We start from the raw sequence: 56,845 nt of genomic DNA, 5'->3' as shown, positions 1-56,845 counted from the left end.
AACCTGCATTATATCCCGGTCCACACGCAACCTTATTACGCAGCAATGGGCTTCAAGCCTGAAGACTTCCCAGTAGCGCAAACCTACTACCGTGAAGCTATTAGCATCCCGATGTTCCAGACCATGAGCAATGAACAGCAGGATCAAGTAGTGGCAGCTGTTGCCAAGGCCCTGCAAGCATGAGGTTGGCGGTCATTCCTGCCCGGGGTGGCAGCAAGCGTATTCCGCGGAAAAACATCAAGATGTTTTGCGGTAAGCCAATGATTGCTTGGTCGATTGAGGCAGCATTACAAAGTGGTTGTTTTGATAAGATCATCGTTTCCACGGACGATGACGAGATTGCTGAAGTCGCCCGTCAATACGGGGCCAGTGTTCCGTTCATGCGGCCTGTGGAGTTGTCTGATGATTACACCGGAACCCTTCCGGTGATTCAGCACGCTATCGAATGGTGCAGGGCTGATGGGTTTGATGCCCACCAAGTGTGCTGTTTGTATGCAACCGCACCTTTTGTTCGCCCGGAAGACTTGAGTCGTGGCTTGGGTACCCTTGAGCAGACGGGAAGCCACTACGCATTTTCGGTGACCACTTACGCCTTTCCAATACAGCGGGCGATTCGATTGACCGGAGCCGGACGTGTAGAAATGTTCAATTCTGAGCATTTCAATACCCGCTCTCAGGACCTTGAAGAGAGCTATCACGACGCTGGGCAATTCTACTGGGGGTTGGCCAGTGCCTGGCTGCAAGGGGGAATGATCTTCAGCCCTGAGTCCAGTGCGGTCATGTTGCCGCGCCACCGTGTGCAGGACATCGATACACCTGAAGACTGGGTTCGTGCGGAGTGGTTATACAAAGCTTTTCAAGCTGAGTCGAACCCGAAGTGAAAGCGATGAAGGTCGTATTCCGAGCCGACGCCTCGCTACAAATAGGTAGTGGACACGTCATGCGCTGCCTGACGTTGGCCGATGCGCTGAGAGCGGAAGGTGCTGAATGTCATTTTATTTGTCGAGAACATCCAGGCAATTTGCAAGAAGTTATTTGTAACAGAGGCTTTGACGTTCATTTAATGGCTTTCAAGGATGATGATGCGGGCCAAACTTTTGCTCACCAATCTTATTTGTGTTGGCTCGGGACTTCTCAAGAACTCGATGCCGAGGAGTGCTCGGTGTTATTGGATGTATTGAGACCTGACTGGCTGATTGTCGATCATTATGCGCTTGATGTAATCTGGGAGTCGAGGCTAAAAAATAATGACCGTAAGCTTATGGTTATAGACGATTTGGCTAATCGGCAGCATATTAGCGATATTCTGCTTGATCAGACGTTTGGTCGGAACGCTGCCGATTACCTACCGCTGGTACCAGTAAAATGTGTTCTGCTCTGCGGTTCTGAGTATGCGTTACTTCGGCCTGCCTTCGTAAACCTTCGATCTTATAGCTTAACTCGAAGGGCCGAGTATAAGTTTGCGAAACTGTTAATTACTTTGGGCGGAGTTGATAAGGATAACGTAACGCGAAAAGTATTAGAGTGCCTTAAGCATACCGCGTTGCCTAAAACTTGCCATATCATTGTGGTGATGGGGGCCGCAGCTCCATGGCTTGAAGATATCCAACATCTAGCAAGCACATTGCCGTGGCATACTGAGGTCAAGGTGAATGTTAATGATATGGCACAGTTGATGTCCGATAGTGACTTCGCTATTGGTTCTGCTGGCTCTACCTCTTGGGAACGTTGTTGTTTAGGACTACCCACAGCTATGGTTGTGTTGGCAGATAACCAGAAATTTGCAGCAGGTTTGCTGGAACAGGCTAAAGCTGTCGTGAGTTTTTCAGGAGGCAAAAATCTTTTCTTAGAGCTGGCACATGTCATTGATGAGGCACTTCAAAGTCCAGGTTTTCTAAAGACTATGAGTGAGCAAGCTAGGACGGTCGTTACAGGTGCTGGCTGTGAGCAGGTCTTGAAAACGTTAATCAAATTAAGCTCCATTGACGGGTAAAAAGTGACGATGCTTGGTCTCCTACGTAGTATTGGTGAGAATGAACTGGAAATGATGCTTGCCTGGCGTAATGCACCTAATGTTCGATCGAATATGTATACGAGGCATGAAATAAGCCTTCAGGAGCATTTGAAATGGTGGGAGCGTATAAGTCTTCGAGAAGATCAACAGTATTTTATGTATGAGTTTGATGGTAAGCCTACGGGAATTGTTGGCTTCACTGATGTAGATACAAATAACTCTATATCCTCTTGGGTATTTTATGCAGCTCCGGATGCGCCTAAAGGTACAGGGAGCCGAATGGAGTTTCTCGCTTTGGATTACGCATTTAACAATCTCCACGTCCATAAGTTAGCTTGCGAAGTTCTCGCATTTAATGCGGCTGTAATAAAATTACATAAAAAATTTGGTTTTGAGGTTGAAGGTGTTCTGCGAGAGCATCATTTGGTTGATGGTGAGTATGTGGATATTTATAAGCTAGGGGTTCTTTCTCGCGAGTGGGAATTTCATAGAACCTCTATGTCTGAGAAGTTACTAAAACTGTCCAAGGGCTAAGTATGAATCCCGTAATTTCGATCGCTGGACGCAAAATTGGAGCTGAATATGCTCCGTATGTTATTGCCGAACTTTCGGCCAATCACAATGGAAAGTTAGAAACTGCACTCAGGCTGATTGAGGTTGCAAAAGAGTCAGGTGCTGATGCGGTAAAATTACAAACCTATACTGCCGATACAATTACACTTAACTCCGATGCCCCTGAATTTAGGATTCAGGGTGGGTTATGGGGTGGTAAGTCTTTATATGAGCTTTATCTTGAGGCGCAAATGCCTTGGGAGTGGCATGCTCCATTATTTGAATATGCACGTAAGCTAGGGATTACCATTTTTAGTTCTCCTTTTGATAATACCGCTGTTGATTTGTTGGAAAGCCTAAAAACCCCGGCCTATAAAATTGCTTCTTTTGAAGCGATCGATCTACCACTTATTAAATATGTTGCTAGCACGGGTAAGCCGCTGATCATTTCTACCGGGATGGCTAATGCTGAGGAAATTGAAGAAGCTATTAATGCTGCTCGTGAAGGTGGATGTAAAGAGTTAGCAATTCTTCATTGTGTCAGTGGTTACCCAGCACCTGCAGAAGACTATAATCTGCGAACAATTCCAGATATGATTCGGCGAACTAATTTAGTTACCGGGCTCTCCGACCATACGCTAGATAACACTACTGCAATTACTAGTGTTGCGCTTGGCGCCTCTATCATTGAAAAACACTTTACTCTTGATCGAACCGGCGGCGGGCCTGATGACAGTTTTTCGCTTGAGCCTAAAGAGCTTGCAGCCCTATGTAGGGACAGCAAAACTGCTTGGGCTGCATTGGGGAAAGTAGATTACGGTAGAAAGTCTAGTGAAGAAGGTAATGTGCAGTTTCGGAGATCTTTATATTTTGTGAAAGATCTAAAGGCAGGTGAGTTAATTACTCCAGACTCAGTTCGGAGTGTTAGGCCGGGATATGGTCTTCCTCCAAAAAAGTATTCGGAAATTTGTGGGAAAACTGTTTTACTTGATGTTAAAAAGAATACTGCCGTAATGAGCGGTCATATTGGTAAATGACTATTTTTTAGGTTGTCAGTTCGCGTGTCAAATTTTGAAAGGTCTACCCTTTCGAGTAAGTTGGATGCCAAGGTTTTTTCACATCTGAGTTTTTATATGAGTGATGCTTAAGAGATTTATATGAAATATATTGTTTGTGTGACTAATTTTCATATTCTTGTTGCTAAGGCTATATGTCAAGAGTGGTGCCCTAATACTTATAGGATCGTTGATCTGAGACGTAAGGGGCATATTGGCGAGTGGCGAACTTGGTTTAAAGCGCATTGCAATGGGGTTGTAAAGCTAGCACAATGCGTATTTGATCGTAAATCTCATGCTATTGTTGCGCATCCATATAATTTTTGGTTTTCTATTTTTATTCGGGCCGGAAGAAAATCTTCCATCTATGATGATGGGGTCGCTTACTATAATAACTCAAGAGTTCCCTCTAGTTTTAGGGCAAATGTTTATTCTTTTCTGTCTGGAAAGGTAATTCCATTATTGAGTAAGGGGTCGCAAGAATTTGGTTATGTGGATATTTTGAAGTCCGCAAAAATTGAGCGGTATTATTGCTTGTATCCTGAGCTTTTTTCAGAAGAAAAATTTTTGTTTTTTTATAAAATAAAGCGTATAAAACTAGTCGGTTCTGAAGGTGCGAAAGGTGTAAGTTTAGAATCAATGCCTCTTAGTAGCGGTGTTGCTGTTTTTCTAGATAGTGTTCCTGGGGTGGTGGCGCGATATGATTCGATAGCGATATTTAAATACCTGGAGTCTAAATATTCAACTTCGAGTGTGAAGTTTTATTATAAGCCCCATCCTTCAAGGCCCACATCGCTTTCAGTTTTATTTTCTAATGCCGACTGGGCTTCTAATATTGTCGGGGGGTTTGAGGAGTTTGCTGCTAGAAGGGACGTACTAGATCTTTACTCTTTTTACTCGTCAGCCTCTATAATTGCAAGAGTCTACTCAAAAAGAACAAATATTTATTGTTTTTCTAATGCTAATACAGCCGCCCTTTTTGTAGGAGTAGTACCATTGATGAGGGCTCTAGGTGCAGAGGTGTTGTGTGTTGATAGTTAATAAAAAATTGATCAAAGCCATTTTTTTTTCTTGGTTTGTATTTTTCGCAGCACTTTGCTCTCCTCTTATTTCGGCTGATTACGAAAACGTTACTTTTGGATTTTTTTTGTATTTTTTTATCTCGTACGCGGTTTTCTATTTGATGCTGCTGTTTGTTGATATGCTGGGTACTGGACGTGCAGTTGTTTTGTCAGAAAAAAATACGTTTTTCTTTAGGTTGTTTATATTGTTTTTAGTGCTAACATTTTTTTTTAGAGTACTTGACCGTTTTTATTTTCGACCTGTGGAAGATTATTTTTCTATCGAGAGTTACAGGGAGGCGCGAAAATCCAGCACTAATTTGTTTTCTTTTCTGGGGTCTTTTTTACTTCCTTTCTTCTTTGTTAGTATGGATGCCTGTTTGCAGCGGTCTGCCTCGCTCAATAAAAGAAAGATTACACTCATTCCTTTGGCTATGGTTGTGCTTATCTTTATTGATCTTCTAGCGTCGGGTTCGCGAGGTGTGGTATTGGTCGCGTCGGTGATGCTGTTAGGCCGTTACTTTAATTTTCAAAGAATGCTCTTAGCGCTTCCTGTATTAGTAGCGTTGTCAGGGGGGTTCTTTGTCTATAGGTTTATATCACTAGCTGGTGCCGATATAGATATCCAGTCAATGCTGGTCTCGGTTAGTTCTCTAGGGTATGCTCTTTTCGTGCCTTATTCGGATTTCATTGGTGGTTTGGCGAGCGAAGGTAATGCTCTCTTGGCTGTATTTCCCTTTCTTCAAGCTAATCAATATTTGGCCCATGGTTTCTTTGAGTTTGCTTACATCTTTCTCAATATCGATGGTTGGTATTTTGACTTGGTTTTAGTGCTTCCGCATTTTGCGAAACTCATTGATCAAAGCCAAGAGGTGCTTAGGCCAGGGATGTACTACACAATGGCAGGTACTGCCTATAATGCATTTGGGTTCGCCTCGATATTCTTTATGGGTATTTTAGGTTTGCTCTACGGCGTGATATTGAAGTCTGCTAGGTTTTTAGGGGAGGGGTCGGTGTTGGTCGTTTTGCTTTCTGTCTTTTTACTTCCCTTTGTTAATAGTTTTGGCGGCTTTGATTTTTATCTTTATTTTATAGCTATATTAGTGCTTAGATTTTTTGCAAGTTTAAATTTTATTGGAGGCTCTGGCGCTTCAAAAATGGAGGGAGTATGAAAGTCCTGGTTACTGGAGGGGCAGGATATATTGGGTCGCACTTTGTGCTTGAGCTCCTAGTTTTGGGGTATGAAGTTGTAGTTTTGGAAAACTATTCTAATAGTTCTCCCGAAGCAATAGAGAGAGTGAGTAAGCTATCTGGTAAAGTTCCGACGATTGTGGTTGGTGATATACGTGATCCAATATTGTTGGAGCGTGTTTTTTTAGAGAATAAGATTGACAAGGTTGTCCATTTTGCAGGCTTGAAGGCAGTTGGCGAAAGCGTGTGTGATCCTATTCGCTATTATGAAAATAATGTGCTTGGAAGTTTAACGCTGTTTCGTGCGATGTCTAAGGCTAACGTATTTGATATTGTTTTTAGCTCCTCGGCAACAGTTTATGGAGAACCAAAAAAAATGCCTGTTTCCGAATCGTCATCTTCGGGGGAGGGCAGTAATCCCTATGGTCGATCTAAGTCAGTTGTAGAGAGCATCCTAAAGGATATGGCTGCTTCGGATAGTAGATGGGCGATTGCCATACTTCGATATTTTAATCCTATAGGTGCACATGAAAGTGGTCGTATCGGTGAAGATCCTAATGGGATACCTAATAACCTTCTACCGTATTTAAGCCAGGTTGCGATTGGTAAGTTGGATAGGCTATCTATTTATGGAGACGATTATCCAACTAGTGATGGTAGTGGGGTTCGTGACTATGTTCATGTCGTCGACCTTGTGAAGGGGCATCTTGCGGCGCTGAACTATTTGAATAGTAACTTAGGTTGTCATATTTGGAATCTTGGTTCAGGTGTGGGTTATTCTGTATTTCAAGTGGTGAAAGCTTTTGAGAGCGTGGTTGGTCGAAGTATATCTCTTGAGGTAAAACCTCGGCGTCCAGGTGATATCGCTATTTGTTGGGCGGATACAACTAAAGCGAGAATGGATTTAGGGTGGATAGCCGAGTTTGGACTAGAACGAATGGTTGAGGATACTTGGCGTTGGCAGGTTAACAATCCAGATGGATACAAGAGGTAAACCTCCGGTGAGAATTGTCTATGTTATTACCCGCTCTGATACCATGGGCGGGGCTAGCGTGCATTTACTTGATCTTGCCAGTGGTGCACAAAAAGCTGGTCATGAGGTTGTTATCTTGGTCGGTGGTGAGGGCGTGTTCTTGAAACATGCTTCGGCGCGGGGTATTCGTGTTGTCTCTTTAAAATTTGTTGTCAGAGAAATTGATTTTTTTAAAGATATGCTTGCTCTGTTTGAGTTGCGGAAATATATAAAGGAAATTAACCCTGACCTTATCCATCTCCATTCGTCAAAGGTAGGTATCCTAGGACGGGTGACGGCAAAATTATTGCGGATACCAGTTGTTTTTACTGCGCACGGCTGGGCATTTACTGAGGGGGTGTCGCCTAGATCGCGGGCGGTGTACAAAGTGGTAGAGCGGGTAATGGCGCGGTTCGCCAGTCGAATTGTTACAGTTTCAGACTACGATAGGAATATTGCTCTCCGCGCAGGTATCGGCAATGATAAGCTTATTTCTACTGTCCACAATGGGATGCCGGCACTGGATAAGGAATTTTCTATTTTTCAGGATACAGCATTGCCGAAAATGATTATGGTCGCTCGGTTTGATGAGCAAAAAGACCAACTTTGTTTAATTAGGGCGCTCGAATCTTTGAAGGATATGCAATGGGAGTTGGAATTTGTTGGAGATGGACCTTCTATTTTTTATGTTAGGCAGTTAGTAAAAGAGATAGGACTGGAAGGCCGTGTGCAGTTTTCAGGAGCCTGCGATGACGTTCCTCGGAGATTGGCCGATGCGCAATTATTTTTGTTGATCACAAATTGGGAGGGGCTTCCGCTGACTATCCTCGAAGCAATGCGGGCTGGTTTACCTGTTATAGCATCAGATGTAGGTGGCGTTTCCGAAGCTGTTGAAAATGAGCAAACGGGTTTTTTAGTTGGTAGAAATGATGTGGATACACTATCTGCCACTATAAGAACTATGCTCAGTTCTGCAAAATTAAGATCAGAAATGGGCGATGCGGGGCGTAAGAAGTTTGAGCGGGATTTTCGTTTTGATATGATGTTAGAAAAAACACTTTCCGTTTATCATGCTGCACGGCTGAATTAAGATGTAAGTTCGGATGACGGAAAATAAAAGTTGCATAGAGAAATATCTGTTATCCGCTCTGCTTGAGTCGTACGCGCTCCATGAACACCGCATTTTAAAGATGGGGATCGATGGCTATTTTGGAGTTTGCGACGTGCAGTTCCACGGCAGCAAGGCCTCGAAGTCTTCTACTCTCGAGGCTTGTGATAGACACTCAAGCGCTTGGCGCGCCCACGCATAGGTCTTTTTGGACCATTGGCTTTAACCTTCTCGACCAAACTGTAAAGTCGGGCGCTGCCCTTTGCGCGTGTCGCTGAACAGTCAATTCTCTCGCCCGATAACGAAGGGCCTAATCGCACGCTTGACGGAGTTGTTGTCGATTGGCAATTAATTCGCTTCGGCGTAGCGCACGAGCTTTTTCCAGTTGCTGCTCAGATAACTTTATACGTATGCGCTCCATAAACCCCACCTACCGCATGCCCTAGGATATGGAATCAGGTACCCGAGTTGGAGACATGCTCCGCTTGAGTTCTCGCCTCAAATAGCCGATCGGCTATTTGTCGGCCTCGTTCCATCCCTTCCGGCGTCAACCAGATGGATTTGCTCTTGTTTACCGGATCACGGATGAATCCATGCTCATGCAATCGGTTCGTGATCTCGAAATCGTACCCTTTCCAAGTATTGCCATTATCCGCACTGAAGGTTACCAACAGGGCAAGAACGGCTTCTTCAATCAAGGTTTCGTCGTATTTCATGATCGTTGCTTCACTCGTACTCTTTAACGTCCCGTAAGCCCTGTCAGTCATCAAGATGGATAGCGTATTTAACTACGCGATACCGGCGAACAGTTCCATGGCAGCAAGGCTTCGTAATCCTCAACCGACGAAGCTATCGGCAGACATTCAAGTGCGTGGCGTAGCCACGCATAGGGCTCTTGATCGTTGGCTTTGGCAGTCTCGACCAAGCTGTACAGTTGAGCACTGGCCGTCGCGCCTTTGGGCGTGTCACTGAACAACCAGTTCTTCCTTCCGATCACGAAGGGCCTGACGGCTCGTTCGGCTGAGTTGTTGTCGATCGGCAAGTAGCCCTCCTCGACATACCGCTCAAGTTTGCTCCAGTTATTGGCCAGGTAGGTGATGGCTTTTCCCTGCGCGTTCTGAGCGGTGACCTGAGGCTGCGTCTTTTCGATCCAGCTTTTCAACTGAGCCAGCACCGGCAGGCTGTGTTCGTGCCGGCCAACTTTGCGTTCCGCATCGCCGCTGGTCTTGAAGTCGCGTTCGATACCGTAAAGCTTGTTGATCAGGTTCAGCGCGATATCGGCGCGCCCCGTCTTGCCTTTGGGCTGTACTTTTTGAGCATCGATGAATTTGCGCCGCGCATGTGCCCAGCAGCCTAAACGCTCCACTCCGACCTGAGCGCCTAGCGCGTTGTAACCGGCATAATCATCGGTCATGACATAGCCGCGATAGCCATCGAGCAGGCGTGTCGGCACCTCCTGCGCGCGGCTGGTGGAGTAGTTGAACAGGATCACCGGCTTATCTGGCGGGCCGCCGGTTTGCCCCCACATCCAGGACTGACGACTTGGCTTGCGGTCAGGCTCTTTCAACACCTGCACGCGGGTTTCATCGCAGTGGATGACACGGCTTTCCAGTAACCGGTCGCGCATTAAATTCAGCAGTGGCTGCAAGTGTTCGCCGCATTGGATAACCCAGCGAGCCAATGTCTGGCGCGGGATATCGATGCCGTGGCGACCTAACACTTTTTCAAATCGATGAAGCGGCAAGCCATCAACGTATTTGGTGGTCAGCAGCATCGCCAGCACACTGGGGCTGGCCATGCTCTTCTCGATCAACTGAGCCGGTTTGTCAGCGGTGACCGGTGCGCTTTCACAGTCGCGGCAACCGTAGACCTTGCGAACATGTTTGGTCACGTGGATCTGCATCGGCACGATTTCAAGCTGTTCGCTGACCTCTTCGCCGATGGCATGTTTGCGGCAACCACAGGCACAGGTCAGTTCGTGTTCGGGCAGTTCATGGATGACTTCGATGCGAGGGAGATCAGCGGGCAGCGGCTTGCGCTTGCCGCGCCGCTGGGTTGGCGCAACAACCTCTTCTTCAGCGGCTTCATCAATGGGCTCGACGAGGCTTTCCGCCTCATTGAACAGGGCCAACTGCGGCGTTGCCGGATCAGCCGTTTACTCGGACTTGCGTCCGAACAGGCGCTGACGCAGCAGCGCATTTTCTTCTTCGAGGAAACCGACTCTGGACTGCATCTTCGCAAGCAGCTGCTTGAGCAATTCAGGATCGTCGGGGAGGTTTTCGGGCACGGAAATCATGCCCGGATTATACCGAATCAGGCCACGTATCGAGGCGTCAAAACCTGATGAGGACGATTGCGACAGAGGTCGAAACCGTCCAGTAACCAGTTGAGTTCCTGTGCGGTCAGGATAATTGCCTCGTCCGTGGCATCGGGCGATGTTTTGAATCGCTCGGATTCGAGGCGTTTGAGCCAAAGGCAGAAGCCGTTGCGTTCCCAGTACAAAATCTTCACCCGATTACGGGATTTGTTGAGAAAGACGAAAAGCACCGGATCGAATACCGCCACTTTGATATCCAGTTCGACCAACGCGGCGAGGCCGTCGATGGATTTTCGGAAGTCCACGGGCTTGGGGTAGAGATAGACTTTTTCGACTTTGGCGTCGGGTCGCATCATGGCGGGCTGGCCCCTGAGAGAATCTGGAGCACAGCATCCGGGGTTAGCTTAGTGCTGTGAATGTGGGGTTCATGGAGCGCTTACATTGGTCAAGCGTGGGCAGTCATTGGCAAAGGAGGTTGAAAAGCTCGACGCCATTCTGGAAGGCCTTACTCGACAACATACTCGTCGTTTACTCGAACAATTTGGCGTCGGCCCTCAAGCGGCGCCCGTGCTGCTTTCGACGGCATTCGAACCGGTACCCGAGAAGGGGCAAAGGTCACAGTACGAGGCCCAGCAGATATCAACCGATATGTGGCGTGCTACAACAGCGTGTGGCGCCACAGCTATCACGGCTACTACTCACCGATAGCAGCGCGTGAGAACCGAAAAGCATACCCGGAATTCCTGAGTCAGTTCAAAGCCGGAGTTGAGCGTATAGGATGGTGGGTCGATGTCCCTCTCAAATTCGTGAGCCCAAAAAGTGCAGCTCAAGGCAAGACGGGGTGCGCGGATATCGCGTTGAACCTGATCAATAAGTTTTTATGTATAGCGCGCGACCTCAAGACCGGCAGTGACAAGTAGCGCGTCGGTACTGGTTCATTTGAAAGAGTTGAGTTGAAAAGATGCTGTCATAGTTCATTGCTCAGAATGCCCTGCGCAAAGCTATCAGTTGACTCACAAGCTACCGGAGCAATCTGAAAAGGTTCGTCGAGAAAGGTCTATCTGCCGGTCGATAATCAATAATGCCGCCGAACGAGCGATCCAGCCTCTGGTGATCGGAAGAAAGCACTGGCTGTTCAGCGACACGCACAAAGGGGCAAGAGCCAGCCAGCATCTCTACAGGTTGGTCGAAGCGGCCAAGAGTCCTATGCTTGGCATGCGCCATGCGCTGGAGCGTTTGCCAGTGGGGTCCTAGATTGATGATTGTGAGCCCTGCTGCCATGGAGTTGCTTGCAGGTAGCGTCTGGCTGATTGCATCGGTACGTTGAGGTCGGTAGGTGTTGGTGGGGTATGAAGCACTTAAGTAATATCGGTCGCCAGAACCCTATTAAAGAAGCCTATAGTTTCGGGGGGTATCCCAAATGCTCATGTTTACGTCCTTAAAATAGTGACGAAAATGTGGTGAGTCATGTAGATAGGTTATAAATGATAAGGGAGGTAGGAGCAGGTATTTAAAGCGGGCTTATATGCGGCTTCTGGTGTCTGCTGAAATTAATGTCTGTAAATAGATTTTAATCGTAAATTTAATTGCGTAGCAGGCCGCCTTTCTGTCAGCTCGTATATTCTTCACTAGCCTTTTATTGAAATCACCGCATTAACTATTTTTTGGATTGTTCCATGACCTTGTGTGGTGCTGTAAGATTGATGCGGTTGAGCAAAGATAGGGCTACAGGCTACTAAAAATATCTGATGCTCGCATAATTGCCCAGTTAAGGATTGCAAAGCTGGCTTGAGGCATGTATAGCCAGGTTTGTGTATGCACGGTCGTGTTGGGCGGTAATAGCAGCAGAGGTGGGTCGAGACATGGGGGATTCAGATTTTCAGCATACAGGGCTTAGGCACGGCGACGGCCTCGCCGTTGCGGGCGTCTCCCGAATGTCCGCCTGGTACTTGGTGCAATGCAAACCAAGGCAGGATGGACGTGCCGAGGAGCATCTTACCCGCCAGGGCTATAGCTGTTGTCGCCCCATGTGCGATCGAGAAAAGATCATACGTGGCCGCCGCCAAGTGCTGTCTGAGTCTCTGTTTCCTGGTTATCTGTTCATACAGATAACGGATGACGCAAGCTGGTCTCCCTTGCGTTCTACTCGCGGCGTGAGCCACGTGGTGAAATTCGGTGGAAAGCCGCTTGCAGTCAATGATCGGCTCGTGAGCCAGTTCCAAAATCGCGATGGTGTGTTGTCGCTAGCCTTTCAGGTAGGCGACAAGGTTCGAATCCTGGATGACGGTTTTGCTGGTGTCGAGGCCATTTTCAAGGCTGCAACCGGTGACGAGCGTGTTGTGCTGCTTATAAAGCTACTCAATCGTTCACAGGAACTGACGCTGCCACTCAAAAGCGTCGCTTCATATTGAGGTCGAAGAGGGATGTTGACATCGTAGGCTGTGCGTCCTCGAGGCTATGACGATAAACCTTGGGGCGGTAGCGTGTCTGGTTCATGTGCTCTTTTCTGTTTTTTAATCAAATTTTTCAAGAACGAACTGCAATCACCATGTCAACTGTAACCCTGTCTAATGAAAAGACATTTATCTGTGAACCGGGCGTAACGCTCCTGGACAGTGCGAAAAAGCATGGTGTAGTGCTGGAGTACAGCTGTCGTTCGGGTCGCTGCGGCGTCTGTCGCTCCCACGCTGTCGGGGAAACCCAGGTTATTCATCATGATGAGTCCGTGCTGACGGCGGAAGAGCTGGCGGCCGGCTTTATCCTGACATGCTGTCGGACCGCCGTTGCCGATGTGCGGCTGGATATTGAAGATCTCAGCCTGTTCGCGGACATCCAGTGCAAGACACTGCCTTGTCGAGTCGACGGGGTCAGGCGGCTCGCGGGCGATGTGGTCGAGGTCGTTCTCAGGCTGCCGCCGAACAACCCGCTCAAGTACCTTCCCGGACAGTACGTTGATGTCATCGGCAAAAATGGTGTGAGAAGAAGCTATTCCGTGGCCAATGCTCCTCGTTCGGACGGAAAGCTGGAACTGCAGATTCGGCAAGTCGCCGATGGTGTGATGAGTCAGTATTGGTTTGAAGAAGTTGCTGCGAATGACTTGCTTCGGCTGGAAGGGCCTCAAGGTACGTTTGCACTTCGCAACACATCACCAACCAACCTGATATTCCTGGCTACGGGTACGGGTATCGCACCGGTGAAGGCTATTCTTGAGCAGTTGATTGCAGATCCGGCACAGGTAGAGGGCAAAAGCATACGCATCTACTGGGGTGGTCGTCGTGAGGCTGATCTCTATTGGCAGCCGGAGCTGGGCTCGCTTCCGGCCACGTTTGTCCCGGTGCTGTCGCGTCCGGGCGACGGCTGGAGTGGTCGGGTCGGTTATGTGCAGGATATTGTCGAGAACGATGCTGTCGAACTTGCAGACGCGGTTGTTTATGCTTGCGGCTCAGAAAGCATGATTCATAGCGCCAAAGAGAAACTCCTGGCCCTTGGCCTACCACACAAGAATTTCTACTCCGACGCTTTTGTAAGCTCGAATTAATTAAGGATAAAAGATGAAAGCTGTGATTTTGGCTGGCGGGCTAGGCACAAGATTGAGCGAAGAGACCAGTACCCGGCCCAAGCCCATGGTGGAAATTGGCGGGAAGCCGATCTTGTGGCACATCATGAAAATGTATTCTGCGCACGGTATTAATGACTTCATTATCTGCTGTGGTTACAAAGGCTATGTCATTAAAGAGTACTTTGCCAACTACTTCCTCCATATGTCAGATGTCACTTTTAACATGCGTGACAACACTATGGAAGTTCACGATAAGCGCGCAGAAGCTTGGAGTGTGACGCTGGTCGATACTGGCGATGAGTCGATGACCGGTGGCCGTCTGCGCCGCGTCGCCGAGTATGTGAAAAATGAAGAGTCTTTCTGCTTTACCTACGGTGATGGTGTCGGTGATATCGATATCAGTGGCACGATCGATTTTCACAAAAAACATGGCAAGGCCGCTACGTTGACGGCGACCTATCCACCTGGGCGCTTCGGCGCCCTGGACATTCGCCAAGGGCAGGTTCTCAACTTCAAGGAGAAGCCCAAGGGCGACGGCGCCATGATCAATGGCGGCTTCTTTGTCTTGAAGCCTCAGGTTCTCGACTACATTGGCGACGACAGTTGTGTATGGGAGCAGGAGCCTTTGATGACCCTCGCAGCCGATAATCAACTGATGGCGTACGAGCATCAAGGCTTCTGGCAGCCGATGGATACCCTGCGAGATAAACATTTGCTTGAAGAACTTTGGATATCGGGCAAGGCACCGTGGAAAAGCTGGGAGTGAAAATGAAAGCCTCTGTCACTCCCGCCTTCTGGAAAGGCAAAAAGGTATTCCTGACGGGCCATACTGGTTTCAAGGGAAGTTGGCTTTCCCTGTGGCTGCAAAGCATGGGGGCCAAGGTCAAGGGTTATGCCCTGGCTCCGCCTACCACCCCGGCGCTTTTCGATGAGGCGCGAGTCGAGGGCGGCATGCAGTCGCAAATCGGTGATATCCGGGATCTACAAGTCGTGACTCAGAGCATGGTCAGTTTTGGTCCTGACATCCTGATTCATATGGCCGCGCAACCGCTGGTACGACTGTCTTACAAGCAACCGGTCGAAACCTATGCCACCAACGTGATGGGTACCGTTCATGTACTTGAGGCCGCGCGTCAATGCTCCGGCCTGCGCGCAATCGTCAACGTCACGACAGACAAATGTTACGAGAACCGCGAGTGGGAGTGGGGTTACAGAGAAGATGAGCCTATGGGGGGGCATGATCCCTATAGCAACAGCAAAGGCTGTGTGGAACTCGTAACATCGGCCTATCGCAACTCATTCTTTGGCAATGAACAACCCACCGCCCTTGCGTCTGCGCGGGCCGGCAATGTTATCGGCGGCGGCGATTGGGCCGAAGATCGGTTGATTCCAGATATACTTGCCGCCTTTGAAAAGCAGCAGCCGGTAGTTATTCGCAATCCTCAGGCCACACGACCATGGCAGCATGTGCTGGAGCCACTTAGTGGTTATCTGGTCCTGGCTGAAAATCTGTGGGAGCGTGGTCAGGCCGTGGCTCAGGGCTGGAACTTTGGCCCGAAAGATGAAGATGCCCGGCCGGTTGATTGGATTCTGGACCATATGGTCCAGACGTGGGGAGAGGGGGCCAGTTGGGCCCTGGATCAGAACCCGCAGCCCCATGAAGCACGCTACCTGAAACTTGATGTATCAAAGGCCCGCGCTCACTTGCACTGGTCGCCGACGTGGTCCCTGGAGACAACATTGGCCTACATCGTCAATTGGCATAGAGCCTGGCTGGCCGGGGATGATGTTCACTCCCTGTGTCTGCAGGAAATCGAAGCCTATATGGCCGCCATGTCTTCATGCGGCAAGTAACCCAAATTTTTCAAGCAGGAAACGCCATGACACCCGATATGCTTCGCCAGGAAATCAGTAAACTCGTTGAGCAGTACGCTCAAGCCGCCCTGGCGCCCAAACCTTTTGTTGCCGGTGAAAGCGTTATTCCGCCTTCCGGCAAGGTTATTGGGGCTCGTGAGCTGCAATTAATGGTTGAGGCCTCTCTAGATGGTTGGCTGACCACTGGGCGTTTCAATGCGCAGTTCGAACAGAAACTGGCTGAGTTCCTCGGCGTCAAATATGCCCTGTCGGTCAACTCTGGTTCTTCGGCCAACCTGGTTGCCTTCAGTACGCTGACCTCCCCGAAGTTGGGTGATCGTGCGATCAAGAAAGGTGACGAAGTGATCGGCGTTGCCGCCGGCTTCCCGACCACGGTCAACCCAATCGTGCAGTTCGGGGCGATCCCGGTGTTCGTCGATGTCGATATGGTCACTCACAACATTGATACCAACTTGATTGAAGCGGCTATTACGCCCAAGACCAAGGCCATCATGCTTGCCCACACGTTGGGCAACCCATTTAACCTGGGTGCAGTCAAAGCCATCTGTGATAAGTACAACCTGTGGTTGATCGAAGACTGCTGCGACGCGTTGGGCGCTACGTACGACGGTAAGCTGGTAGGTACCTTTGGTGATATCTGCACGTTGAGCTTCTATCCGGCTCACCACATCACCATGGGCGAGGGCGGTGCAGTTTTCACCAACAGCCCACAGCTGAAAGTGATCGCTGAGTCTTTCCGCGACTGGGGTCGCGATTGCTACTGCGCACCTGGTTGCGACAACACCTGTGGCGACCGCTTCGGTCAGCAATTCGGCAGCCTGCCACAGGGCTACGACCACAAGTACGTGTACGCCCACTTGGGTTACAACCTCAAGATCACCGATATGCAAGCGGCCTGCGGCCTGGCCCAGCTGGACCGAGCGCAAGAGTTCATTGACACGCGCAAGCGCAACTACGTGTTGCTCAAAGAGCGTCTGAGCAGCTTGTCCGACTTCCTGGAAATCGCCGAACCTACGCCAAATAGTGATCCTTCGTGGTTTGGTTTCCCGGTGACACTTAAAGAAAGCTCGGGTGTCCAGCGGGTTGACCTGCTGAAGTTCCTGGATCAGAACAACATCGGCTCACGTCTGCTGTTCGCAGGGAATTTGACCCGCCAGCCGTACTTCCAGGGCATCGAATACCGTGTAGTCGGGGAGCTGACCAACACCGATCGTACGATGAACCAGACTTTCTGGCTGGGGATCTATCCTGGTTTGGGTCAGGCGCAGTTCGATTTTATCGGCGAGAAGCTTGAAGAGTTTTTTGGTATTAACTTCTGAGTAATACCTTTAATACTGCTCGAGGTAAACGGGCATCTTGTGCGAGGCGTATGGATTACCTAAGCGTCGCGCAGGATGCATCAAGTCCGCCAGATAGCTGATAGAGAAGCTAAGAATTGGTCTTAGGCGTCTTCGGATAGCACAGCAGTGGTGGCAGTTATCCTGATATTTCATATGGCGGTAAAATGCATAAGAAAGCTCTAATTACCGGGGTGACTGGGTTCATCGGGGGGGCAGTAGCCCGCTGCCTTCTTGAAAGCGGCTGGTCCGTTGCCTTGATTACACGCGATGAATCGGATACATCCCAGATTTCGGACATTTTACATAAAAGTAAGGTGTATCTTTACGATGGCAGTGGAGAGTCATTAATTACCGCCATGCACGACTCTAAACCTGACGTCGTTTTACACTTGGCGTCACTGGTATTGGTTGAACATCAAACCGCTAAAATTCCATCATTAATTGCATCCAATGTGCTATTTGGTTCGCAGCTTCTTGATGCCATGGTTCAGGCTGGCGTCAAACACATAGTTAGTGCAGGGACAATATGGCAATTTTTCGGAGAGGATGAAGCCCAAGCAGTGAATTTTTATGCTGCAACAAAGCAGGCATTCGAAAAGATTATTGATTTTTATCATGACGCATTTGGTGTGTCGGCAATATCGCTGATTCTGGCGGATACTTACGGAGTTGGAGATAAGCGTCCTAAGCTGATCAATTATTTGATCAGGGCTTTGGGGGAACCTGAAGTATTGAATATGAGTCCGGGCGATCAAGTTATTGATATTTCACATGTTAGAGATGTTGCAATGTCTTTCCGGCTGGCAGCGACTAAATTGATTGAAAGTCCCGATCCCGTACGCATGACTCTAGCCGTTTCGGGGACTCGATTATCCGTAAAGCAATTGGTCGCAGCAGTCGAGAGGGTTGCTCAGCAGACCATAAATGTTCAGTTTGGTGGTCGTCCCTATCGCTTTAGAGAAGTCATGTGTCCCGCCCAAATTTCGGAGTTGGAATCGGACTGGAAAAAAGTCGAGCTCGTAGAGGGTATACAGGAATTATTAGAGGCATCTAGGTCCGCTACGTGATGAAAAAATATTTAGTGAGTGGAATAGGTGTGTCTGACGGCGGCGTCGGGCGATTAATGCGCAAACTAATTGTGCAGGCTGCCGCTGAAGGCTTTAGTGTGATTGTTAGAAGAAATCCTCAGCCGATAGGTCGGATGCTTAAGCATAAGATGTACCTTCGGGTGGCTGCAGAAGTACTTTCTCGCCTTGTTGACAGTGCTCGTTTTGCTTGGAGGGTAAGGAGTATAGATGGTGCAGTTGTTGTATTTGTGCACCCGCAAACTGCAGGATTTTCCCGTTTTATAGATATGGTGCGCAAAAATAAAGTTTATCTGTATGTGATGGATAACAGTTTTTTTTGCATGCGTTCCTATAATTTGCATCCGGAGTTAGAGGCCGAGTGCCTGAAATGTCTTTCAGGACCTCGAAATGCAATGCCGACCTGCCAGCCTTTTCCTGTGAAAGTTAGACGGGAGGAGAATATTGATTTTTTGGAGGAGTTTGAGAGGTTATCTAGCAAGGTGATATTTTTGACGCAGAACTTCAGCCAGGCTCAGCTGATTCGTGCGCGATTTGGTGCCGGTACGCAGACTCGAGTCGTCGGGTTGGATACTGGCGAAATTGCAAGCGTTAAAAATTCTGAATTCGAAGTCGCAGATGTCTTGATGCCCTCCTATGATCTCGTATTCCATGGCGCTCCCCAGTTAGCAAAAGGGATAAGATACTTTGTTGAGTTGGCAGAGTCTCTGAGTGAATTTTCGGCATTTATCCCGTCCTCTAGAGAACAGTGTGAGCTGGCACTTGGGCGAAAAATAGACGCAGCAAACATTACATTCAAAGAGTGCACATGGGAAACCGGATTGAAGTGTGCAATTCAAAAAGGCCATTTGGTAGTCAATCCCAGTCTTTGGTCTGCGCCAATTGAAGGGGCGTTGCAAAAGTCGATGCATTTTGCACAACGGGTTGCAGTGGTCGAGTCTGAGTTCGGATATGAAAAGGAATTTGAGCAAAGTTCCAGTTTTATCAGGCTGCCAAGGGATATTCAGGCGGCTTCGGATCTCCTTAGACAATATTTTCCCGGTGCGGTTTTTGAATCCGTACAGAAAGAAGAAGTTAATATGCCTTCGAGAGAATGTATAAACGTCTTTGAAATGGTCATGAGTAATGAGGTTTAAAGGTTTGAGACTACTGTCAGGAGGGAAGCTGAACGTCTATGCAGTAGAGATGTGGGGGTCTTTGTTTTTTAAAATATTGGCTATTGCATGCTCTTTTATATTGCTGCCTTTGATGCTGAGTTACTTGGGAGGGGCTAAATTCGGTGTGTGGGTGGCGGTTTTCAGTATTGTATCTTGGGTCATATTTTTTGACCTTGGCTTCGGCAGCGGATTGAGAAACAAACTCAGCGAGTCACTTTCTAGAGACGATACAAGTGAATCCGCGATTTTGATCAGTACTGCATACGGAGCGATGGGCGCACTGAGCCTGGTTTTGTATGTGGTTTTTCTCAGTGCTAATTTTTTTATCGATTGGCAAAGTGTATTCAGTACGGAAGATGTGTCGTTATCCGAGTTTCAATGGTCCATGGCGGCAGTTGTTTTTCTTTTTTTAGTTAATTTTACTTTGCTGATTGTTCTACAAGTTCTTCATGCCTCCAAGAAGTCATTTATGACTGTGGCGCATCAGTTTCTCGCGAATTTCATTGCATTATTATCAGTGCTTTTTATTAAGGCGGTTTTCCTTCCGTCGCTGATGGTGATTTGCATAACTTATGGCGTTTCTCAGGTTATAACTACGTTTTTGGTTTCCGCATTTTTCTATAAGGGCAGTCCGGAGCTAAGACCGCGTTTCGGCTTTTTTCGGCGTGATCGGGTAAGAAGTATAGCGATGCTGGGGGGGCAATTCTTTATTATCCAGCTCGCGGTATTGGTTATATTTAGTACTGATAAAATTATTGTGATAAAACTATTTGGTCCGACCTCTTTGGCTGAGTATGAGCTTGTTTTCAAGGCATATAGCGCTATCTTGATTATGAGTACCTTGTTTCTGGCGCCGCTCTGGTCTCGATACACTCATGCGGCAGCAAACAAGGATTATCCATGGATGATAAAGGCTTTGGGCAGGTCTCACTGGGTTTGTGCGGTTCTGTTTGTTCCTGCATTGATATTATGTGCTTTTGGCCATGATATTATTTATCTATGGTCGGGCTATCGCATTGGCTCAGGGTTTAATCTTCTTGTAGCTATGTCAGTGTTTGTACTGCTTAGAGTATGGAGTGACATCTACGCCTATTTTTTGAATGGCGTAGGAATATTAAAAGTTCAGATGTGGCTCGCCGTTGTCCAGGCTATTATCAATGTCCCTTTGTCGGTTGCCCTAGGGCGTGTGTATGGAATGCCAGGAGTGATTTACGGCTCAGTGCTGACGCTATCACTTTCAGCGGTTTTGCTACCGATTTGTGTTTATTGGTATTTGAACTCAGTGCGTAAGATGGCGAATTAGTTAGGTGTTTATCATGAAATGCTCTACTTGTATTGGTTTTGGAGGTTGTGTTGAGTTCTGATATGGGTGGTGTTGACAATTCTTTATGTCTTGAGGGCGGGGCTAGAATGGGAGGTGTTGCCAAAAAGTTGCACTCCGATGCGGAGCCTCTGGTCTCGATTGTTACCGTTGTATTTAATGACGTGGCTAATTTGCAGCGCACCATTGATAGCATTGCCTCTCAAACCTATCAGAATATAGAACATATAGTAATTGATGGTGGCAGTACGGATGGTACGCTCGACATTATTAGGAAAAATCCTTCCATCGATTATTGGGTGAGTGAGAGGGATAGTGGAATATATGACGCAATGAACAAAGGTATCCAGTACGCTTCTGGTACCTGGATTAATTTCATGAATTCGGGAGATATATTTTTCGAGAGTGCTACTGTAGAAAGTGTTTTTTCCAATGCCGTAATTCGCGAGAGTGATTTAATATACGGCGATGTTGAGGTCGACTACGGGGGATTTAAGAAAATAAAAAAAGCAGGGCCTGTAAGTTCGCTAAAAGCGGGTATGCAGTTCAGTCATCAATCTTTATTTGCTCGTTGTTATATTCTGAAAAAGTCTGGATTTGATCTTTCGTATCACACCGCGGCAGATTACAATTTTATATTTTTGTCATGGGTAAAAGGTTATAAATTTGGTGGTGTAAATGTTGTAGTCAGTAGTATAAGTAGTGGCGGCGTTTCTGATGTTAAGCGTTTGATGAGTATTCAGCAGAGAGCGAGAATTATAGAAAGGGCAGTTGGGTTGAGTGCTATTGATAGAATTATTTTCATCAGGGAATATTTAAAGGTCTGGGTGGTTGATCTTGTCAAAAGATTGCTTCCTGGTTCTTGGGTGAGTTTCTTGCAGAAAAAAAAATAGCTATATAACTAGCTGTTTGTGAGTGTGAAAAAATGTCTAGGTTATAGAAGTTTTTTGTTGTTTAGAGTCGCTTTGGTGTGGGGGTCTTAATGTTTTTAAGTCTTAGCTTTGGTTATTTGGTTTTAATATTGACCCTTTTGTTCTTTTTGTGCTGGTTCTATCGGCTACCTTTTTTTAACGCTTTTTCAATTCTCCTATTTACAGTTTTGCCGTTTGAGCTCACCAAGGTTTTGATTGCTCCTTTTTATAATGGATTGAGTGACGATCCTTATTATCTAGAGGCGATTGGCATAAACTTGTTTTTTTTGACTGTAGCGTTTTTTTCATTGACGCTATGGTTGGTTTTCTTTGGAAAAGTAAAATTACCTTTCTTTAGGGTGTACGAGAATGTTGACTTTACGATAACGAAGAAAGGCTTGAGGCGTAGCGCCTATGTCTTTCTGTTCATGTATGTTGTTTTTTTTGTGGCGACCATGGCGCTAGGTGGAGGAGGGTTGAAGTGGATCTTCAATACCCGTGAGGCCTATCAGCTGCATCGTGTGGGTGTGGGGATGTTTTATGCTTTAAGTATCTCGTTTTTATCGTTATCTTTTGGTAGCTATATGTTTTCTTTTGTACGGACGTCATATTGGCTGTACTGGGGGATCATTTTTTATGTTGGCATGGCATATTTTTTTGGCAGCAAGGGAATGATTCTGGATTTTGCCGTATTTGGCCTGGTTGCATTGTGGTTTTATAGGGCAAGGGGTTTTTATCTTTGTTTGATTTTGGTGCCGTCGATAGTTTTTCCTGTGATGATTTATAATTTGTCACAGGCATATGGTGAATTGGATCTTAGTAGAGTGCTTTCATATTTTGACTATTATAATAATAGTGCGATGTTTTATAAGGCGTTTGATGAGGGGGGGTTGAGTTATTATTGGGGTAAAATATTTACAAGTCAGTTTTGGACTTTTGTGCCGCGATTTTTCTATCCGGACAAACCTTTTGTTTATGGTTTTTTGTACGTGAATGAGTACTTTTTTCCTGGGGCAGCGGAGGCGACTAATACCCCGGCGTTCGGTGGGCCGACTGAGTTTTATGCGGATTTTGGTATGCCTGGTGTGATATTTGGTGCGCTATTAAATCCGGCGGTTATTTGCTTTGCTTTTTTGAGCTATAATTTGGTATATCGTTTCAAGTACACTTCTGTCGGTAATGATTCAACAGTTGATGCTAGGGTTTACTTGCTTCTCGTCTTTTTGTTTTTTCCTGACTTTATGTTGTTTTTTAATGCGGCGACTAAGGTGTTGGTGTTCGTTGTTTTGAGCTGTTGTATATACTTTTCGCTACGCAGGGTTGTGCCGTCGGCGATAGGAGTATGAGTTGTGTTTTTGGTGCGGAGTTTTGTGCTCGGTTTTCTGATTTTTTTATTGGTGGCTGTCGTTTTTAACGAAAAGCTTTGATGCTCAATTGTGTTGGCTCGTTTGAGGGGTTTATGATTCTGTACGATGGTATTATTTATTCTCTACAACGTAATGGCGGAATTTCAGTTCTTTATAATGAGCTGCTTTCTCGGCTTTCCGAAGCGTCGTGCAATTACTCTGTGATATCGTATGGTCATTCCGTGGAGTTTCCGGGTAAAAAAAATATAGTTCGTGCTCCGCGGTTGGCTGAGCGATATAGGAGTGTGAATTATGAGCGTGCCGATATATTTCATTCTACATATTATCGGCTCCCAGATTCATCAAGTATCGGCCTGTCAAAAGTAATCACGACCGTGCACGACTATACCTATGAGCGGTATATTGGTGGCCTTAAAAGACAAGTTCATTCTTGGCAGAAAAATAGAGCTATAAATAAGTCCGATAAAATAATTTGTGTTTCGGAAAGCACGAAGAATGATGCTCTAGAGTTTTCAGGCGTCAGCGAGGATCGCATTGAAGTCATTCCTAATGGCGTCTCTGCAGACTATTTTTCAATTCCTGGAATGGTGCTCTCAGATTTGCCGCAGGCAATTTTTGTTGGCGCGAGGCAGGGGTATAAAAACTTTGATTCAGTGGTAAAGGCTGTGTCTTTGTTCAAGGATCTGGTGCTTGTTTGTGTTGGTGGAGGAGGGTTCGACAAAAAGGAACTTGCCTTTCTCGACGAGAACTTGCCTGGCCGGTATAGGCATGCAGGATTTTTGACCAATGCTGAGTTAAATGTCGAATATAATAAGGCGATATGTTTGATTTACCCCTCTCTTTATGAGGGTTTCGGGATTCCAGTCTTGGAAGCCATGAACGCGGGTTGCCCGGTAATTGCTGTTGATGCCTCATCCATACCGGAAGTCGCAGGAGACGCCGCGCATTTGATTGAGCGCGGCACCGTCGAGGAGATCGAAGCAGGCATCAGTGCCTTGATGAGTGACGATTATAGGCAATCACTCATAAGTAAAGGATTTATACAGGCCGAGAAGTTTAGCTGGGATATTACATACAAAAAAACTATGGCATTATACGAGCAAGTTCTCGGAAAAAAATTAGCTTGAAAGACGGAAACAGTATGAAAAAGGCACTTATCACTGGGATTACCGGCCAAGATGGCTCGTACCTTGCAGAATTTCTTCTGGAAAAAGGCTACGAAGTCCACGGCATCAAGCGTCGTGCCTCGTCCTTCAATACCCAGCGCGTGGACCACCTCTACCAGGATCCGCACGTAGGCAACCAGAAATTTGTCTTGCATTACGGCGACCTGACCGATTCGTCCAACCTTACCCGCATCATCCAGGAAGTGCAGCCGGACGAGGTCTACAACCTCGGTGCACAGTCCCACGTTGCCGTAAGCTTCGAATCTCCTGAGTACACGGCTGATGTCGATGCCATGGGTACCTTGCGTATCCTGGAAGCCATTCGTCTGCTGGGCCTTGAGAAAAAGACCAAGTTCTATCAAGCATCGACTTCCGAGTTGTACGGCCTGGTACAGGAAATTCCGCAGAAAGAGACCACACCTTTCTATCCGCGCTCGCCTTATGCCGTTGCAAAAATGTATGCCTACTGGATCACGGTCAATTACCGTGAGGCATACGGCATGTACGCCTGCAACGGTATTCTGTTCAACCACGAATCGCCTCGCCGTGGCGAAACCTTCGTTACCCGCAAGATCACTCGCGCCCTGGCCAACATTTCCCAAGGCCTGGAGAAGTGTGTATTCCTTGGCAACATGGACGCACTGCGTGACTGGGGTCATGCCAAAGACTACGTACGGATGCAGTGGATGATGCTGCAACAGGACGAGCCTGAAGACTTCGTGATTGCCACCGGCGTTCAGTATTCGGTGCGTGAGTTCGTGCGCTGGTCCGCTGCTGAACTGGGTATCAAACTGCGGTTCGAAGGCGCTGGCGTTGACGAGGTTGCGGTCGTCGAGTCCATTGAAGGTGACAAAGCGCCTGCTTTGAACGTGGGTGATGTGGTCGTGCGTGTTGATCCGCGTTACTTCCGTCCTGCCGAAGTGGAAACCTTGCTGGGCGACCCAACCAAAGCCAAGACCAAGCTGGGGTGGACGCCGGAAATTACCGTACAGGAAATGTGCGCCGAAATGGTTCGCGAAGACTTGAAGGTAGCGCAGCGTCATGCCTTGCTTAAGCAGCACGGTCATGAGATTCCTGTAGCAACGGAGAACTGATCGGTGGCGCGCAATCTTAATGAGGCAGTATTGGTCGTAGGGCACCGCGGTATGGTCGGCTCGGCTATTGTACGGCGTTTATCCGGCTTGGGTTATCAGAACATCCTGACCCTGGGCCGGGAGGATGTCGACCTGCTGGACCAGAAAGCGGTGCGAGCGTATTTCGATACGCATCAGGTCGGCCAGGTGTACCTGGCAGCCGCGCGGGTAGGTGGGATTCATGCCAACAACACTTACCCCGCAGACTTCATCTACGACAACCTGATGATCCAGGCCAACGTGATTGAAGCCGCACATCGTGCGGGCGTACAAAAGCTGCTGTTCCTGGGATCTTCATGCATTTATCCGAAGCTCGCCGAGCAGCCGATGAAGGAAGAAGCCCTGCTGACCGGTACGCTTGAGTCGACGAACGAACCCTACGCAATTGCCAAGATTGCGGGCATTAAGTTGTGCGAGAGCTATAACCGCCAACATGGTCGTGACTATCGTAGTGTGATGCCAACCAACCTGTATGGTCCTCACGATAACTACCATCCGGATAACAGCCACGTTATCCCGGCATTGCTGCGCCGTTTCCATGATGCGGTAGAGCAGTCTGTCGAAGAAGTCTCCATTTGGGGTAGCGGCAAGCCAATGCGTGAGTTCCTGCATGTTGACGATATGGCTGCAGCCAGTGTTCACGTGATGGAGCTTGATGGTGAGGTATGTAAAGCCAACACGCAGCCAATGCTCTCCCATGTCAATGTGGGCACAGGGATCGATTGCACGATCCGTGAGCTTGCCGAAACTATCGCCAAGGTTACTGGGTTCAAGGGAACCTTGAGCTTTGATGCGAGTAAGCCGGATGGCACGGCGCGTAAGCTGATGGACGTATCAAGACTCGAGTCCATGGGGTGGAAAGCGAGTATCGAACTCGAAGACGGGTTGCGGGATGCCTATCACTGGTTTGTGGCCAACCGTCTGGATGTTCGGGGCTGAAGGGTTTGAGGGCTGTGTGCTATTAAGGAATATAGCTGCTCCTCGTTTTATTTTTATACAGCACCAGATGAAGGCTTTTTTACTACGGGTGTCGGGTCTACCTTTGCTGATCCCCTTTTATTGAGCAGCAGACGACCTGGCACGAAGCGTATGATGAGCAGCTCCTAGTCTTTCGCCCATTTGTTACAACACCCGCGTGTATCGAACCGCGCTGATTCAGTAAGAATCAAAGGATGATTGAATGTTTCTTCCAATAATCATGGCGGGTGGCTCCGGCACTCGCTTATGGCCTTTGTCTCGTCAGCTTAACCCCAAGCAATTCCAGTCTTTGGTGGATCCAGACTTGACCATGCTCCAGGCGACTATTCAACGTCTTGATGGCCTTGAGCACGCAACTCCACGATTGATTTGCAATGAAAATCATCGTTTTCTTGCCGCTGAACAACTGCGGCAACTGGGCCTGGAAGAGGCCAATATCATCCTTGAGCCAGTGGGTCGTAATACGGCGCCGGCCATTGCCTTGGCTGCCTTGCAGGCCCTGTCCGAGCAGACCGATCCGATCATGCTGGTATTGGCTGCTGACCATCTGATTCAGGATGTGAACGCCTTTCACCAGAGTATCGCCAAAGCATTGGTGCTCGCCGAGTCGGGCAAGCTGGTGACCTTTGCCATCACGCCAACCCACCCTGAAACGGGCTACGGTTACCTTCAAATGGGGGCGGCGGTAGACGAGGGCGGTTTTGAAGTCAGCCGTTTTGTTGAAAAGCCGGATCTGGCTACCGCACAAGACTATCTTGCTCAAGGCAGTTACTTCTGGAACAGCGGCATGTTCATGTTCCGTGCCAGCCGATACATTCAGGAGCTGGAGCGCTTCCAGCCAACGATCGTTTCGGTGTGCCGTGAGGCCTTGGCCAAGGGCGCGCAGGATATGCACTTTACCCGGGTCGACAGCGCTATCTTTTCCAGCAGCCCTGATGATTCGATTGACTACGCGGTGATGGAGAAAACCAGCGACGCGGTGATGGTGCCGTTGAATGCCGGCTGGAGTGATATCGGTTCTTGGTCGGCTATCTGGGATTCGGGTGAGAAAAACGAACAGGGCAACCTGTTCAAGGGTGATGTTCTGTCCGAAAACACTTCAGGCAGTTATGTACACGCAACGCACCGCCTGGTGACCACCGTTGGCGTTGAAAACCTGATCATCGTGGAAACCAAGGATGCGGTACTGGTCGCGCACAAGGACCACGTACAGGACGTGAAGAAGATCGTTGACCAACTCAAGGGCTGCAAGCGTCACGAGCACACCAACCATCGTGAGGTCTACCGGCCGTGGGGTGTCTACGACTCCATCGATAACGGCGAGCGTTATCAGGTCAAGCGCATCACCGTCAAACCTGGCGAGAAGCTTTCGGTACAAATGCATCATCATCGTGCCGAACACTGGATCGTGGTGAGCGGGACTGCACGTGTGACCAATGGTGAGAAAACCTACCTGGTGACCGAGAACCAGTCGACCTATATCCCGATTGGTCAGATTCACGCCCTGGAAAACCCGGGAATGATTCCCCTTGAGTTGATCGAAGTTCAATCGGGGTCTTATCTGGGGGAGGACGATATCGTTCGTTTTGAAGATGTATACGGTCGTGTGAAGGGTTGATGTCTTGAAAATTTCGATTATCACCGTTTGCTACAACAGCGCTTCGACTATTCGCGATACGCTTGAGTCCGTACTGTCTCAGACGTATGGAAATATTGAATACATAGTTGTAGACGGTGCCTCCAAGGATTCTACGCTGGAGATTATTTCGGACTATGAAGGACGTATTTCGACGGTGTTGAGCGAGCCTGACAAGGGCATTTACGATGCAATGAACAAGGGTATCAAGCAGGCGACTGGTGACTATGTTGGTATTCTGAATTCGGACGACGTGTTTTCCAGCACTTCGACTATTCAGGAACTGGTAACGTTTTTGCAGATGAACCCGGATTGTGATGCGTCGTACGCAAATCTGGTATTTGTCCAGCGTGACAATATTGATGTGGTCACGCGAAAATATTCATCCTCCGGTTTTTCAGCATGGAAAATCCGCTTTGGACTCATGTTGCCTCACCCGACGTTCTATGCCCGTAGAGGGCTGTTTGAACAGTATGGTTACTATAAGTTGGGTTATCGTGTATCCGCGGATTTTGAACTAATGGCGCGATTTATTACCCATGACATCAAGCTCGCCCGGCATGACGCGAATATGGTAAAAATGCGCCAGGGCGGTATCAGTACGACCGGATTTTGGTGGAAGATTCACCAGAATATGGAAGTTGTTCGCGCCTGTAGGGAAAATGGTATTTATACCAATATTTTTATGATTGCCATGAAGATACCGTTCAAAGTCGCCAGTTATTTTTTGAAATGAGCATGCTAAATAAGATTCTACTAACGGGTAGCACCGGCTTTGTCGGCTCAGAGCTTTTTGAGCAGTTGTCCTCGCGCGCCAACCATTCGATCTCTGTAGCCAGTCGCTATGAGCTCCCGGCACTTGAGGGCCGGCATCCAGTATTCGCGTTGGGTGATTTTGGTCCACATACGTCATGGCGTGATGCGCTGATTGGCGTGGACTGTGTGATTCATACCGCAGGGCGTGCCCACGTTCTGCAGCAAGAGGCCAATGCGTTGGAATTGTTCAGGGAGGCCAATACCCGGGCGACCCTCAACCTTGCCACCCAGGCCGCCGCCGCTGGAGTTAAGCGGTTTGTGTTTATCAGTTCAATTGGCGTAAACGGTGCCTCTACCGTTGATAAACCTTTCTGCGAAAGTTCTGTTCCCGCTCCCCATGCAGATTATGCGGTCTCTAAGCTAGAGGCTGAAGTCGGATTGCTGCAATTGGCAGAGTCAACGGGCATGGAGGTCGTTATCGTGCGTCCCCCACTGGTCTACGCTGCTCATGCGCCTGGCAACTTTCGGCGCTTGTTGAAGCTCGTCGGTACTGGGCTGCCGTTGCCATTCGGGCGAGTAGAGAACAGGCGCAGCATGGTAGCCCTTGAAAACCTGGTCGATTTGATCATTGTGTGTATTGATCATCCGGCTGCGGCTAACCAAGTGTTTCTTGCATCGGACGGTGAAGATCTTTCCACTTCGCAAATGATCAAGTTCCTGGCCCGAGGGATGGGGCGCCGAGCCATATTGCTTCCGGTCCCTGTCACTCTATTGCGAGTGCTTGCAAAGCTTGCGGGCAAGCAGGGGATTTACACCCAGCTCTGCGGATCCCTGCAGATTGATTCATCCAAGGCTGGCCAGTTGCTTGGATGGACGCCGCCTGTTTCGCCTGAAAAAGCGATGGTATCGGCAGGTAAGAAGTTTATTGATGGGCACGTCGGTTTATAAAGCGTCTGGAGCTTGAGTGATGGTTTGGATTTTTCTGGTTGCCGCTGGCGGTCTTTCTTTATTGCTGACTTCCTACTTGCGGCGTTATGCGCTATCTAAAAGCCTCATGGATATTCCCAACGCCAGGAGCTCTCATACAGTCCCTACGCCTAGGGGGGGCGGTGTTGCAATTGTCTTGAGTTTCCTTCTTCTACTGTTGGTCCTGCCGGTGCTCTCACTGTTGCAGTGGAACTCCGCTTGGGCGTTGATGGGGGCTGGTGCGGGTATTGCGGTGCTGGGTTTTCTGGATGATCACGGGCATATCGCTGCGCGTTGGCGTCTACTGGGGCATTTTGCCGGCGCAATCTGGGCACTGTTCTGGCTAGGTGGCATGCCCCCGATAGCCCTGTTTGGCATGTCCTTGGATATGGGGTGGCTAGGTCTTGTCCTGGCGGCTTTGTATCTGGTCTGGATGCTTAACCTTTACAACTTCATGGACGGCATTGATGGCCTCGCCAGTGTGGAGGCTATCTGTGTCTGCGTAAGTGCCTCGCTGATCTATGCGTTGGCAGGTTTTGGCGTGTTGGCCTGGGCTCCGCTCCTGCTGGCGTTTACGGTTGCCGGGTTCCTCTATTGGAACTTCCCGCCCGCCAAGATCTTCATGGGCGACGCGGGTAGCGGCTTCTTGGGCATCACATTGGGTATTCTTTCATTACAGGCCGCCTGGGTATCGCCGTCACTGTTGTGGGTTTGGCTGATTCTGCTGGGCGTGTTTATAGTTGATGCAACATTCACCCTTATTCGACGCCTGTTGCGCGGAGATAAGGTTTACGAAGCCCACCGCAGCCACGCCTATCAATACGCGTCACGTCAGTTTGGCCGCCACTTGCCCGTTACACTGGTGGTCGGGCTGGTGAATGTATGTTGGCTTCTGCCAATTGCCCTATGTGTTGCGCTGCTGGGGTTGGATGGTGTTGTAGGCATCATACTGGCTTATGTTCCACTAATGATCCTGGCTTGGAAGTTTCATGCGGGCACTGTTGAAAAGACAGTAAGTGCGCAGTAGTTTGTTGATCACTGAAAAAAACGATACGTTCACTGATCCTGGTAGTTGAATTTTTTGTAATGCTGCACCCGTTCGGAGGTTTTATGGAGATGTTGCGGGCCTATTTGTTGGGTTTGCCTCGCCGATACAAAAGATCCATCCAGGTATTGGCCGATATTTTTCTGGTCTGGGTCGCTCTCTGGGCTGCATTTGTAGTGCGTCTTGGCATCGACGAAATGATCAACCCCGTCAGAATGCATTTCTGGATGTTTATCGCGGCACCCATCGTTGCGATTCCCCTGTTCATCCGCTTCGGTATGTATCGTGCTGTGATGCGCTACTTTGGTAACGATGCGCTGATCACCATTATCAAAGCCGTCAGCCTTTCATCGTTGGTACTGGCGGTGGTGGTGTATTGGTATAGCAACCACCAGAACGTTGTGCCCCGCTCGATCATTTTCAACTATTGGTGGTTGAGCATGATCATGATTGGCGGGCTTCGCTTGGCGATGCGCCAGTACTTTCTCGGCGATTGGTTCACTGCCGCACAGCACGTGCCATTTACCAGTCGTGACGATGGCCTGACCAAAGTGGCGATTTACGGTGCCGGGGCCGCTGGCAACCAACTGGTTGCGGCCTTGCGCATGGGGCGGGTAATGCGCCCGGTGGCATTTATCGACGACGATACGAGCATTTCCGATCGCATTATTTCCGGCCTTCAGGTCTACAAGCCCAAACATATCCAGCGCATGATTGACGCAACGGGGGCCGAGGAAATCCTCCTGGCGATCCCGTCGTCCAATCGTGGTCGCCGTCGTGAAATCCTCGGGTTCCTGGAGGGCTATCCACTGCACGTGAGAAGCGTCCCAGGTTTCATGGATCTGGCCAGTGGTCGAGTCAAGGTCGACGATATCCAGGAAGTCGATATCGCCGATCTGCTGGGACGCGATACTGTCCCCGCCCAAGGCGAGCTTCTGGAGCATTGCATCAAGGGGCAGAGTGTCCTGGTGACGGGGGCTGGTGGCTCCATCGGTTCTGAGTTATGCCGGCAGATTCTGTCTCTGCGCCCCACGACACTGCTGTTGTTCGAGCACAGCGAGTTCAACCTTTACAGCATCCTCTCGGAGCTTGAGCAACGGATCGTTCGCGAGTCGCTACCAGTCAAGCTGCTACCTATTCTGGGCTCGGTGCGTAATCAGTCCAAGCTGCTGGATGTGATGCGGACCTGGCATGTAGATACTGTCTACCATGCAGCTGCCTACAAGCATGTCCCGATGGTCGAGCACAATATTGCCGAAGGCGTGTTAAACAATGTGATCGGCACCCTGAACACGGCTCAAGCTGCACTGCAGTCGGGCGTTGCCAACTTTGTCCTGATTTCCACGGACAAAGCTGTGCGTCCCACCAATGTCATGGGCAGCACCAAGCGTTTGGCCGAGTTGACATTGCAAGCCCTGAGTCGTGAGCTGGCGCCGGTATTGTTCGGTGACAACGCCAATATTTCCCGCGTCAACAAAACCCGTTTCACCATGGTGCGCTTCGGTAATGTGTTGGGTTCCTCTGGCTCGGTGATTCCGCTGTTTCACAAGCAAATCAAGTCCGGCGGGCCTCTGACCGTGACCCACCCGAAAATCACGCGTTACTTCATGACCATCCCCGAGGCCGCGCAGTTGGTCATTCAGGCCGGTTCCATGGGGCAGGGCGGTGATGTGTTTGTGCTGGACATGGGCGAACCGGTGAAGATCGTTGAACTGGCCGAGAAAATGATCCACTTGTCCGGCCTTAGCGTACGCTCCGACAAAAATCCCCACGGCGACATTGCCATCGAGTTTTCCGGCTTGCGCCCTGGCGAGAAACTCTACGAAGAGTTGCTCATTGGTGACAATGTTGTCGCGACCCAGCACCCGATGATCATGAGTGCCAACGAAGATCACCTGCCATGGGATGTACTCAAGGACAAGCTGACTCAATTGCTCGCGGCAGTGGAAGCGGACGACTACAACCGCGTCCGCCAGCTCTTGCGCGACACCGTCAGCGGCTACGCCCCAGACGGTGAGATCGTCGATTGGATCTACCAGCAACGTCGTCTGGAGCCCTGAGTTAACACCCTGTAACTCACCCATTTTTGACTATCCCCCCACATCGCCTAAGTTTGAAAAGCAGCTTCGGAAAGCTGCTTTTCCCACTGATGTCATGGAGCGTCTCTAATGCGTAAATCCGTTTTATCCTCCCTGGTTTTTGCCGTCCTCACCAGCCTGTCAGTCGCGGCCTTCGCCGCTCCATCGGCCAAGCCCGAAGCGCCAATGCCGGTAGTCGCCCAGGTAGACAAAAGTGAACAGCCAACCCCAAAAGTCAACCTCAACGCAGCAGACGCTGAAACCCTGCGCCGCGATCTGTTCGGTATTGGCGCCGCCAAGGCCAAGGCGATCATCGCTTATCGCGAGTCCAATGGATCGTTCACGGCGGTGGATGAGTTGCTGGAGGTGAAGGGGATTGGCAAGTCGCTGCTGGAGAAGAATCGCGACAGGCTGGAGGTTAAGTAATCAAAGCAGAAGGCCGGTCATTGACCGGCCTTTTTTGCGTCAGCAGGGGCTGTATTGATCCCGGTTTTCAGGTTTTGCCGCACGACGTCGAGTATGCGTGTCGCCAGTTGCGGGTTTTCGACGCTACGCGCCAGTACCAATGCGCCTACCAGTGTCGACATGATCACCAGGCTTTGTTCGTCCGCACTGGGGCTGCCCAATGCGGTTTCGATTTGCTTGAGTCGGGCGTCGAGGACTGTATCGGTGGTGGGGCTCTGTTGCCCGCGCTGCCCGAGTTCCGAGGACATGGTGGGCAGCGGGCAGCCTTGGTCGGGGGAGGTGTGGTGCCATTCGGACAAGTAGCTGTCGATGAAGGCTTCCAGCGGTCGCTCCTGGCTGAAGATCGCCGCACAATGGGTGTCCAGCTCGGCGGAGGCCGCTTGCAGGGCTTTTTCCACCAGTTCGTCTTTGGATTTGAAGTGGGCGTAGAACCCGCCATGGGTCAGGTTCAGGGCTTTCATCAGGGGCTGCAGGCCGGTGGCGCCGATGCCGTCGCGGCGAAAGCGCACCGACGCTTCTTTAATGATGCGCTGATGGGTTTGAGCTTTGTGATTTTGCGAGTAGCGCATGAGAGGGCCCTCTGTAACATCGCGCCATATTAACCAAGGTTTGGCGCTGTTTCTCGGCCCGATTACAAATTTGCACTAATCTCAATCGATTCGCCTGGCGTGCTGCCGGTAAGGGTCAGCACGAGGCGTTGGTTTCAGCGATCCTGCGCATCCTTGGCATCGGCCTGAGCATTGCGCTCGGCGACGCGTTTGCGTTGTTCGTCGGTCAGTTCCACTTTGTTGGCGCTGTCACGCAGCATCATCAAGCCACCAACGATCGAACCGATGGCGACCACCATGATCAACCAGGCATACCAGGGCATAGGGCTCTCCTTGAGGCTGACTGCCATGGGGAAGATTCCCCACGGCACTATCAGCTTTGAGTGACGGCGTTCGTCAGTCGTTCCATTGTAGGCCCGTTCTGCCTCGCTGGTTTAGAGCCCGGTCAACATGGCATCTGCCGGTGCGTCGGCGCGGTCTTGGGCGGTCAGTTGGAAGTAGATGAAGCCTGCGGCCATGAACCCAAGGAAGATCAGGCCGATCAGGGGGTTGAACCACGCCATGGCGACCAGGCAGACCAACGCCAGGATCAGTGCAATCGCCGGTACGATAGGGTAGCCCGGTGCGCGGAAAGTGCGTTCCAGCAGCGGTTCGCTCTTACGCAGCTTGAACAGGCTGAGCATGCTCATGATGTACATGACGATGGCGCCGAACACCGCCATGGTGATCATCGCCGCGGTAAGGGTCATGCCGCCGAGGTTGATCAGGCCGTCGCTGTAGATCGCGGCGATGCCCACCACGCCGCCGGCAAGGATTGCCCGGTGGGGTGTCTGGAAACGTGACAGCTTGGCCAGAGAGGAGGGCAGGTAGCCGGCGCGGGCCAGGGCGAAGAACTGGCGCGAGTAGCCGAGGATGATGCCGTGGAAGCTGGCGACCAAGCCAAACAGGCCAATCCACACCAGCATATGCAGCCAACCGGAGCTTTCGCCCACCACGGTCTTCATCGCCTGGGGCAATGGGTCGTTGATGTTCGACAGGGTGCGCCAGTCGCCCACGCCGCCAGCAAAGAACATCACGCCCATGGCCAAAAACACCAGGGTCAGGATGCCGCTGATATAAGCCTTGGGAATCGTGCGTTTTGGATCTTTGGCTTCTTCGGCGGCCATGGCGGCGCCTTCGATGGCGAGGAAGAACCAGATGGCGAAGGGGATCGCGGCAAAGATTCCGGCAATCGCCGGCGCACCAAACGTATCGGAACCCGCCCAGCCGTTGAGGGCGAAGTTGCTGAAGCTGAACGCCGGTGCGACCACGCCCATAAATACCAGCAACTCGGCCACGGCCAATACGCACACCACCAACTCGAAGGTCGCGGCGAGTTTCACTCCCAGAATATTCAAGCCCATGAACACGAAGTAGGCCCCGACCGCTGCGTGTTTCGGGTCGAGTGCCGGGAATTGCACATTCAGATAGGCGCCAATGGCCAGGGCAATCGCCGGCGGCGCGAAGACAAACTCGATCAAGGTGGCCAACCCGGCGATCAACCCACCTTTCTCGCCGAAGGCCCGACGGCTGTAGGCAAACGGCCCGCCGGCATGGGGAATCGCGGTGGTCAGCTCGGTGAAGCTGAAGATGAAACAGGTGTACATGGCGGCGACCATCAATGACGTCACCAGGAAGCCCAGCGTCCCGGCCACGCCCCAGCCATAGCTCCAGCCAAAGTACTCGCCCGAGATCACCAGCCCGACGGCGATGCCCCAAAGGTGCAAAGTGCCCAAGGTGGGCTTGAGTTGTGTGTTCATTGCGCTGCTCCCTGAACGGTTTTGAATGTTTCAGGACATTGCAGCGGCCATGCCAGCTTGGAAAAGGGTGTCGTAAAGGGCTGGAACTGTCGTGTGGGAGATAGTCTGTTGTTTGAGACCGTTATTTCGTGCACCAGGGTAGGGCGGTGGTGGATATGCTGACGCTATCGCGGGCAAGCCCGACTCCCACAGTTGACCGGGTACGTCATTTGGAATGCGGCCAACTGTGGGAGTCGGGCTTGCCCGCGATAGCGGTCTCAACAGCCCCACAAACCTCACGTCCACCCCACTCTTTACGCCATCTTTACGCCCCCTCCACCCCCTCGCCCTCGCTCCTTTACACCCCTCCTGCGGACAATGCCCACACGCGGCAGTCGCCGTATGACGGAGAAACTTCCATGAGTGTTCTGGACGGGGTGTCACTGCTATTGGCCGTGGCGCTGTTCATTTATCTGCTGGTTGCGCTGTTGCGCGCGGACCGGGGCTAGGAGCGGCTATGCACAGTTATGACTATTGGCTGATCATGGCCTTCTTCGCCGTGGTGCTGGTTCCGGCGCCATTTCTGGGGCGGTTCTACTACAAGGTGATGGAAGGGCAGCGCACCTGGCTGACCCCGGTTTTCGGGCCGGTGGAGCGCGTCTGTTATCGCGTGGCCGGGGTCGATGCGCAGCAAGAGCAAAGTTGGCAGAAGTACATGTTGGCCCTGCTGGCCTTCAACCTCGCCGGATTTTTACTCCTCTTTTCGATCCTGCTCTTCCAGGACTACTTGCCCCTCAACCCCCAGCAATTGCCCGGGCAGGAGTGGACGCAGGCGTTCAACACCGCGGTCAGTTTCATGACCAACACCAACTGGCAGTCCTACAGCGGTGAGGCGACTCTCAGCTACCTGAGCCAGATGGCCGGCCTGACCGTGCAGAACTTTGTCAGTGCCGCCACCGGCCTGGCCGTCCTTGTCGCCCTTTGCCGTGGGATTGGTCGCAAGTCCGCCAGTACCCTGGGCAATTTTTGGGTGGACATGACTCGCGCCACCCTCTATGGCCTGCTGCCATTGTGCCTGCTGCTGGCGTTGTTCCTGGTGTGGCAGGGCGTGCCGCAAACCTTCGCCCACTACGTTGATGCGCTGACCCTGCAAGGCGTTGATCAAGTGATCCCGCTCGGCCCGGCCGCCAGCCAGATTGCGATCAAGCAACTGGGGACCAACGGCGGTGGCTTCTTCGGTGTCAACTCGGCGCACCCATTCGAAGACCCGACGGCCTGGGCCAACCTGTTTGAAGTGGCGGCGATCATCATGATCCCGGTGGCGCTGGTGTTCACCTTTGGCCACTACGTCAAGGACCTGCGCCAGAGCCGCGCGATCCTTGGCTGCATGCTCGCGCTGTTCCTGATTGGCGGTTCGGTGTCGTTGTGGTCCGAGTACCAACCCAACCCGACCCTGAACAATCCGGCCGTGGAGCAGACTGCGCCGCTGGAAGGCAAGGAAGCGCGCTTCGGCACCACCGGTACGGTGTTGTGGTCGGTGACCACCACGGCGGCGTCCAACGGCTCGGTCAACGGCATGCAAGACAGCCTCAGCCCCCTGAGCGGGATGGTGGCGCTGGTCAATATGATGGTGGGCGAAGTGATCTTCGGCGGCGTCGGCGCCGGCATGTACGGCATGTTGCTCAACGTGCTGATCGCGGTATTCCTCGCCGGCTTGATGATTGGCCGCACCCCGGAATACCTCGGCAAGAAACTCCAGGCCCGGGAAGTGCAACTGCTGGTGGTGACCCTGCTGGTAATGCCGGTGGGCGTGCTGGTGCTCGGCGCGATTGCCGCCAGCGTGCCGGCTACCGCTGCGACCATCACCAACCCCGGCCCCCATGGCTTCAGCCAGTTGCTGTACGCCTACACCTCGGCCAGTGCCAACAACGGTTCGGCGTTTGCTGGCCTTGGCGCCAACACGCCGTTTCACAACCTGATGCTCGGGTTGGGCATGTTGATCGGGCGCTTTGGCTACATCCTCCCGGTGCTGGCCCTGGCTGGCAGCCTGGCGATGAAGAAAAGCGCACCGATCGGCCAGAACAGTTTCCCGACCCACGGCCCGTTGTTCGTGACGTTGCTGACCGTGACCATTTTGCTGGTGGGCGGCCTGACGTTCCTGCCGACGCTGGCACTGGGCCCTATCGCTGAACACCTGAGCATGGGCTTCTAAGGGGTATGAACATGAATATGCCTGTAAACAATGCCGCTCCGGTCAAGACCCAGGAATCGGCCAAGACTGCGATCTCGGCCCTGTGGCGCCCTGCGTTGGTCCAGGCGTTCGTCAAGCTGGACCCGCGCCAGTTGAAGCGTTCGCCGGTGATGCTGGTGGTTGAGCTGACCGCGATCCTCACCACGGTGCTGTGCCTGGTGCCGGACAGCACCGTGCCGACCTTTGTCGCGGTGCAGATTGCCCTGTGGCTGTGGTTCACCGTGCTGTTCGCCAACTTCGCCGAAGCCCTGGCCGAGGGCCGTGGCAAGGCCCGTGCCGATAGCCTCAAGGCCGGCAGTGAGGGCCTGAGTGCGCGGCGCCAGGAGGCCGATGGCAGCTTCAAGGTGGTGCCCGCCACCAGCCTGCGCAAAGGTGATGTGGTGCGGGTAGCGGCCGGGGAAATGATCCCGGGCGACGGTGAGGTCATCGAAGGCATCGCGGCGGTCAACGAAGCGGCGATCACCGGTGAGTCCGCGCCGGTCATCCGTGAATCCGGCGGCGACCGCTCGGCGGTCACCGGCAATACCCGGTTGGTCTCGGACTGGCTGGTGATTCGCATCACCGCCAACCCTGGCGAGTCGACCCTGGACCGCATGATTGCCCTGGTCGAAGGCGCCAAGCGCCAGAAAACCCCCAACGAAGTGGCGTTGGATATCCTGCTGATCGGCCTGACCCTGATCTTCCTGCTGGTGGTCGTGACCTTGCAGCCGTTCGCCCATTTCGCCAATGGCAGCCTGCCCTTGGTGTTCCTGGTGGCGCTGCTGGTCACGCTGATTCCTACCACCATCGGTGGCCTGCTATCGGCCATCGGCATCGCCGGCATGGATCGCCTGGTGCGCCTCAATGTGATCGCCAAGTCCGGGCGCGCCGTGGAAGCGGCGGGGGACGTGCATGTGCTGTTGCTGGACAAGACCGGCACCATCACCTTTGGCAACCGGCGCTGCGCTGGCATCTATGCCGCGCCCGGCGTCAACGGCAAGGAGTTGGCCGAAGGCGCGCTGCTGGCCTCGCTGGCAGACGATACGGCGGAGGGCAAATCCATCGTCGAATACCTGCGTGCCCTGCACCCGTACACCGAGCCCTCTGTGCAAGAGCTGACGGGCGTGCCGTTCAGTGCCGAAACGCGCTTGTCCGGTGTGGACTATCAAGGCCGCGTCTACCGTAAAGGCGCTGTCGATTCGCTGCTGGCGTTTATCGGTCAGCAGCGCCAGGACCTGTTACCGGCGCTGTCCCGGGAAATCGACAAGATCGCCCAGAGCGGCGGCACCCCGTTGCTGGTGTGTGCCGACGGTAAACTGCTCGGCGCGATCCACCTCAAGGACGTGGTCAAGCCCGGCATTCGCGAGCGCTTTGCCGAGCTGCGCAAACTGGGGATCCGCACGGTGATGGTAACCGGCGACAACCCGCTGACCGCCGCCGCGATTGCCGCTGAAGCCGGCGTGGATGATGTGCTGGCGGAAGCCACGCCGGAGAAGAAACTGGCGCGCATCCGCCACGAGCAAAACGACGGGCGCCTGGTGGCCATGTGTGGTGACGGCGCCAACGACGCCCCGGCCCTGGCCCAGGCGGACGTGGGCATGGCGATGAATGACGGGACCCAGGCGGCCCGCGAGGCGGCGAACATGGTCGACCTCGACAGCGACCCGACCAAGCTGCTGGACGTGGTGCAGATCGGCAAGGAACTGCTGGTGACCCGGGGCGCGCTGACCACCTTTTCGATTGCCAACGACGTGGCCAAGTACTTCGCGATCCTGCCGGCGTTGTTCGCCTCGATCTACCCGCAATTGGGCGTGCTCAACGTGATGCACCTGAGCAGCCCGCAGAGCGCGATTCTGTCGGCCATTGTGTTCAACGCGCTGATCATCGTGGTGCTCATCCCCCTGGCCCTGCGCGGTGTGCGAGTGCAGGCAGCGAGTGCGGCGGCGTTGCTGCGGCGCAACCTGTTGATCTATGGCGTGGGCGGGCTTTTGGTGCCGTTCGCCGGGATCAAGGCGATCGACATGCTGCTGACCGCGCTGCACCTGGTCTAACCCAGCCCTGTAGGAGCCGGCAAGCTGGCTCCTACAGGTCACGAATCAATTGAGGAAGATGAAATGTTCAGTACGATCCGTCCGGCCTTGAGCCTGTTGGTATTGATGACCCTGATCACTGGCGTGGCCTATCCGCTGGTGGTGACCGGCGTCGCCCAGGTGGCCTTTCCTGACCAGGCCAATGGCAGCCTGGTGCGCGATGCCGAAGGCAAGGTGCGCGGCTCCAGCCTGATTGCCCAGGAATTTACCGGCGAACGCTGGTTCCACTCGCGGCCTTCGGCAGGTGCGTTTGCCACCGTCTCCAGCAGCGCCAGCAACCTTGGCCCGAGCAATCCGGCGCTGGCGACGCGGGTGTTTGACGACGCCGCTAAAATTCAGGTGCCAGGCCAGGGCCCCGTGCCCCTGGCGCTGTTGACGACCTCCGGCAGTGGTCTTGATCCACACTTGCCACCGCAGGCAATTGCCTATCAACTGGCGCGGGTGGCGGCGGCACGGCAGTTGCCGGTGTCGACCCTGGAGCGCTTGATGGACGAGCATATCGAACAGCCGCTGGTGGGGCCGCCGGTGGTGAATGTACTGGCGCTGAACATGGCGCTGGAAAAGCTGTAAACCGTGGCGCCGCCATCGCGGGCAAGCCCGCTCCTACAGAGGAATGCATTGCCCCTGTAGGAGCGGGCTTGCCCGCGATGGCGGCAGCATGTTCCCCACATCACTAACTGAAAGAAGACTGTTCCCATGAGTGACTCCGGCCGCGCCGACGCCCTCCTAGCCGACCTACCCAAGCACGGCCGTGGCCGGCTCAAAGTATTCCTCGGTGCCGCCCCCGGCGTGGGCAAGACCTACGCCATGCTCCAGGCGGCCCACACCCAACTGCGCCAGGGCGTCAAAGTGGTGGCCGGGGTGGTCGAGACCCACGGTCGCGCCGAGACCGAGGCCTTGCTCAGTGGCTTGCCCCAGCAGCCGTTGCTGCGCTCGGAATACCGTGGGGTGATGCTCGAAGAGATGGACCTCGACGGCTTGCTCGCCAGCAAGCCCCGGCTGGTGCTGGTAGACGAACTGGCCCACAGCAACGCCCCCGGCAGCCGCCACGAAAAGCGCTGGCAGGACATCCAGGAACTGCTCTCCGCCGGCATCAACGTGTTCACGACGGTCAACGTCCAGCACCTGGAAAGCCTCAACGACCAGGTGCGCGGTATCACCGGCGTGCAAGTGCGCGAAACCCTGCCGGACTGGGTGTTGCAGGAAGCCGATGAGCTGCTGCTGATCGACCTGCCATCCCGCGAATTGCTGGAGCGCCTGCGCGACGGCAAGGTCTACGTGCCGGAGCAGGCGCGGGCCGCCATCGATGCATTCTTTACCCAGACCAACCTCATGGCCCTGCGCGAGTTGGCGATGCAGACCGCCGCCGCTCACGTGGATGACGACCTGGCCCAGGGCTACCGGCAACTGGGCCAGGCCGCGCCGACCGTGCGCGGCCGTCTGTTGGTGGGGGTGGATGGCGATGCCGAGGCCGAGCGCCTGGTGCGCCACGCCAGCCGTGTGGCCCAGCGCCGGCATTTGCCGTGGAGCCTGGTGCATGTGGACAACGGCCGGATGCGCGACGAGCAGTCGCGGCTGCGCCTGCAAAACGCCCAGCAGTTGGCTGAGCGCCTGGGTGGCGAAGTGGTGTTGCTGCGTGCCGGCGAAGTGGCCAAGACCCTGATCCAGCACGCGGCCGAACGCCGTGCCAGCCTGGTGCTGGTGGGGCAGTCGCGCCCGCGCTGGCGGCGTCGACTGTTCGGCGGCGGTTTGGCGGCGCGCTTGCTGCGCAATGCCCGGGGCCTGGAGATCAACGTCCTCGACAGCGATGAAACGCCGGTGCCGCCACGCTTGCCCGAGGTGCGGGGCCTGGTGTGGTTCGACTACGCCCTGGCGCTGCTGGCAACCGTGCTGGCCAGTGCATTGGCGTGGGGGGTGTCGAGTATCCTGCCGCTGCCCAACATCTCCCTGGTGTTCCTCGCGGCTGTGCTGCTGGTGGCGGTTCGCAGCAGTCTGGGCCCGGCATTGGCCTGTGCGGCGCTGTCGTTCATGACCTATGACTTTTTGTTTATCCCGCCGAATTTTTCCTTCGCCATCCAGCGTGAAGAAGATGTGCTGACGCTGTTGTTTTTCCTGCTGATGGCGGCGCTTACCGGCAACCTGGCTGCGCGTCAGCGTCGGCAACTGCAAGCCCTGCGCGACACTCAGGAAGAAACCAGCGAGCTCCTCGACCTGTCGCGCAAACTCACCGCCGCCACCGACCGCCAAGCGGTGATCAGCGCAGCGGCCCATCATCTGCAGGGCTGGAGCGATTTGCAGTTGTGCCTGGTCAATCGCGACGGGCCCAGTGAGTGGAAAGTCGAGACCGGTGGGCCGATCACCTTCACCGAAGCCGAACGTGCCGCCGCGGACTGGGCCTGGCAGCACGACCAACCGGCAGGCATGGGCACTGGCACCTTGCCGTTTGGGCGTTGGTGGTGGTGGCCGTTGTCCGCTGAAAATGGTCCATTGGGTTTGCTCGGCGTCAGCCCCAAGGCCGGCCTGGAACTCAGTGGCCAACGTCGGCGCCTGCTCACGGCCTTGAGCCAGCCATTGGCCCAGGCGCTGGCCCGTGCCCAGCTGGCGCAGAATCTGGAGGCCGCCCGTTTGCATGGCGAGACCGAGCAACTGCGCAGCGCCTTGCTGGCTTCGGTGTCCCATGATTTGCGCACGCCGCTGACCTCCATGCGCGGCAGCATCGACAGCCTGCTGGCCCTGGGCGAAGCCATTCCCCTGGAAGATCGCCGTGAGCTGCTCGAAGGCACTCGCGACGAAGCCGAGCGCCTGGACCGCTATATTCAGAACCTGCTGGACATGACCCGTCTGGGCCATGGCGCCTTGAAGCTGGCGCGCGACTGGGTGTCGCCCGGCGATATCGTCGGCAGTTCCCTCGCCCGTTTGCGCGCGGTGCTGGCGCCGTTGCAGGTGAGTACTGACGTGCCGCCCGAGTTGCCGCTGCTGTATGTGCATGCCGCCTTGATCGAGCAGGCCCTGGTCAATGTGCTGGAAAACGCCGCGCGTTTTTCACCGCCCCATGGTCGCTTGCAACTGCGTGCCGGTGTGGCGGACCAGGCGTTGTTTTTCTCGGTGAGTGATGAAGGCCCGGGGATTCCTGAAGAGGAGCGGGCGAAGATTTTCGATATGTTCTACACCGCCGCTCGCGGCGACCGCGGCGGGCAGGGCACCGGGCTCGGCCTGGCAATCTGCCAGGGCATGGTCGGCGCCCACGGCGGGCATATCAGCGTGGCCGAGGGCATCGACGGGCGGGGCACTTGCATCACCTTGTTCCTGCCATTGCAGACCCAGCCGAGCCTGGAAAGTGAAGCGTGATATCAGGTGCGCTACTCTTATTTTTTTTCAGCGATTGTGACGGAACACCATGAGCCAGACTGCGACGATTTTGGTCATTGATGACGAGCCGCAGATTCGCAAGTTCTTGCGCATCAGCCTGGCGTCCCAGGGCTATAAGGTAATTGAGGCTGGAACCGGCGCCGAAGGGTTGGCCCAGGCGGCATTGAACAAGCCGGACCTGCTGGTGCTGGACCTGGGCCTGCCGGATATGGACGGCCAGCAGGTGCTGCGTGAGTTGCGCGAATGGTCGACGGCCCCGGTGCTGGTGTTGTCGGTACGGGCCAGCGAAGGGCAGAAGGTCCAGGCGCTGGACGGTGGCGCCAATGACTATGTGACCAAGCCGTTTGGCATCCAGGAGTTCCTGGCCCGGGTCCGTGCGTTGTTACGCCAGGCGCCTGTCGGAGAAGCCCAGCAGGCGGCGCTGCAGTTTGGCCCGCTGACGGTCGACCTGGCCTATCGGCGGGTGTTGCTGGACGGTGTCGACGTGGCCCTGACCCGCAAGGAATACGCGGTGCTGGCGCAACTGGCGCGTTATCCAGGCCGGGTGATTACCCAGCAACAGTTGCTCAAGGACATCTGGGGCCCGACCCATACCGAAGACAGCCACTACCTGCGCATTGTGGTGGGGCACTTGCGCCAGAAGCTGGCGGATGACCCGACCCAGCCACGCTTTATCGTGACCGAGGCGGGGGTGGGGTATCGGTTGTTGGGGGCTGAGGGCTGAGGGATTGTGGTGGCTGGACCGGCCTCATCGCGGGCAAGCCCGCTCCCACCTTTGAATGCATTCACAAATCTGAATGTGGGAGCGGGCTTGCCCGCGATAGGGCCCCAAGCCCCAGCGAAGCTCTCAACTCTGCTCACTCTCATACCGATCCAACGTATCACTGGCAATCTCACGCCCCAGGGCGATCAGTTCTGGCGCCTTGTAGAACTCGAAGAACCGGCACACGCGCTTGGGCACGTTGATCAGCACATCCGGCGGGTAGCCCGCGATCTTGTACTGGGCCAACGATGTCTGCATCACCTCGAAACTCTGGTTGATCAGATCCAGCAGCGATGCCGGCCCCACGTTGTCGATGATGAACGAACCGGTAGCGGATTTCGGTGCACCAGCGGACTCAGGGGCGGCGGCCGGTTGCTGGGCTTCGGGCTCGGCGCCCTCGAGCCAGGGGTTGATATCAGCGGCTTGCGCCTGCAGCGCTTCCTGTTCCAGCAACAGCAGTTGCTCGGCCTGTTTGCGCCGAAACGGCAGGTGCGAACCCAACGAGCGCACCAGGTTGTCGAAGCGGCTCTTGAACGCCGGCGGGCGCTGGATTACCGGCAGGGTGTAGTGCTTCTGGTTGGTGGCGTTGAGGTTGACCGCAATGATCAGGTCGCAATGGCTCGACACCACCGGCACGATTGGCAGCGGATTGAGCAGGCCGCCGTCCACCAGCATGCGGTTGCCTTGCATCACCGGGGTAAACAGGCTGGGAATCGCCGCCGAGGCGCGCATGGCCTGGTGCAGGCAGCCTTCCTGGAACCAGATTTCCTGTTGGTTGGTCAGGTCAGTGGCGACGGCGGTGTAGGGAATGCGCAGGTCTTCGATATTGATCTCGCCGACGATCTTGCGGATCTGCCCGAAGACTTTTTCGCCGCGTATCGCGCCCAGGCGAAAACTCACATCCACTAGGCGCAGCACGTCCAGATAGTCCAGGCTTTCGATCCAGTTGCGGTAGTCCTTAAGCTTGCCTGCGGCATAGATCCCGCCGACCACCGCGCCCATGGAGCAGCCGGCGATACAGGCGATTTCATAGCCGCGCTTTTCGATCTCTTCGATCACCCCGATGTGGGCATAACCCCGCGCTCCACCGGAGCCCAGGACCAATGCAACGCGTTTTTTCATGATCGGATCCTTCGCAAAACAGCTGTCCACAATGCACCCAACCAGGGGGCTGCTTCAATCCTAGCTGACAAGAGTGATTATTTTCATAAGCCGAGCTAGTTGCTCGGGTATGCTTTGGCTATCGGCGCTAGGCATTTCAGGCTGTGTGATAAGGCACTTTTCGATGTAGGCAACGTCTACATCCCACGACTGTTTTCTTTTCTTGAGGTGTCATTGATGAAAGCCTGGATGTGTTTGCCTGTGATTGTGTTGGCCCTGGCCGGTTGTGCCGGCAAAACGGCCTATCGCGATAGCTGCGGCAGCCAATTGGACGCGGCGTGGCACGAACTGGATTTGGCCAAGGCTGAAGGTTTCGCCGGCACGGTCAGCTATTCCAAGGCCCTGTCGTTGCTGACTGGCGCCAAGACCCAGCAACAATTCGAAGCGTTCGAAGGGTGCGCCAGCAAGGCGGAAAAAGCCCGTTTCTATATCCGTGAGTCGCGCGCCGGGCGTTGATCCGAGTCAGCGCAACATGCTGGGGTAGTGGTTAAGGTAGTTCCAGACGCCTGTTTTGCGCAGGTACATGGACGTTGTTTATCAGGGGAAGCAGCATGTCGGCGTTGGTGGATCAGTTGGTCACCCAGGTCATTGGCCTGGAAGTCGGATTGTTGAGTTGCCAGGCGCGCCTGGCGGCGGTTACCGATGACGAAGCGCTGCATGACCTGCGCACCACGGTGCGGCGCCTGCGCAGCCTGCTGCGCCCCTTGCGCGGGCTGCCCGGCGTCGAACAACTGGAAGCGGCCGCCAGCGCAGTCGGCCAATTGACCACGCCGTTGCGCGACCGTGAGGTGCTGGCGGCGTACTTGCAGCAGCACGGTTATCACGACGCTGCGGCGCGGCGTCTGCGCCAGCAGCCACAAACCTATCGGCAGGTGGCGCAAAGCCCGGAAGTCGCACAACTGCTGCTGATCCTGGATGCCTTTCCCCGCTTTATCCGCGCGTCAGATCATCAAAAACTACTCAAGGGGCTGCGGGCGCGCATCGAAAAGCGGCTGGCCAAGCAATGGCAGACCCTCGATGCGGCCCTGCACGATCCCGGTCACGACCGCCATCGCCTGCGCTTGTTGATCAAGCGCGTACGTTACGCGGCCGAGGCTTATCCGCAATTGGGGCAATTGCCGGCCAAGGCCATGTCCCGTCTCAAATCCGCCCAAGGCGCACTGGGGGATTGGCATGACTGCTGGCAATGGCTGGCGCAGGCCGAACACCAGGCGGATCTGCAACCTTGTGTTGCGGTCTGGCATCGCACCATGGCCCAGGCCGAAGGCAAGGCGGATCGGGTACTGGATAAGCTGGCGGCGGAGTGTTTCTGAGCCTGCGGCTTATCTGTCTGGGTATTTGGCCGGAATAAGCGCTGTACCTGGCTGGCACGCTGGTTAAGATCGCACAATCGATTTTCTTGATGTGAGGTCGCCATGCGCTTTAGTGATTTGCTCGACGCCGCCCGTAATAACCCGCTGGACGTGTCTATCCCGGCGCAATGGGCCCAGGGCCGTGCCACGTTTGGCGGCCTGGTCGCCGCCTTGCAATACGAAGCCTTGCGCGCCCAGGTGCCGGCAGACCGGCCGTTGCGTTCGTTGGCCGTGACGTTTGTTGGGCCGGTGGCGCCAGACGTCTCTGCCAGCTATCAAGTGGAAGTGCTGCGCGAAGGCAAGGCGGTCAGCCAGTTGCTGGGGCGGGTGGTGCAGGGTGGGGAAGTAATGACCCTGGCACAGGCCAGTTTCGGCGCATCACGGCCTTCGGAGATCGACGTGCCAGCATTGCCCGCGCCAACCTTCAAGCATTGGGACGAATGCCAGGAACTGCCCTATATCAAAGGCGTGACGCCTGAGTTCATGCGCTACCTGGCAATGCGCTGGAGCGTCGGCGGTTTGCCGTTCACGGGCAACAAATCCCGGGAGATGGGCGGCTGGGTGCGTTTGCGCGGGGATGTGAAGGAGGAGCCTTTGACCGAAGCGCATATCCTCGCGCTGGTGGATGCCTGGCCGCCGGCCCTGCTACCGCACCTGAAGCGGCCTGCAGCGGGCAGCACCCTGACCTGGACCATCGAATTCATCCAGCCTCTGGCGCAATTGACGACCCTGGATTGGTGCCAGTACCACGTCGAGATCGAGCATGCCCGCGACGGCTATGGTCATGCCGCTGCGATGTTGTGGGGGCCTGACGGCCAGTTGATCGCCATCAGCCGCCAGACCGTGGTGGTCTTCGCCTGAGCCCGCGTCAGTGGCGGTGACGCCAGGCTTGCCACCAGCCGCCACTGAGGACAAAGCGCGCAAAGGTCACGAACTGCTCGACCACCAGGCGCTGCACTGCATCCTTACGATCACTGAACGGCTCGCTGGCCTGAGCTTCCAGGCTGTGCCCATGACGTTGCAGGGCCAGGCCGGCCAACACGCCGACCACGCCGATGGCAAAGCTGGCCAAGCTCAGGCTGAACACCCCGGACACAATCAGCAGAAACCCGACGATGAACAGCGGTACTGCAATCAGGTGCAACACCAGGTTGGTCGGGTGCTGATGGTTCTGCGGGTAGGCGCGCCATTGCCAGGCCGGGAGATTGGGGTGACGTTTGCCCATGATGATAAATCCTCTGTCCATTGATACTCGATGAACAGAGTCTAGGTGGGGCGGGCAGGGGCGGCGAATTGGGGTTGGCTATGGGGGTTATAGCCAATTGACGGGTTCAGCCAACGGCAAGCGTTGGCTGAACGGCAGGCAAACCTCACAACTTCAGTTGACCGATCGCCTTGCTCAACTCGCCAGCCAGGGTCGCCAGTTCGTTGCTGGTGGTCGCGGAGTCCACGGTCTGTTGCACGGTGTTTTCTGTGACATCACGGATGCTCACCACCGCGCGGTTCATCTCTTCGGCCACATGGCTTTGCTGTTCGGCGGCGACCGCAATCTGCGTGTTGCTCTCGCGCATCTGCGCCACGGCACTGGTGATTTCCGCGAGTGAGGCGCCGGCTTCCTGGGCCTGCTGCACGCAGTCATCGGCCTTGAACGAGCTTTCCTGCATAAAATCCACCGCATCCCGGGTGCCGGCCTGCAGGGCCGAGACCATGCGCGTGATCTCATCGGTGGAGCTTTGCACGCGCTTGGCCAGGTTGCGCACCTCATCGGCCACCACGGCAAAGCCGCGGCCCATCTCCCCGGCGCGGGCGGCTTCGATGGCAGCGTTGAGGGCCAGCAGGTTGGTCTGTTCGGCGATGCTATGGATCACCCCGACCACGCCGTTGATCTTCTGACTGTCCTCGGCCAGCTTCTGGATCATCTCGGCGGTTTGCTGCACGCCGGTGGACAACCCGGCAATCGAACGCTGGACCCGGGTCACCACTTCCTGGCCGCTGCCGGCCAGGGTGTCGGCGGTCTGTGACAGGTCCCGTGTGGCGCCGGCGTGCTGGGCAATGTGATACACGGTGGCGGTCATTTCATTGATCGCGGTGGCTGCCTGGTCCGTCTCGCTTTGCTGGCCGAGCATGCCGTGCTGGACTTCATTCATGCTGCTGGCCAGGCGCGCGGCGCCGTCGTCCAGCAGTTTGGCGGTGCGCGCCACAGTACTGACCACCCGCTGGTAGCCGGCCTGCATGGCGTTGAACGCGCTGGCCATCTGCCCGACTTCGTCCTTGCAGGCCAGGGGAACGCGGGCCGAGAGGTCGCCGGTTTTTTCTACGTGCAGCATCACGTCTTTCAAGGTGTTGAGTTGGGCGAGCAAAAAGCGGATCAGCAGTTGCGAGGCACAGAGCATCGCCAGCATCAGGATCAGCACCGCCACCGCGTAGTTGGTGAAGCGTTCGGTAAACACCTGGCTCAGGCTCGGTGCATACGCCAGTACGGCGATTTGCTGGCCGTCGGCGCGGGAGATGACCTCGGCGCCCAGCAACGGGTTTTCGCCGAACAGCGGCATAGAGTTGAACTCGACCCAGCCATTGGCCTCGCTGAGGGCGGACAGGTCCTGCTCTGCCAGTTCGGGAGCCAGGCCCCGCTGGAACACCAGCCAGTGCTCGTCCTTGGGCAGCAGCTGCCCCGCCGGCCATGCGCCGAGCAAGCGCCCCTGGGCTTGTGCCGAGGCTTGGGAGGCATGGCTGCGGGCCTGTTGCTCAAGGTGCACGGCGTACAGCACCAGCAGCAGCGTGGTGATGAAAGCGACCGCATTCACGGCCCAGAATTTGTACTTCAGCGAGATATTGCTAAGCCAGGCACCCATGGAAGGTTTTCTCTGATAGCGGAAACAGTTTTGGCAAGGTGCCATTATTGTGCCGCTATTCGGAAAAAGGGTGTTGATGTGGGTCAATGCGCCGCGTCAATCCAACGCAGGCAGGCCGAAAAACGTACGGGAGCAGGCGGTGCTGTGTTGGGCCAGGTCTTCCAGGCTTTCTTCGCGGTGCAGGGCCACTTCGCGCAACACCTCCGGCAAGTAGGCTGGCTCATTGCGCCCGTTCTTCGGTTTGGGCCGCAGGGTGCGCGGTAGCAGGTAGGGCGCGTCGCTTTCCAGCATCAGGCGGCCCCGGGGGATTTCCCTGACAAGCGGGTGCAGGTGCGTGCCACGGCGTTCGTCACATATCCAGCCGGTGATACCGATATGCAGGTCCAGGTCGAGGTAGCTGAACAGTGCGCGTTGTTCGCCGGTGAAGCAGTGCACCACGGCGGCGGGCAGTTGATCGCGGTAGTCGCGCAGGATCTCCAGCAGGCGCTGGTTGGCGTCCCGTTCATGGAGAAACACCGGCAAGCGCAATTCGACGGCCAATGCCAGGTGGGCTTCGAGGACTTTTTCCTGCTGGGGGCGGGGTGAGAAGTCACGGTTGAAGTCCAGCCCGCATTCACCCACGGCACGCACCCGGTCCTGGCTGAGCAGGTCACGCAGTTGCCGCTCGCTGTCGGCGTTCCAGTCGCTGGCGCTATGGGGGTGAATGCCCGCGGTGCTGAACAAGCGTCGGGCGCTTGGATCCAAGCGCTGGCACAGTTCCAGGGCTTGTTCGCTGCCGTGCACGCTGGTGCCGGTGACCACCAGTTGGCCCACGCCGGCGGCGTAGGCGCGGTCGAGCACGGCCTGGTGTTTGTCGTCGAAACTGGGGTTGGTCAGGTTGACGCCAATATCAATGAGTTGCATGGTGCTATCTCCGCCTGCGGCCGGAAAGTCTATCAGAGCTGTGGTTTTATAAGAAAAGCCAAGAACTACAACGAGTTATCGCTGTCTTTGAACGTCGCAAGTCACACCGTGGTTGGCCGAAGGCCTGCTGCTGTGACACCCTTGCGCCCAAAGTCTGCGCCACTGGCGCTCTGTTTCTGTCCCCCAATGTGGCGTTTTTCGCGGTGCATGGGGCCTTGTTCTTTCCGGAGAGCGGATGATCCGACCCTCGGCATTGCTCATGGTATGCCTGACGCTACTGCTGCCCAACGCGGCGGTTGCGCGTCTGGACGGGCCGCTGGAAGTGACCAAGCCGGGCAAGGTCCGCGACCTGGCCGAAATCCGCAGCAGTCGCACGTTGCGCGTGCTGGTCAACCAGAGTCGCAACAGCTCCGGTGAAGTCCAGGGCCAGTCAATTGGTGTCGAGTACCATCGCCTGCGGGCCTTCGAACACTACCTCAATGGCCGGGCCCGCGATGGCCAGGAAATCAACCTCAAGATCATTCCCAAGGCCAAGGATCAGTTGCTGGGCGCGCTGGCCCGTGGCGAAGGTGACCTGGTGGCGCCCGGTGAGCTGCTGGATGCGACGGCTGCCCACAAGATCAGCAGCAGTGACCCGATTGCCAGTGACGTGCCGCTGTGGCTGGTGGGTCTCAAGGGCCAGCGGCGGTATACCCGGTTGGAGCAACTGTCCGGGCGCACCCTGGCCCTGACCACGGGCAGCGCAGCAGGGGAGGCGGTCAACCAGATCAACCAGAAGCTGGCGCTGCGCAAGCTGCCGCCGGTCAAGGTGGAATGGGTGGACCCCAGCCTGGCGGTGGAAGATGTGCTGGAGATGGTCCAGGCCGGGATCTTCCACCTGACCATTGTCGAGCGACCGATTGCCGAGCGCTGGTCGAAGATCCTGCCCAAGTTGCGTTTCGACAAGCAAGTGGCGATCAGTGAGCCGGGTGAGGAGTACTGGTTCGTGCGCCAGGATGCGTCGATGCTGCGGGCGAGCATCGACCGCTTCCTGAAAACCTACAAGACCCCGTCAGACCAGGATGTAGCGTTCCAGCGCATCTATCGGCGCCTCTACCAAGTGCGTTACCCCTTGGCGCGGGCCGATCGCCAGCGCCTCGAAAAGCTGCGCCCGGTCTTGCAAAAACATGCCCGGGAACAGGGCATGGACTGGCTGAACCTGGCGGCCCTGGCCTTCAAGGAATCGTCCCTCAATCCCGCCGCGAAAAGTGGCAGCGGGCCCACAGGCCTGATGCAGATCACCCCGTCGGCCGCCCAGCGTGTGGGGGTCAACAATATCCAGACCCTGGACAGCAATGTGCAGGCAGGGGCGCGCTACCTGGCGCTGATTCGCCGCAAGTTCTTCGCCAGCCCCAAGCTCAACGAGCGCGAACGTATGGCGTTCGTCCTGGCCGCCTACAACATGGGCCCGGAACGGGTGCAGGGCATGCGCGCCGAGGCCAGGCGTCGGGGGTTGAACCCCAATCAGTGGTTCTTCCAGGTGGAGCGTATCGCCATGGAGCAGGTTGGAATGGGTGGCGTCAGCTATGTTAATAGCGTGAACAAGTACTACTTGGCGTTTGATCGGGAACGGGACTCTCTGGAGCCGGTGGCGACCAAGATCGTCTCACGCAAATAATCTAATTAATCGATATTGATTAGCGCTATTTTCGGCTTTTATCATTCTATAAACTGATTAATATAGCGGTCAACCAACCCCATCATCGAAAAGGATTATCTACATGAGCCCAATGATCAGAAACGTTCTGTCCACCCGTGCAGGCTTCGGCTTGACTGTCCTGCGGATTTTCGTCGGCATCATCTTTGCCGCCCACGGTTCGCAAAAACTCTTTGGCTGGTTCGGCGGTGGTGGCCTGGCGGGCACGGCGCAGTGGATGGAGAGCATCGGCCTGGCCCCAGGTACGCTGATGGCGCTGTTGTCGGGCGGCACTGAGTTCTTTGCCGGCCTGGCGCTGATCATTGGCTTGCTCGCACGCCCAGCGGCGCTGGGTCTGACGATTGTCTCGCTGGTGGCGATATTCTCGGTGCATATCAGCAACGGTTTGTTCATGGCCAACAACGGCTATGAGTTCGCCCTGGCGCTGCTGGGCGGCACGGTGGCGGTCCTGTTCGAAGGTGCTGGCAAACTGTCTGTCGATCGCGCCATCGCCAATTGATCTTGCAGCACACGTGTTAAAGGCCCGCCCGTGCGGGCCTTTTTCGTTGTAGGGGATTCTTGACACCGCCCCACCGGCTTCTCTAGGATGCTGCATGCGCCGATTTAAACAGCTAATTGCGGGGCGCCACAGGGACTCACTGCAGCCCCGACAGAAGCCTGCTCCAGGTTTCGAAATACCGCTAAAGCGCTGGTTCGGTGTTGCCTCTCACCTGCCCGCAGACTTTTGAGGCAGAGACACGACACGATGAATGCACTACGACCTCTTGTACGCCTGGCCCCGATCACTGCGGGCCTCACTCAGCGCAACCCTAAAATCCTGCTTGGCGGCAAGCACCAACCGACGTTATTGCGTTATCTGGATGGCTGGCCCCGCCGTACTGGCCGCCCTTCGGCTTTCTTGATCCAGTTTGTCGAAGACGGCGAGTCCCTGGCGCGCTTTGCCACGAACAGCTTTGACCTGGCGGTGATCCAGGCGCCCAACGCCGACGATGCCGGTGAGTTCATCCGACACCTGACCCGCGTAGCGCGTCAGGGTTTGATTACCCGCCGCTGACCGCGACGCTCAATAGAACGCTGCGGCGGGTGGATGTTGGCGGCGCCGGTGCGAGATGAGAATCCCCAGCCCCAGCAGGCTCACCATCAACGGAACAGTGACGATAGTGAGCAGGGCTACCGTGCGCTCCAACTGCCGGACGTCCTTGTAGGCTTCCTTCTTCAGGGTGTGAAGTTCCAGGCGCAAGCGCAGGCGTTCTTTGTTCAGCGCCTGCAACAGCGTATTGGAGGAAAGGGCCTGGCTTCCCAGCCTCGATAAAGGCGCGTTGAGCGTCTGCCACTCCTTTTCTGCCTGGTCCAGACGTTGCTCCAGAAGGTTGGCTTTTTTCCGGTAGGACTGCGCGGCCTCGTTGCGCATTCTGTCCAGCAACCCTGGCTGTGGCCCGTCGCTTGCGCGGGGGCTGATAGCGCTTAGTGTGTCAGGTGCCGCCAGGTTATCCAGGGTGTTGAAGACAAACCTGGCGTTGCCCGGACGCTGCGCTTGGTGTCCATTGGCAGTGCGTGCGGCCAGCCAGACGCGGTCACTGAGCAAGTCAGTGTCGGCAACTAGCACCACATGGATATTGGCGGCTTTTTGCAACGTCGCTTTCTGGCCGTTGATGCCGTCAGGAAAGGCGGAGTAGGCGGGTCCCTGTATCCGCGCGGCGATCACACTCGACCGGCCGCGCATGGCGGCTTCGCTGAGCATGGCGTCGAACCCATCCTGTTGGGCGAAGCGTGCGCCATCGAACGTATAGGCTCGCTCGGAGCTCCAGAGCAGGGGAGTAAAGGTGGTGCGGCTTTTTTTCAGGGGCATGAGCGTACCGGAATTCAATAGTGTCACCCTGTCAACGCCCCAACTGCTGATATCGCTCTGCGCCATTGATTCTTGGGTCAGGGTGAGCGCCCCAGGATGGCGTACGGGTGCTTGGCCGTTCGCCACCACTACCGGCGTTGCGTAGAGGCTGTCTGCCAATACCTGGTTCGCTGGCACCTGCACGCCCCATGCGGCGAGCAGGTTTTGCTGGCCAGGGTTCTCGGTGGTTGAGCCCGGTTCATTCAGGGGGTCAATAAACATCAGCAGCTTGCCCCCAGCCAGGACAAATTGATCAATGGCAAAAAGCGCTTGTTCCGGTAGTCGAGCGGGCTGCACCACCATCAAGGTCTTGATGTGCCCGGGGATACGCGAAATGTCGTTGCCCAGGCTCACCAGATTGAACTGAGCGCGGATTTCCTTGAGCAACTGCCAAGGCGGTGTGATTTGCTGATTGCGTTCATCCCGGCTGCCGTCCACGGTTAAGCCGCTGATCAGGCCGATTACTGGCTGTTCCTGGCGTGCGACGTTGTGGACCAAGTGGCTGATCTCATACTCCAGGAAGTTCGCCTGGGCCGGGTCGAAGCGTTCGATTTTCTGAGGTTCATGGTTGGCGCGGGTGCCGATGAGCCCGAACAGCCCCTGCGTTCTATCCAGGCCCAATGACTCGGCCTGGTACTCCTCCTCTGAAAAGGGCTCAGGGTCTATCAGGTGCAGCGTGATGTTGCCGTTTGATGCGCCTTCATAGGCTTTGAGCAGCAGCGCGATGTACGCGCCATGGCTTTTCAATGCTTCACTCTTGCGGGCGTGGCTGGCGTTGAAAAAATACACCTCCATGGGGGTTTCAAGCCCCGCGAGCAGGGCCTGCGTCGAAGGCGAAAGGGTATGGATTTTTTTCTCTGAGAGGTCCAGGCGGTAGTTGGGCAGCTTCAGTGCCCAAACCAGGTTAAAGGCAAGAAAAAGCAGGACGATGACGATCAACGTCACGCCGAAGTTCATGAGGTTCCTCATGGGGGGGTCCTTTCTCAGCTTTTCCTGAAATTTAAAGTAAGGGTGGTTGCGGTGAGGAACGCAATGATCATGCTTATGAAGTACAACGTGTCATGCAGCGTCAGAAGGCCGCTATCTATCGAGCTGAAACGCATCTGTGGATTGAGTGAAATCAAACTATCGATCAGCCAGATGGGCGCCTGATGGTCCAACATATCCAGAACTAGTGATAACGTGCTTACTGCAAATAGTAGCGCGAGTGTGATCACAAAAATAATCAGGCGGTTATAGGCCAGTACACAGATGAGGCAGGCGAATGAAAGATAAGCACCTGCCAGTAGCCAACTCCCGATGGACTGAGCCAAGATGGTCGAATTGTCCGCGATGCCCAGATAATTTATGGTAATGACCAGTGGGAAGTTTAATAAAATCGTGAGCGCACAGAGTGTCCAGGCGGCCAGGAATTTTCCCAGTGTCAGCTCCAGGGCGGAGACTGGCAGGGTGCTTGTAAAGCAAAATGCATCGTCTTTGTGCTCGTTCGCCCAAAGCAGTGTTGAAATAATAGGAATGAAAAAAAGGTAAAGCCAAGGATGGAACTGAAAAAAAGCGTGTAAGTTTTCCGGAGTTTTTTCCAGGAAGTTTCCTACAAACAAGCCGAGCACAGTGTTGGCAATCAAGAAAGTCGCGATGCTTAAGTAAGTGGTCGGGCTCGACAAGTAACTGCTTAGTTGCCGCTTGAATATCACGGGTAGACGTTTCAATTGAGTGCCTCCTGGCTCAAGTGGTGGATGACATCGCTCAGGCGCCCCGGCTCAAGGCTCAAGGTATTGATCTTCCAGCGACGGTTGGCGACCAGGGCATTGACGTGTGGATAGATGATTTGCCCCGGCATCGCGAGCACGGTCACGCTGCCGGCGCTATGCCGGTCTTCCTCTATGCCGGCCACTCCCGGGAGCACGGCCAGCGCCAGCAGGTCGAGGGGGGCATCGGCGGCCAGGGTGATTGCCTGGTAATAGTGCGAACTGCGCTGTAGCTCGCTGACAGGGGCATCGGCCAGCAATCTGCCCTCGGCCATAACCAGCGCACGTTGACAAATACACGAGAATTCTTCGGGATTGCGCGAGGCGACAATCACCGTCATGTCTTCGGCCAGGGACTGGATGAGCGTCCCGACCTTTTGCTTTTGCAAGGGGTCCAGGCCTGCTGTGGGCTCATCGAGTAACAGCAACCTGGGGTCATGCAGGATGGCTTGGGCCAGCGCCACTTTGCGTTGGTGCCCCGCAGGAAGGGTGGCGATAGGTGAGTCAAGTACTCGCCAGAGCTCTAGGCGGGTGATTGCCCGATCCACCATCTTGCGCTTTTGCAGGCCATGCAGCGCGCGAACTTCGGCGATGAAACCGAGGAAGTTCTTGACCGTCATGTTGCCGTGGCCGAGTGCCGCTTCAGGTTGATAACCTATTATTTTTTTCGCTCTTATGGGGTGGGTTGAGATATTTGTGTCATGTATTTTTATGGTGCCGGAAGTTGCCTTGATTGCGCCTGAGAGCAATTTGAGTAATGTGCTTTTGCCTGCGCCCTCATGTCCAAACAATCCCAGGCATTCCCGGGAGGTAACGCTGAACGTCAAGTTGTCGATGGCAATCGTCTGTCCTGTTTTTTTTGTTAGATTTGTTATTTCGATCATTGGGCTTTTCTACTTGGTTGTTTGCCGGGGCATGCTGAGTAGACGGGGCTCTATAAGCCAGTGTCTTCGGTTTGAGAATTGCCGAACGTTGTGGGAAAAAGTACTGATCAAGTGTTTAAGGCGCTGCTTTGTTAAAAAATGGTACGTTCAATAGGGGCGTTTGGAAACGCTGAGTCGCTGGAATAAGGTAAGTCCTACATGTGCCTCAATCACTCGCTGAAACAATTGTGTTGTTCTTGGTGATATGTTGATTTTGATTTCATAGATGGCGTGTATATGAAGTACTACCGTAAAGGAGTCCGATACTCATGATGCTTCTGCGTACTCTTGTTCTTGAACATTCTGGTCATGATTCCCCGGTTAACGGTGCATTGCTCTGTTGCTTTGCGGTACCGCAAATCGCTGCGAACTTTCTCGTCTATAGCCTGGACGAAG

Annotated in this window: 53 protein-coding genes and 3 pseudogenes (2 of these 56 running past the window's edge); 42 read left to right on the top strand and 14 right to left on the bottom strand. The window is 54.1% G+C overall.

Features of this window, described 5'->3' with window-relative positions; all coding sequences use genetic code 11:
* The 9 genes from pseC to HKK57_RS00790 all read left to right on the top strand — a co-directional run.
* A protein-coding gene (pseC, locus tag HKK57_RS00830; protein WP_169389652.1) for a UDP-4-amino-4,6-dideoxy-N-acetyl-beta-L-altrosamine transaminase crosses the window boundary here: on the top strand, nt 1-183 show its 3' portion. 978 nt of this gene lie to the left of the window's left edge; 183 of the gene's 1,161 nt are visible here — the last part of the coding sequence; its start codon lies off the left edge, out of view; it ends in the stop codon at nt 181-183.
* The gene (gene pseF / locus HKK57_RS00825) at nt 180-881 is read left to right on the top strand and encodes a pseudaminic acid cytidylyltransferase (RefSeq protein WP_169389651.1); all 702 of its coding nucleotides are present in this window, start codon (nt 180-182) and stop codon (nt 879-881) included. Before pseC ends, pseF begins: the two co-directional genes overlap by 4 nt.
* 5 nt (nt 882-886) lie before the next feature.
* On the top strand, nt 887-1,993 hold the full coding sequence (gene pseG / locus HKK57_RS00820; RefSeq protein ID WP_169389650.1) for a UDP-2,4-diacetamido-2,4,6-trideoxy-beta-L-altropyranose hydrolase: 1,107 nt from the start codon (nt 887-889) through the stop codon (nt 1,991-1,993).
* 9 nt (nt 1,994-2,002) lie between these two features.
* Nucleotides 2,003-2,548 carry a UDP-4-amino-4,6-dideoxy-N-acetyl-beta-L-altrosamine N-acetyltransferase gene (gene pseH / locus HKK57_RS00815; protein WP_169389649.1) on the top strand — a complete coding sequence of 182 codons (546 nt, stop codon included), beginning with the start codon at nt 2,003-2,005 and terminating at the stop codon, nt 2,546-2,548.
* A 2-nt stretch (nt 2,549-2,550) separates the two neighbouring features.
* The gene (gene pseI, locus HKK57_RS00810) at nt 2,551-3,603 is read left to right on the top strand and encodes a pseudaminic acid synthase (RefSeq protein ID WP_169389648.1); all 1,053 of its coding nucleotides are present in this window, start codon (nt 2,551-2,553) and stop codon (nt 3,601-3,603) included.
* 120 nt (nt 3,604-3,723) lie between these two features.
* Nucleotides 3,724-4,662 (top strand): polysialyltransferase family glycosyltransferase, encoded by a 939-nt coding sequence (locus HKK57_RS00805; RefSeq protein ID WP_169389647.1) that lies wholly within the window; start codon nt 3,724-3,726, stop codon nt 4,660-4,662.
* Complete coding sequence (locus HKK57_RS00800; RefSeq protein WP_169389646.1) at nt 4,649-5,854, top strand: hypothetical protein; 1,206 nt, start codon at nt 4,649-4,651, stop codon at nt 5,852-5,854. Before HKK57_RS00805 ends, HKK57_RS00800 begins: the two co-directional genes overlap by 14 nt.
* Nucleotides 5,851-6,867, top strand: coding sequence for a UDP-glucose 4-epimerase GalE (gene galE / locus HKK57_RS00795; protein ID WP_169389645.1), 1,017 nt, complete (start codon nt 5,851-5,853; stop codon nt 6,865-6,867). The genes HKK57_RS00800 and galE overlap by 4 nt, the downstream gene beginning before the upstream one ends.
* Nucleotides 6,868-6,874: 7 nt before the next feature.
* Nucleotides 6,875-7,975 (top strand): glycosyltransferase family 4 protein, encoded by a 1,101-nt coding sequence (locus HKK57_RS00790; RefSeq protein ID WP_169389644.1) that lies wholly within the window; start codon nt 6,875-6,877, stop codon nt 7,973-7,975.
* A 114-nt stretch (nt 7,976-8,089) separates the two neighbouring features.
* Here the strand turns inward: HKK57_RS00790 and HKK57_RS26835 are convergent.
* The 4 genes and pseudogenes from HKK57_RS26835 to tnpB all read right to left on the bottom strand — a co-directional run.
* Nucleotides 8,090-8,392: pseudogene (locus HKK57_RS26835) on the bottom strand (IS66 family transposase); the annotation flags it as partial.
* Nucleotides 8,393-8,448: 56 nt separating this feature from the next.
* Nucleotides 8,449-8,709 carry a DUF6429 family protein gene (locus HKK57_RS00785; RefSeq protein WP_159908505.1) on the bottom strand — a complete coding sequence of 87 codons (261 nt, stop codon included), beginning with the start codon at nt 8,707-8,709 and terminating at the stop codon, nt 8,449-8,451.
* Between the two features lie 68 nt (nt 8,710-8,777).
* Nucleotides 8,778-10,289: pseudogene (tnpC, locus tag HKK57_RS00780) on the bottom strand (IS66 family transposase).
* A gap of 17 nt (nt 10,290-10,306) precedes the next feature.
* Nucleotides 10,307-10,666 (bottom strand): IS66 family insertion sequence element accessory protein TnpB, encoded by a 360-nt coding sequence (tnpB, locus tag HKK57_RS00775; protein WP_237150413.1) that lies wholly within the window; start codon nt 10,664-10,666, stop codon nt 10,307-10,309.
* Between the two features lie 712 nt (nt 10,667-11,378).
* On the opposite strand from tnpB, the pseudogene HKK57_RS27230 reads away from it, so the two are divergent.
* The 20 genes and pseudogenes from HKK57_RS27230 to HKK57_RS00675 form a co-directional block, all read left to right on the top strand.
* Nucleotides 11,379-11,513 (top strand): annotated as a pseudogene (locus HKK57_RS27230) (IS66 family transposase); the annotation flags it as partial.
* Nucleotides 11,514-12,244: 731 nt separating this feature from the next.
* The gene (gene rfaH / locus HKK57_RS00765) at nt 12,245-12,721 is read left to right on the top strand and encodes a transcription/translation regulatory transformer protein RfaH (RefSeq protein ID WP_169389642.1); all 477 of its coding nucleotides are present in this window, start codon (nt 12,245-12,247) and stop codon (nt 12,719-12,721) included.
* Nucleotides 12,722-12,858: 137 nt separating this feature from the next.
* Nucleotides 12,859-13,848: an FAD-binding oxidoreductase gene (locus HKK57_RS00760; RefSeq protein WP_169389641.1), complete on the top strand. Its 990-nt coding sequence runs from the start codon at nt 12,859-12,861 to the stop codon at nt 13,846-13,848.
* A 13-nt stretch (nt 13,849-13,861) separates the two neighbouring features.
* Entirely contained in the window at nt 13,862-14,635 is a 774-nt protein-coding gene (rfbF, locus tag HKK57_RS00755) for a glucose-1-phosphate cytidylyltransferase (protein ID WP_169389640.1), read from the top strand.
* A 2-nt stretch (nt 14,636-14,637) separates the two neighbouring features.
* Nucleotides 14,638-15,723 carry a CDP-glucose 4,6-dehydratase gene (gene rfbG, locus HKK57_RS00750; protein WP_169389639.1) on the top strand — a complete coding sequence of 362 codons (1,086 nt, stop codon included), beginning with the start codon at nt 14,638-14,640 and terminating at the stop codon, nt 15,721-15,723.
* 26 nt (nt 15,724-15,749) lie between these two features.
* Complete coding sequence (gene rfbH, locus HKK57_RS00745; RefSeq protein WP_065942619.1) at nt 15,750-17,063, top strand: lipopolysaccharide biosynthesis protein RfbH; 1,314 nt, start codon at nt 15,750-15,752, stop codon at nt 17,061-17,063.
* Between the two features lie 185 nt (nt 17,064-17,248).
* Nucleotides 17,249-18,151 carry an NAD-dependent epimerase/dehydratase family protein gene (locus HKK57_RS00740; protein ID WP_169389638.1) on the top strand — a complete coding sequence of 301 codons (903 nt, stop codon included), beginning with the start codon at nt 17,249-17,251 and terminating at the stop codon, nt 18,149-18,151.
* Nucleotides 18,151-19,305: a hypothetical protein gene (locus HKK57_RS00735; RefSeq protein WP_169389637.1), complete on the top strand. Its 1,155-nt coding sequence runs from the start codon at nt 18,151-18,153 to the stop codon at nt 19,303-19,305. The genes HKK57_RS00740 and HKK57_RS00735 overlap by 1 nt, the downstream gene beginning before the upstream one ends.
* Complete coding sequence (locus tag HKK57_RS00730; RefSeq protein ID WP_169389636.1) at nt 19,295-20,629, top strand: lipopolysaccharide biosynthesis protein; 1,335 nt, start codon at nt 19,295-19,297, stop codon at nt 20,627-20,629. The genes HKK57_RS00735 and HKK57_RS00730 overlap by 11 nt, the downstream gene beginning before the upstream one ends.
* Nucleotides 20,630-20,679: 50 nt before the next feature.
* Entirely contained in the window at nt 20,680-21,540 is an 861-nt protein-coding gene (locus HKK57_RS00725) for a glycosyltransferase family 2 protein (protein ID WP_201975825.1), read from the top strand.
* Nucleotides 21,541-21,668: 128 nt separating this feature from the next.
* Nucleotides 21,669-22,904: a hypothetical protein gene (locus HKK57_RS00720; protein WP_169389635.1), complete on the top strand. Its 1,236-nt coding sequence runs from the start codon at nt 21,669-21,671 to the stop codon at nt 22,902-22,904.
* A gap of 113 nt (nt 22,905-23,017) precedes the next feature.
* Nucleotides 23,018-24,052, top strand: a complete 1,035-nt coding sequence (locus HKK57_RS00715; protein ID WP_169389634.1) for a glycosyltransferase family 4 protein — start codon at nt 23,018-23,020, stop codon at nt 24,050-24,052.
* 14 nt (nt 24,053-24,066) lie between these two features.
* Complete coding sequence (gene gmd, locus HKK57_RS00710; protein WP_169389633.1) at nt 24,067-25,185, top strand: GDP-mannose 4,6-dehydratase; 1,119 nt, start codon at nt 24,067-24,069, stop codon at nt 25,183-25,185.
* A 3-nt stretch (nt 25,186-25,188) separates the two neighbouring features.
* Nucleotides 25,189-26,163, top strand: coding sequence for a GDP-L-fucose synthase (fcl, locus tag HKK57_RS00705; protein ID WP_169389632.1), 975 nt, complete (start codon nt 25,189-25,191; stop codon nt 26,161-26,163).
* Nucleotides 26,164-26,404: 241 nt separating this feature from the next.
* On the top strand, nt 26,405-27,820 hold the full coding sequence (locus HKK57_RS00700) for a mannose-1-phosphate guanylyltransferase/mannose-6-phosphate isomerase (RefSeq protein WP_169389631.1): 1,416 nt from the start codon (nt 26,405-26,407) through the stop codon (nt 27,818-27,820).
* A 4-nt stretch (nt 27,821-27,824) separates the two neighbouring features.
* A complete protein-coding gene (locus tag HKK57_RS00695; protein ID WP_169389630.1) occupies nt 27,825-28,574 on the top strand; it encodes a glycosyltransferase family 2 protein in 750 nt (249 codons plus the stop codon).
* Between the two features lie 2 nt (nt 28,575-28,576).
* Nucleotides 28,577-29,542 (top strand): UDP-glucose 4-epimerase family protein, encoded by a 966-nt coding sequence (locus HKK57_RS00690; protein WP_169389629.1) that lies wholly within the window; start codon nt 28,577-28,579, stop codon nt 29,540-29,542.
* A gap of 19 nt (nt 29,543-29,561) precedes the next feature.
* Nucleotides 29,562-30,587 carry an MraY family glycosyltransferase gene (locus tag HKK57_RS00685; protein ID WP_169389628.1) on the top strand — a complete coding sequence of 342 codons (1,026 nt, stop codon included), beginning with the start codon at nt 29,562-29,564 and terminating at the stop codon, nt 30,585-30,587.
* A gap of 83 nt (nt 30,588-30,670) precedes the next feature.
* Nucleotides 30,671-32,665 (top strand): polysaccharide biosynthesis protein, encoded by a 1,995-nt coding sequence (locus tag HKK57_RS00680; protein WP_169389627.1) that lies wholly within the window; start codon nt 30,671-30,673, stop codon nt 32,663-32,665.
* A 108-nt stretch (nt 32,666-32,773) separates the two neighbouring features.
* A complete protein-coding gene (locus tag HKK57_RS00675) occupies nt 32,774-33,109 on the top strand; it encodes a ComEA family DNA-binding protein (protein ID WP_169389626.1) in 336 nt (111 codons plus the stop codon).
* 17 nt (nt 33,110-33,126) lie between these two features.
* On the opposite strand, the gene HKK57_RS00670 is transcribed toward HKK57_RS00675, so the two are convergent.
* From HKK57_RS00670 to eat, 3 genes are all read right to left on the bottom strand, one after another.
* The gene (locus tag HKK57_RS00670) at nt 33,127-33,717 is read right to left on the bottom strand and encodes a TetR/AcrR family transcriptional regulator (RefSeq protein ID WP_070995185.1); all 591 of its coding nucleotides are present in this window, start codon (nt 33,715-33,717) and stop codon (nt 33,127-33,129) included.
* A 134-nt stretch (nt 33,718-33,851) separates the two neighbouring features.
* Complete coding sequence (locus tag HKK57_RS00665) at nt 33,852-34,019, bottom strand: DUF2897 family protein (RefSeq protein WP_003172675.1); 168 nt, start codon at nt 34,017-34,019, stop codon at nt 33,852-33,854.
* 111 nt (nt 34,020-34,130) lie between these two features.
* Complete coding sequence (eat, locus tag HKK57_RS00660) at nt 34,131-35,495, bottom strand: ethanolamine permease (RefSeq protein WP_070995184.1); 1,365 nt, start codon at nt 35,493-35,495, stop codon at nt 34,131-34,133.
* Nucleotides 35,496-35,893: 398 nt separating this feature from the next.
* Between eat and kdpF the strand changes: the two genes are divergently transcribed.
* From kdpF to HKK57_RS00630, 6 genes are all read left to right on the top strand, one after another.
* Nucleotides 35,894-35,983 carry a K(+)-transporting ATPase subunit F gene (gene kdpF, locus HKK57_RS00655; protein WP_032863112.1) on the top strand — a complete coding sequence of 30 codons (90 nt, stop codon included), beginning with the start codon at nt 35,894-35,896 and terminating at the stop codon, nt 35,981-35,983.
* Between the two features lie 8 nt (nt 35,984-35,991).
* Nucleotides 35,992-37,686, top strand: a complete 1,695-nt coding sequence (kdpA, locus tag HKK57_RS00650; RefSeq protein WP_169389625.1) for a potassium-transporting ATPase subunit KdpA — start codon at nt 35,992-35,994, stop codon at nt 37,684-37,686.
* Between the two features lie 5 nt (nt 37,687-37,691).
* Nucleotides 37,692-39,755, top strand: a complete 2,064-nt coding sequence (gene kdpB, locus HKK57_RS00645; protein ID WP_169389624.1) for a potassium-transporting ATPase subunit KdpB — start codon at nt 37,692-37,694, stop codon at nt 39,753-39,755.
* Between the two features lie 63 nt (nt 39,756-39,818).
* Nucleotides 39,819-40,364, top strand: a complete 546-nt coding sequence (kdpC, locus tag HKK57_RS00640; RefSeq protein WP_169389623.1) for a potassium-transporting ATPase subunit KdpC — start codon at nt 39,819-39,821, stop codon at nt 40,362-40,364.
* Nucleotides 40,365-40,490: 126 nt separating this feature from the next.
* Complete coding sequence (locus HKK57_RS00635; RefSeq protein WP_070995180.1) at nt 40,491-43,142, top strand: sensor histidine kinase; 2,652 nt, start codon at nt 40,491-40,493, stop codon at nt 43,140-43,142.
* A gap of 49 nt (nt 43,143-43,191) precedes the next feature.
* Nucleotides 43,192-43,887, top strand: coding sequence for a response regulator (locus HKK57_RS00630; RefSeq protein ID WP_070995179.1), 696 nt, complete (start codon nt 43,192-43,194; stop codon nt 43,885-43,887).
* A gap of 123 nt (nt 43,888-44,010) precedes the next feature.
* On the opposite strand, the gene HKK57_RS00625 is transcribed toward HKK57_RS00630, so the two are convergent.
* Entirely contained in the window at nt 44,011-45,048 is a 1,038-nt protein-coding gene (locus tag HKK57_RS00625; protein WP_029300796.1) for a patatin-like phospholipase family protein, read from the bottom strand.
* A 216-nt stretch (nt 45,049-45,264) separates the two neighbouring features.
* On the opposite strand from HKK57_RS00625, the gene HKK57_RS00620 reads away from it, so the two are divergent.
* The 3 genes from HKK57_RS00620 to HKK57_RS00610 all read left to right on the top strand — a co-directional run bounded on the left by HKK57_RS00620 (nt 45,265) and on the right by HKK57_RS00610 (nt 47,300).
* Complete coding sequence (locus tag HKK57_RS00620) at nt 45,265-45,543, top strand: hypothetical protein (RefSeq protein ID WP_029300795.1); 279 nt, start codon at nt 45,265-45,267, stop codon at nt 45,541-45,543.
* 95 nt (nt 45,544-45,638) lie between these two features.
* Nucleotides 45,639-46,400, top strand: a complete 762-nt coding sequence (locus HKK57_RS00615) for a CHAD domain-containing protein (protein ID WP_070995441.1) — start codon at nt 45,639-45,641, stop codon at nt 46,398-46,400.
* Nucleotides 46,401-46,502: 102 nt separating this feature from the next.
* Nucleotides 46,503-47,300: an acyl-CoA thioesterase gene (locus HKK57_RS00610; protein WP_029300793.1), complete on the top strand. Its 798-nt coding sequence runs from the start codon at nt 46,503-46,505 to the stop codon at nt 47,298-47,300.
* A gap of 7 nt (nt 47,301-47,307) precedes the next feature.
* Here HKK57_RS00610 and HKK57_RS00605 read toward each other — a convergent pair whose 3' ends face one another.
* The 3 genes from HKK57_RS00605 to HKK57_RS00595 form a co-directional block, all read right to left on the bottom strand.
* Nucleotides 47,308-47,664, bottom strand: coding sequence for an Mpo1-like protein (locus tag HKK57_RS00605; protein ID WP_169389622.1), 357 nt, complete (start codon nt 47,662-47,664; stop codon nt 47,308-47,310).
* Between the two features lie 145 nt (nt 47,665-47,809).
* Nucleotides 47,810-49,291, bottom strand: a complete 1,482-nt coding sequence (locus HKK57_RS00600; RefSeq protein ID WP_169389621.1) for a methyl-accepting chemotaxis protein — start codon at nt 49,289-49,291, stop codon at nt 47,810-47,812.
* A gap of 96 nt (nt 49,292-49,387) precedes the next feature.
* Nucleotides 49,388-50,194, bottom strand: a complete 807-nt coding sequence (locus tag HKK57_RS00595) for a TatD family hydrolase (RefSeq protein WP_169389620.1) — start codon at nt 50,192-50,194, stop codon at nt 49,388-49,390.
* A 235-nt stretch (nt 50,195-50,429) separates the two neighbouring features.
* Here HKK57_RS00595 and HKK57_RS00590 point away from each other — a divergent pair, with 235 nt between their 5' ends.
* The 3 genes from HKK57_RS00590 (at nt 50,430) to HKK57_RS00580 (ending at nt 52,944) form a co-directional block, all read left to right on the top strand.
* The gene (locus tag HKK57_RS00590) at nt 50,430-51,851 is read left to right on the top strand and encodes a transglycosylase SLT domain-containing protein (protein WP_169389619.1); all 1,422 of its coding nucleotides are present in this window, start codon (nt 50,430-50,432) and stop codon (nt 51,849-51,851) included.
* Between the two features lie 103 nt (nt 51,852-51,954).
* A complete protein-coding gene (locus tag HKK57_RS00585; protein ID WP_029297954.1) occupies nt 51,955-52,389 on the top strand; it encodes a DoxX family protein in 435 nt (144 codons plus the stop codon).
* Between the two features lie 246 nt (nt 52,390-52,635).
* Entirely contained in the window at nt 52,636-52,944 is a 309-nt protein-coding gene (locus HKK57_RS00580) for a hypothetical protein (protein ID WP_029297956.1), read from the top strand.
* A 9-nt stretch (nt 52,945-52,953) separates the two neighbouring features.
* Here HKK57_RS00580 and HKK57_RS00575 read toward each other — a convergent pair whose 3' ends face one another.
* From HKK57_RS00575 to HKK57_RS00565, 3 genes are read right to left on the bottom strand one after another with little or no spacing between them, the layout of a single operon-like run.
* The gene (locus tag HKK57_RS00575) at nt 52,954-54,747 is read right to left on the bottom strand and encodes a Gldg family protein (RefSeq protein WP_169389618.1); all 1,794 of its coding nucleotides are present in this window, start codon (nt 54,745-54,747) and stop codon (nt 52,954-52,956) included.
* A 14-nt stretch (nt 54,748-54,761) separates the two neighbouring features.
* Nucleotides 54,762-55,487, bottom strand: coding sequence for an ABC transporter permease (locus tag HKK57_RS00570; protein ID WP_029297960.1), 726 nt, complete (start codon nt 55,485-55,487; stop codon nt 54,762-54,764).
* Entirely contained in the window at nt 55,484-56,410 is a 927-nt protein-coding gene (locus HKK57_RS00565) for an ABC transporter ATP-binding protein (RefSeq protein ID WP_169389617.1), read from the bottom strand. The genes HKK57_RS00570 and HKK57_RS00565 overlap by 4 nt, the downstream gene beginning before the upstream one ends.
* A 308-nt stretch (nt 56,411-56,718) precedes the next feature.
* Between HKK57_RS00565 and HKK57_RS00560 the strand changes: the two genes are divergently transcribed.
* On the top strand, nt 56,719-56,845 hold the 5' portion of the coding sequence (locus HKK57_RS00560; RefSeq protein ID WP_169389616.1) for a hypothetical protein. The gene runs 1,058 nt beyond the window's last position; only the first 127 of its 1,185 coding nucleotides appear in the window; its start codon is at nt 56,719-56,721; its stop codon lies beyond the right edge, outside the window.

Origin of the sequence: Pseudomonas sp. ADAK21 (genome assembly GCF_012935735.1) — a bacterium.
Lineage (GTDB): Bacteria > Pseudomonadota > Gammaproteobacteria > Pseudomonadales > Pseudomonadaceae > Aquipseudomonas > Aquipseudomonas proteolytica.
The sequence above is the reverse complement of the archived record's forward strand: the minus strand, read 5'-3'. Positions and strand labels throughout refer to the sequence as shown.

What these genes read in the sequence shown, in the direction of transcription:
- pseF (WP_169389651.1), top strand. Translation starts at nt 180, where the DNA reads ATGAGGTTGGCGGTCATTCCTGCCCGGGGTGGCAGCAAGCGTATTCCG.
- pseG (WP_169389650.1), top strand. Translation starts at nt 887, where the DNA reads ATGAAGGTCGTATTCCGAGCCGACGCCTCGCTACAAATAGGTAGTGGA.
- pseH (WP_169389649.1), top strand. Translation starts at nt 2,003, where the DNA reads ATGCTTGGTCTCCTACGTAGTATTGGTGAGAATGAACTGGAAATGATG.
- pseI (WP_169389648.1), top strand. Translation starts at nt 2,551, where the DNA reads ATGAATCCCGTAATTTCGATCGCTGGACGCAAAATTGGAGCTGAATAT.
- HKK57_RS00805 (WP_169389647.1), top strand. Translation starts at nt 3,724, where the DNA reads ATGAAATATATTGTTTGTGTGACTAATTTTCATATTCTTGTTGCTAAG.
- galE (WP_169389645.1), top strand. Translation starts at nt 5,851, where the DNA reads ATGAAAGTCCTGGTTACTGGAGGGGCAGGATATATTGGGTCGCACTTT.
- HKK57_RS00785 (WP_159908505.1), bottom strand. Translation starts at nt 8,709, where the DNA reads ATGAAATACGACGAAACCTTGATTGAAGAAGCCGTTCTTGCCCTGTTG.
- tnpB (WP_237150413.1), bottom strand. Translation starts at nt 10,666, where the DNA reads ATGATGCGACCCGACGCCAAAGTCGAAAAAGTCTATCTCTACCCCAAG.
- rfaH (WP_169389642.1), top strand. Translation starts at nt 12,245, where the DNA reads ATGTCCGCCTGGTACTTGGTGCAATGCAAACCAAGGCAGGATGGACGT.
- HKK57_RS00760 (WP_169389641.1), top strand. Translation starts at nt 12,859, where the DNA reads ATGTCAACTGTAACCCTGTCTAATGAAAAGACATTTATCTGTGAACCG.
- rfbF (WP_169389640.1), top strand. Translation starts at nt 13,862, where the DNA reads ATGAAAGCTGTGATTTTGGCTGGCGGGCTAGGCACAAGATTGAGCGAA.
- rfbG (WP_169389639.1), top strand. Translation starts at nt 14,638, where the DNA reads ATGAAAGCCTCTGTCACTCCCGCCTTCTGGAAAGGCAAAAAGGTATTC.
- rfbH (WP_065942619.1), top strand. Translation starts at nt 15,750, where the DNA reads ATGACACCCGATATGCTTCGCCAGGAAATCAGTAAACTCGTTGAGCAG.
- HKK57_RS00740 (WP_169389638.1), top strand. Translation starts at nt 17,249, where the DNA reads ATGCATAAGAAAGCTCTAATTACCGGGGTGACTGGGTTCATCGGGGGG.
- HKK57_RS00735 (WP_169389637.1), top strand. Translation starts at nt 18,151, where the DNA reads ATGAAAAAATATTTAGTGAGTGGAATAGGTGTGTCTGACGGCGGCGTC.
- HKK57_RS00730 (WP_169389636.1), top strand. Translation starts at nt 19,295, where the DNA reads ATGAGGTTTAAAGGTTTGAGACTACTGTCAGGAGGGAAGCTGAACGTC.
- HKK57_RS00715 (WP_169389634.1), top strand. Translation starts at nt 23,018, where the DNA reads ATGATTCTGTACGATGGTATTATTTATTCTCTACAACGTAATGGCGGA.
- gmd (WP_169389633.1), top strand. Translation starts at nt 24,067, where the DNA reads ATGAAAAAGGCACTTATCACTGGGATTACCGGCCAAGATGGCTCGTAC.
- HKK57_RS00700 (WP_169389631.1), top strand. Translation starts at nt 26,405, where the DNA reads ATGTTTCTTCCAATAATCATGGCGGGTGGCTCCGGCACTCGCTTATGG.
- HKK57_RS00690 (WP_169389629.1), top strand. Translation starts at nt 28,577, where the DNA reads ATGCTAAATAAGATTCTACTAACGGGTAGCACCGGCTTTGTCGGCTCA.
- HKK57_RS00685 (WP_169389628.1), top strand. Translation starts at nt 29,562, where the DNA reads ATGGTTTGGATTTTTCTGGTTGCCGCTGGCGGTCTTTCTTTATTGCTG.
- HKK57_RS00680 (WP_169389627.1), top strand. Translation starts at nt 30,671, where the DNA reads ATGGAGATGTTGCGGGCCTATTTGTTGGGTTTGCCTCGCCGATACAAA.
- HKK57_RS00675 (WP_169389626.1), top strand. Translation starts at nt 32,774, where the DNA reads ATGCGTAAATCCGTTTTATCCTCCCTGGTTTTTGCCGTCCTCACCAGC.
- HKK57_RS00670 (WP_070995185.1), bottom strand. Translation starts at nt 33,717, where the DNA reads ATGCGCTACTCGCAAAATCACAAAGCTCAAACCCATCAGCGCATCATT.
- HKK57_RS00665 (WP_003172675.1), bottom strand. Translation starts at nt 34,019, where the DNA reads ATGCCCTGGTATGCCTGGTTGATCATGGTGGTCGCCATCGGTTCGATC.
- eat (WP_070995184.1), bottom strand. Translation starts at nt 35,495, where the DNA reads ATGAACACACAACTCAAGCCCACCTTGGGCACTTTGCACCTTTGGGGC.
- kdpF (WP_032863112.1), top strand. Translation starts at nt 35,894, where the DNA reads ATGAGTGTTCTGGACGGGGTGTCACTGCTATTGGCCGTGGCGCTGTTC.
- kdpA (WP_169389625.1), top strand. Translation starts at nt 35,992, where the DNA reads ATGCACAGTTATGACTATTGGCTGATCATGGCCTTCTTCGCCGTGGTG.
- kdpB (WP_169389624.1), top strand. Translation starts at nt 37,692, where the DNA reads ATGAACATGAATATGCCTGTAAACAATGCCGCTCCGGTCAAGACCCAG.
- kdpC (WP_169389623.1), top strand. Translation starts at nt 39,819, where the DNA reads ATGTTCAGTACGATCCGTCCGGCCTTGAGCCTGTTGGTATTGATGACC.
- HKK57_RS00635 (WP_070995180.1), top strand. Translation starts at nt 40,491, where the DNA reads ATGAGTGACTCCGGCCGCGCCGACGCCCTCCTAGCCGACCTACCCAAG.
- HKK57_RS00630 (WP_070995179.1), top strand. Translation starts at nt 43,192, where the DNA reads ATGAGCCAGACTGCGACGATTTTGGTCATTGATGACGAGCCGCAGATT.
- HKK57_RS00625 (WP_029300796.1), bottom strand. Translation starts at nt 45,048, where the DNA reads ATGAAAAAACGCGTTGCATTGGTCCTGGGCTCCGGTGGAGCGCGGGGT.
- HKK57_RS00620 (WP_029300795.1), top strand. Translation starts at nt 45,265, where the DNA reads ATGAAAGCCTGGATGTGTTTGCCTGTGATTGTGTTGGCCCTGGCCGGT.
- HKK57_RS00615 (WP_070995441.1), top strand. Translation starts at nt 45,639, where the DNA reads ATGTCGGCGTTGGTGGATCAGTTGGTCACCCAGGTCATTGGCCTGGAA.
- HKK57_RS00610 (WP_029300793.1), top strand. Translation starts at nt 46,503, where the DNA reads ATGCGCTTTAGTGATTTGCTCGACGCCGCCCGTAATAACCCGCTGGAC.
- HKK57_RS00605 (WP_169389622.1), bottom strand. Translation starts at nt 47,664, where the DNA reads ATGGGCAAACGTCACCCCAATCTCCCGGCCTGGCAATGGCGCGCCTAC.
- HKK57_RS00600 (WP_169389621.1), bottom strand. Translation starts at nt 49,291, where the DNA reads ATGGGTGCCTGGCTTAGCAATATCTCGCTGAAGTACAAATTCTGGGCC.
- HKK57_RS00595 (WP_169389620.1), bottom strand. Translation starts at nt 50,194, where the DNA reads ATGCAACTCATTGATATTGGCGTCAACCTGACCAACCCCAGTTTCGAC.
- HKK57_RS00590 (WP_169389619.1), top strand. Translation starts at nt 50,430, where the DNA reads ATGATCCGACCCTCGGCATTGCTCATGGTATGCCTGACGCTACTGCTG.
- HKK57_RS00585 (WP_029297954.1), top strand. Translation starts at nt 51,955, where the DNA reads ATGAGCCCAATGATCAGAAACGTTCTGTCCACCCGTGCAGGCTTCGGC.
- HKK57_RS00580 (WP_029297956.1), top strand. Translation starts at nt 52,636, where the DNA reads ATGAATGCACTACGACCTCTTGTACGCCTGGCCCCGATCACTGCGGGC.
- HKK57_RS00575 (WP_169389618.1), bottom strand. Translation starts at nt 54,747, where the DNA reads ATGAGGAACCTCATGAACTTCGGCGTGACGTTGATCGTCATCGTCCTG.
- HKK57_RS00565 (WP_169389617.1), bottom strand. Translation starts at nt 56,410, where the DNA reads ATGATCGAAATAACAAATCTAACAAAAAAAACAGGACAGACGATTGCC.